A 57,671-nucleotide genomic window follows, 5' to 3' on the forward strand; every position below is an offset into this window, starting at 1 on the left:
GTCGTACCGGCTTCCACCACGCTGGCCCCGATAACAGGCTCGCCATGCGCATCTTTCACGACACCTTTGATCGTAACACTTTTCTGCTGCTGCGTCGTATTCACTGACGATGTACGTGCAATCCCCCCTTCAGATGATTTTGAAACCACGATCTGATTATTTACAATACGGTAAACGTATCCTGTATTCTTGAACATATGGTTCAATACTACATCCAGAGAAGCATCGGTAACATCGATTGAAATCTTCTTACCCAGATTAATCTGGTCATCATTATAAAAGAAAGTATAGCCGCTCTCTTTCTCTATTTCTGCAATCACAGACGACAGAGGTGCGTTACTTTTCTTCATGGTAATTTGATAGACTTGTGCAAAAGCCGAAATAGGAACCAGGCCTATCGCACCTACCAGAAACAACTGTGTGATCTGCTTTCTGAATTGCTTACAGAACACATCTTTCAACAAAATAACTCGTTTGTTCATATTAATAATTAGATAAAATAAATATGCGTTTTTTCTTTCTCTTTATCAGCCAGTATTCCTACTGTCTCTCATTATCCGGTTTGTTTGTTTTTCATATATCCCTGATTTAAGTTTAACATAATTATTTATTAACTTTCTCATACAAGACAAAGCTGTCTCCTTTTTTACGATAAGCAACCGGAGAACTCTTGGATATGATATCCAGCAAAAGTTCCAACGATTCATCATGAATAGAAAAGGTAAAACTATATTTACCGGCCAGTTCAGACGGACATTTTATACTTATGCCATACCAGCTTTCCAGACGGGGAAGGATCATTCCCAACTTTTCATTTTTGAAATTTGGCCTCCCTTCCCTGCGCCAGGATGAATACTGATCGGCATTTACTTGCATGATTTCGGCTTTTCCGCCCATCACATAAGCCAGTTTTTCATCAGGCTTAACCAGTAAGACATCACCTTTCTCCCGCTCTTTCTTTGTGCTTACTTCGACCGCCCCCTCTGCCAGAATCATTTCCGCATAAGAAAGGGAGTCAACACAAAAGACTTCGAAAGCAGTCCCCAATGCCTTTATATCCATACTTTTTGTTTTCACAATGAAAGGGTGTTCCGGATCATGGTGTACCTCAAAAAAAGCCTGCCCGGACAAAGAGACTTCCCGTCTTTCTCCGTCAAACGACTCCGGATAAGTTAATCTTCCGCCGGCATTCAACGACACATGGCTACCATCCGGCAGATAGAACGACTCCATCGACTGCCGGCCGGCACTTACCACATAAATAGTTTTCTCTTTTGTCCCGCTTTGTCCTATCAACCAGGAGCCAACCGAAATAAGCAGAGCCAGAGAGGCCGCTACCGCATATTTCATCCAATAGTCCCGACGGGTATTATAAGGATGTATCTTCCGCATAACCCGGCCCAGCACCCGCTCTTTAGCCACAGGACTAAGAAACGAATCTCCCGGTTCATTCCACTGTTCTTTCAAATGGCGTAAAACAGGTTCCCGACCGGCCAGAAATTCTTTTTCCTTATCAGTCAGTCCGCCTGCCAGGGCCTTTTTTATAATATCTTCTTCTTTCATTTCCTTCATATCTAACACTAAATACTCCAAATTCAGAGTTATCCCCCAAAAGAATATCAAACTTTTTTTATTTTAACAAAACCGACTCTCTCTCAAAGAGACTTTTGCTATTCTTCAATTCTTTTCTATCTTTGCAATAATCAATAAAGAAGCTAAATTGGATAATCAAACACTAATACTGGCATTAAAAAACGGTAGCGAGGAGGCCTTTACTTCTTTGTATCACAAGTATTGCGATAAAGTCTACAAGTTTTGCAGACTCTATTACACAAACGATTCTACCACCGAGGAAGTAGTACAGGAAGTATTTATCAAATTATGGGATATACGCAGTTATGTAAATGAAAATGAAAATCTGGAAGGATTACTGTTCATCATCACCCGGAATATGATTTTCAGCAATTCAAAGAAAAATTTCAACGAAACTTTCTATAAAATGTCTATCCTTGCAGCTTACGACAAGGCTTATGATATAGAAGAGGAATTGCATGCAAAAGATCTGCGGATTTATATTGAACGGCTGGTAAACGAATTGCCGCCCAGGCAAAAGGAGGTCTTTTACCTGAGCCGCCATGAACAACTTAGCTATAAAGAAATTGCCGAAAGACTCGATATTACCCCAAAGACAGTGGAAAGACACATCAATGAAGCGTTGAAATATCTGAAAAAGAATATTTACTTCCTGCAATTATTCCTTGCAGCATAGCAAGTTATTTCCCTATCATCTCCTTCAATTGCACCGGTTTATCCGTAGTGATAAAATCGACATTCTTTGCAATGAACGATTCCATTACAGCCGGATCGTCCACCGTCCACACATTGATAGTCAGGCCAGCATCTTTGGCTTCCTGAATCCACTCGGGATGTTTGTCAAATACTTTATAATGATAATCCAGGCCGGAAAAACCTAATGTCTTCAGGTCTGCCGGTGAAACTTCTCCACGAAGATAAGAAACCTGGGCACTCGGGGCACGGCGGATCAACTCCTTACAAATATTCATACTGAAAGAGATGTATTCCACCTGGTCTTCCATCTGGTATTTCTGCACCAGATAAAGAATAGTTGCAACCGCTTTATCTTCATTCACGACTCGTTTATGAGGTTTGATTTCAAGAATAAGCTGAGTTCCCTGATTTTTCTTTCCCTGTATCAGGTATTCTTCCAAAGTCGGTAACGTTTCTCCGTTTTTCAACTTCAGGTCTTTCAGTTGTTCATAGAGAGAAGTTTCTATACAAAAACCCTGAATACTGTCATCATGATTAACAACCGGAATGCCATCAGCCGTTATAGACACATCGAATTCAGAGCCATACGCTCCAACCTCATGAGCCTTGTTCAAAGCCGTAACCGAGTTCTGAGCAGAACCTTCACAATCCCAATACCCACGGTGGGCAATCACTTTTGTCTGGGAATAAACGCTACTTGCACATAAGAACAGGACAAGCAGCATAGTAAACATTGATCTTTTCTTCATCTTATCGAATATTATGTATTAGAATCCGTAGCAAACAACATTGTATAACGAAGGTGTAAACTTACTGAATCTGATTGGATTCTAAAAACTTCAACCATAAAAAAGTGCACCGAAAGAGTTATTCACTCTTAAGATGCACCTTTCAATATCATTAGATTTATCTGTTACTTTTTGTTTTCTTCAATCCACTTGCGTGCATTTACGAAACCTTCGATCCACGGAGTCACTTCGTCACCCTTACGATCGGCAGGATAATGACCGCACTGCCACGGGAACAAGGCACGTTCCAGGTGAGGCATCATAGCCAGGTGGCGTCCATCATGCGAGCAAACACCGGCAACCGACCAGGGCGAACCGTTCGGGTTGGCAGGATAACCTTCATAGTTATATTTAAGTGCGATATGATATTCCTTCTCTTCGTACGGGAACCAGAATTTTCCTTCTCCGTGCGTGATCCAGATACCCAGCTTCTGACCGCTCATCGGACCGAACATGACTGAATGATTCTTCGGAATTTCCACAGAGATGAAGTTTGATTCCAACTTGTGAGAATCGTTATGCAACATCTTATGTTTCTTTTCATGTTCCGGATAAACCACTCCCAGCTCTGCCATCAACTGGCAACCGTTACAGATACCCAGACTCAGTGTGTCAGGACGTGCATAGAAGTTATCCAATGCTTTCTTAGCCTTTTCGTTGTACAAGAAACCACCGGCCCATCCTTTGGCAGAACCCAACACGTCAGAGTTGGAGAAACCACCACAGAACACGATCATATTCACATCTTCCAATGTTTCGCGTCCCGAAGCCAGGTCGGTCATGTGAACGTCTTTCACATCGAAACCGGCCAGATACAACGCGTAAGAAGTCTCACGTTCACACTGGCAACCCTTTTCACGGATTACAGCAGCACGGATACCACTCTTACCTTTACGGTCGGGAGTCAGACCGTAATCAGCCAGCTTACCGGTGAAGTTCTTACCGTACTTAAATTCCAGCGGCTGCATCTTATAGTTTTCGAAACGGTTGCCTGCGCATACGCTACCGCTCTGCTTGATATCCAGCTTGTAAGACGATTCGTACCATACGTCACGCATATAGTCGATACCGAAATGATATTGAACACCTTCTTTTTCCACCAGGATATGACGTTCGTCGGTCGGTTTGGCAATAACCGCACAACCAACACCAGCTTCTTCCATCAATTTCTCGAAAACCTTCTTGTCTTTCACCTGAACCAGGATACCCGGATTTTCAGCAAACAGGATCTTCACAATGTCTGTTTCAGACAGCTTATCCAGATTGACTTCCAGACCGCCTTCTACATTTGCGAAACACATTTCAAGCAAGGTTGTGATCATACCACCGGCAGAAATATCGTGTCCGGCAAGGATCAGGCCCTTTTCGATAGCATCCTGAACTGCATTGAAAGCATCAGCGAAATATTCGCTATCCTTTACAGTCGGCACTTCATCACCCAACTTGTTCAAAGTCTGTGCAAAAGCGGAACCGCCCAGCTTCATCGTATCGAACGAGAAGTCTATATAATATATGTAAGAGTTCTTTTCGTGAGCCAATACCGGAGAAACAATCTTACGGATATCGCTTACCTCAGCACCGGCAGAAATAATTACCGTACCCGGAGCAATCACCTTATCGTCGCCATATTTCTGTGTCATCGACAAAGAGTCTTTACCTGTCGGGATATTGATACCCAGTTCGCAAGCAAAATCGGAAGCGGCCTGAACAGCAGTATACAGACGAGCATCTTCCCCTTCGTTACGGCACGGCCACATCCAGTTGGCACTCAAAGAAACACCTGTCAGCTTATCTGCCAACGGAGCAAAGACGATGTTCGTCAACGATTCGGCAATAGCCATAACAGAACCGGCAGCCGGATCAACCATTGCCACCTGCGGAGCATGACCGATAGAGGTCGCGATACCAGCTTTTCCACGGTAATCCAATGCTACGGCACCCAGGTCACTCAACGGCAACTGCAATTCACCCTGACACTGCTGACGGGCGATCTTACCTGTTACGGAACGGTCCACCTTATTGGTCAACCAGTCCTTACATGCCACAGCTTCCAACTGAAGTACGTTTTCCAGATAATGATGCAGTTCCGATTCTTTGTAAACGACCGGAGCATATGTTTCTTCCACCGTATGATCCTTCATGATCGTTCTGGGCGGTTTACCGAACATATATTCCAACTTGATATCGATAGGCTTCACACCGTCAGCCTGCTCGAATACAAATTTCATATCGTTAGTCGTTTCACCAACCACATACATCGGAGAACGTTCACGGTCAGCGATACGTCTTACGCGGGCCACATCTTCTTCTTTCATCAGCAAGCCCATACGTTCCTGGCTTTCGTTACCTACGATTTCTTTAGCAGAAAGCGTCGGGTCACCGACAGGCAACTGGCTCATATCGATATGTCCGCCTGTAGCTTCCACCAATTCCGACAGACAGTTCAGGTGACCGCCTGCACCATGGTCATGGATAGAAACAACCGGGTTATTATCCGATTCGGCAATGGCACGAATCACATTCGATACACGTTTCTGCATTTCCGGATTAGCACGCTGCACGGCATTCAGTTCGATACCGCTGGTGTACTGCCCCGTGTTTACAGAAGAAACAGCACCACCGCCCATACCGATACGATAGTTGTCACCACCCAGCAACACCACCTTTTCACCCGGTTGAGGATCACCCTTCAAAGCATCGCGCATATTGGCATAACCGACACCGCCTGCCAACATGATTACCTTATCGTAAGCATATTTTTTATTGTTTTCTTCATGCTCGAAAGTCAGCACCGAACCGCAGATCAGCGGCTGACCGAACTTGTTTCCAAAATCGGAAGCACCGTTTGAAGCCTTGATCAGAATTTGTTCCGGCGTCTGATACAACCAGGGACGCGGATCAAGCACCTTTTCCCATTCACGGGCACCTTCCGTACGCGGATAAGCAGTCATGTAAACGGCTGTACCGGCAATAGGCAAAGAAGACTTACCTCCGCCCAGACGGTCACGGATCTCACCACCGGATCCGGTTGCTGCCCCGTTGAACGGTTCAACCGTTGTCGGGAAGTTGTGTGTTTCAGCTTTCAGCGAGATAACCGATTTGATTTCTTTTACCTCATAAAAGTCAGGTTTGTCACCGCTTGCCGGAGCAAACTGTTCGATCATCGGCCCTTCGTTGAAAGCCACATTATCTTTGTAGGCAGAAACCAACTTGTTCGGGTTTTCTGCCGAAGTTTTCTTAATCAGATTGAAAAGAGAACTTTCTTTCTCTTCTCCGTCGATAACGAATGTACCGCCGAAGATTTTATGACGGCAGTGTTCCGAGTTTACCTGTGCAAAACCGTACACTTCGCTGTCGGTCAGCTTACGTTCCAGCTTCTGGCTTACTTCATTGAGGTAAGAAACCTCTTCGTCGCTCAAAGCCAATCCTTCTTTTTTGTTGTAAGCTGCAATATCCTCGATATAAACAATCGGATCCGGTTGTTTACTGATTGTGAAGATATCCTGGTTCAGGCCGTTGTAGATACGTTGCAACATCGGGTCGTGATCAGCTTCACCGGAAGAAACTGGGAAGTATTCTTCGATACGTGAGATACCGCTCAAGCCCATGTTCTGAGTGATTTCCACAGCATTGGTACTCCACGGGGTAATCATTTCCCGGCGCGGACCAACATACCATCCATCCAATGTTTCGGATTGGAGTGGAGCGGCTTCACTAAACAACCAAACGAGCTTTTGAACATCTTCAGGAGAGAAAGCATGTGCCGCCTCAACAGCCAGCACCGTCTTTGTTGGAGATTGAAAGAATAGAATCATATCGTCGATTTATTAAGATATTCCAATAACAGACTGCAAAGATAGTAAATATGTAGCAGATAAGAATATCCATCTTTACATTTTAGATTTAAAGTCCTTCTCATTTATTAACTCTACAACCTTTTCTAACACCTCATCTCTACCTTCCTGAATTTCTTTTTTAGTTCTCCATAAACACCACCACCGGATTGTCATCCGGCGAAATCGATTTCAGGAAATTGAGATTCGGATTGGAAGATATTCCATTTTCATCTATATAATCGCAAATATCTCCTGCATTCAAAACTCCCAGACAAGTTCCGTCATCACAAATCGTAGATATCCAAACAGGCATTAAACCGTTGATATCATCAATCGGGCCATTTTCACATAAATAGTAAGAACTTTCTCCTGCTTGTTTATTATAAACACATAATTGTCCTACTCCATTCATATGATAACGAAAAGCTATATTTACATCATTTTCATATATAAAATAAGGTGATATCGCTTCCTTATGTCTGTCATAACGTTCTTTATAGGGCACAGAACGGGATGTTATATTTAAAATATATTCAGCCTTCAACTGATTTTTACTAACTTGATAAACCGTATCTATAAACATTTCTTTAAAATAAAGATTATCTTTATATCTATACGTAAGCCCATCACCCGTATCAAGAATATACATTTTTGTTTCTACGAAATGATGATTAGGAAACTCTTTTTTTACATTTCCGTTATGATCAAACAAAACTATTCTTTTCTTCTCCCGTCCACTTCTATTCGCAAAAAAAGCACAAAAAGTCGTTAAGTCCAATGGTACTACAAATTGAGGAGAGACACCTGTCGACAACGGGACTTTCATTTTACCAACATATTTACCATCCAGCCCGTACTTAACCCGAATCCCTTCAACACCCTGAAAATAGAGGAGCCCATCATACGGATTATAAAAATTCTCATAAAATGAAAAGACAGCTTCCGGATCATCGCCTTTATGCCCTATTCTCCGTATAAATTTTCCATCTTTAGCACTAAACAAACAACAGCTATCGTAATCCCAGGCAAGTATATAATCTTGTATCTTCTGCACATGGATATAAGAAAGTAAACAATCATCTGTCGTTTCCAGAGGAACATACCTTACTTTACGGAACAATTTACTCATTTGCGCAGTCTGTTTAGGAGTGTGTGCAGGTAAATCGATCTTGGGTATTTTTTCATTACTAAATGAACAAAGTACCACAACAGTCAACAAAAAGAGTTTCACGTATTTCATAATTAATCAAGATTTAAGCGACAGAAACGTGTTGTTTCAAAGTTTCGGGTACAATTTACTGATTAATTTTATCTTAACAAGAAATAGCGTCCAAGAAATTATAATATTTTACTTCCACAACACGCACAAAAACAGCAACACTATCTCAAACATCACATTCATAACAAATTAACTCAATCACACCTTTATAAACTCCCACAAAGGAATAAAGTCACCTTTGTGATCAGTTTTCCAGATCAATTACTGTTAAGTTGGGGATGATTTCTTCATTCAATTTCATTTATTAACTCTATTGCCTTTTCTAACACCTCATCTCTACCTTCCCGAATCCCTTTTATTGTTGGCTCCATCCAAATATCAGGGACTATTCCTATACGTTGAGTTTCTCTTCCGTCAGGATAGTATACACCTTGAATCCCTACCGGAACATAAATTCCACCAGGCAAGGCCAACCTAACAACTCCTCCATCAGCTCCTGCTGTTGTACTACCTAATATGATAGAGTTTGGGGCACATCTGTATCGCATTGCCATATATTCACCATGACTTTGTGTCCCTTCATCTACCAATATGATTACAAGTCCTTTATAACTATTCTCATTCTTCTTCCCGACCACGGTTGTATAAGAATACGTAAACAATCCAGGCCAAGTAGAACTTCCATATGTAAATAAAACACTCTCTTTTGATTCATTATATAAATGATAAAACTCCAAATATTCCTTGATATTCTTTTGATTCGGATAGTCACGAAGATCAATAATCAAGCCTTTAGTATTAATTTGATCCGGAATCTTACCACTGAACAAACTTCCCGGGTAGACATAAGCAACATCCTCATCTATATATTCAAACAAAGGTTTATAACGTCTCCTATTGCCATTATTTTTTATAGACTTATAATAGTACGTTTCAACACTATCAGATAACAGTTGATTATTTCTTAAATACTCTATATGCAATTTTTCTTTATCAGTAAATAACAATTGAAGAGAAATTTCCCTCATCAAAACAGCGTTATTTGAAGCGGATATATACATCTTTTTTTCCTCTATTATATTCTGCACACATCTCCCATCAATTTTCAATATAACGTCTCCTATTTCAAGAGGTACTTTTTTGTAATATTTATCATATACTCCAGTTACAACAAAGCTATTTTCAACAAATTCAACATTAACTAAAGCTTTTCTATTTCCAATCCAATTCTGTATATCTTCATCCCATAAATTCATATGTGTATCTTCAACTTCTGTCAAAACCATTAATATCAGAAGTTTATACTCCAATAGACTTTTTACGGAAGCAAACTTATGTATATACTCAAAAAGTACATCATCCCATTTTTTATCAATCAAATATTTATATGGATAATAGTACTGAATAACATTCCAAATCCGAAATAATGCCAACAATGAATATTTATTTTTAATTTCTTTCAATTCCTTGTAATCATTCTCATTTTTAAAAAATACTTTTTTTTCATCTTCTGAAAACTCCAAATAACAATAATCTTTATACAAATCTCCTCCAACACTTAATCCGACACAATTCCTTTCTAAGTATTTCATATTCAACAACAAATCAGATACTTCGCCTAATTCTTCTTTATTTTCTATCCATGATATATCCGGGTAAGTTTTAACATTCGGCATCTGAGTATCTGATAATGATTTATTACATGAAGTAGGGATATCATATTTATTAATCCATTTACTCAATACTCGATTTCTTTCTTTTTTACTCTTAATATTTACAACACGAGGCATTATTTCAAATAATTCATTATCCCAATCATACATTCCATTGGCTATATCTGGGTGATAATATTTCATAAATCCCCATACCTTACATAACAAGTGTAAATTGCTAATTTGGATTGTATCACATTCTTCAACGGGCAAATTAGACATATCTCTCCTACCTTCATAATTACAGGAAATACAAAGAATAAAAAATATCACATATATTTTCCACATAATATAAAAATAGAATTTCGGTATAACCTTAATACAATCTAAGACCTTTTATTGTGTAAACATCATTATACCCGATGAGTTTGCTCGTCCATAATTATCGACAAGCAAACTTATCCGTAAAAAAAGACAAACCAAATAGTTATAAAGACTCTATTGTTTCTTATGTTTTATCAACATAATCACAGGATTAGCCTCTTCATCCAATGTTGCTGCAATTTCTTTCAACTGTCCTTTCAGTTCTCCTTTCTCATTAGCTTCTACAAGCTGGTAGGCTTCTATTCTACGCCATGATTCGATTTCCTGATTTACATGCCTTAAATCATTCATATAAAACTCCTTGGAAGTTGAATAGTCACCATTATAAACAGTATACTCATAAAAACTCTTATCCTGCCTGTCATACATAAAAAACGTTCGAGGGAATCCACTATCGTTACCAAAGTCCCACACATTCTTCACTGTTTCCATGAAATAATAACGATCGGAAAGCATTCTTAAAATCAAAAAGACCTCAGGATTCATAGATCGAATAGGCGGATTTCTTACGAGAAGCGGATGCAGGTTGTAATCCGGCGAAAGAGAATATACCGTATCGGTAGAAAGTTCTAAAAGAACAAAGTTGCCTTCGTGAGGAATTATATTGGAATAAGGACCGGGAGTGACAGAATAAGTCATTTCCCCATCTTGTTTCTTTTGCATTAATAACTTAGCCTCTTTAAACGGCATTGTTATTTTCCGGACAATACTCCCATCCTGTTTGGATATCAGAACAAAAGCTTTCTCCTTATTATATTCATCATAACAAATCAGATGATCTTTGTCATAATTGACTATATTCGTATAAAACCCATCCTTAGTTTGTTCTCTGTAATTCAGGCTTCTTTTAAAACTCCCGTCTAAATCATACACCTGAATTTTCCTTATATAATGGTCGTGGACATACATTTCATTTTTGTCCTCATCCAAGGCAATGCCTAAGATATATGAATATTCTTCACCACCTTGCCCTTTATGATTTATCTTTCGTAAAGCCTTCCCGCTCCTGTCGTAAACAAAAATATTCCCGTCAGCGCTTCGATTCTTTACTAATATGTATTTCTTACCTATAGCCTGAACAAATCCCTGATTAACAAACTCATCATTCGTTTCCAATGCAATGTATTCCACATCCATAAAATCCTGAAGGATCAGTTCTTTTTTGGGATAACTAGCTGTTACATCCACGGTGATAAGATCTTCTGCCGATTGCTTACTGTCTCCACATCCTGTCATTAACAAGAAGAGAACTACTAAAAGACTGCCTATTCTTTTCATATTCATTGAGATTTTAAGTGAAACAAAATATAGAGACAATATTAGAAACGATAGTATAACTTTCAAAGTTTCGGGTACAATATATCAATAAAGTTCCATATCCGCAAGAGATGTGTCACTTTTCCGGTAACCGGTACATACTGATAAAAAAGTGTTTCTCCCTAATGAAACACTTGTTCCATTACATAGAAACAACTGTTTCATTAGGGAGAAACAAAATACGGCTTATATCCTTTTACCATTCATATTGCTCTACATATTCATCGAATACGGGAGCTTCCTGAAGACCTCTTTCAAGGAACAATTGCCGGACATACTCCTGTTGCTCGGGACTAAAAAGACGCTCCTTACGCCAAAGCCGGTAAAAATGCGTTCGTCCGAAATAGGTCAACATCTGTCGTTTGATAGCAATTGCATCATTATGTGGAATATACGCCAGTAAATGCGTCATTCCCAAGGCAAATTGCTGCAACTGGTCAGCCTTAAAGTAGGGACAATCTTCATTGGCAGGATTTGTATGCGCAGGATTAACAAAGGTAACGGTCTTACGTTCGATCGGTATATGCTGAGCCGCCCTGCTACGAAGGCACTTATCAGCTTGTTTGCATTGTCCGTTCATACAATGAGTAAATTTATACGGCAGTAAATTGTAATCAAAGTCTTTATTCATAATATATATCGTTTTAACAAAAATACGCTTTATTATTTAAATACAAGACAATTGCATCACAAATGTGGCATTTAACCAGAATAATAAAGCTTCCCTATGGTAGGATACAATCAGTGTTGGTTCAGCAAGAAACAAATCAGCCCGGACATCAGGCCGATTTCTGTCAGGTGGGTACGGATATCGGATAAGGCTTTGGTTATATGCTTTTCTACCGCTTTCTCACTGATATTCAGACGGAGTGCGATTTCTTTGTTCTTTAGATTTTCTTCACGGCTCAACAGAAAAACTCTTTTACGCTGTTCGGGAAGCGTACCGACAAAAGAGGTGATCTCCTCTTCTATCTCTTTCAGTAACAGATTGTCATGCTGGTTATACGACAGTATCTCCCGGTCGATCAGTTCATCCAGCATATCGGCATGATCTACACGTCGCTGAACCGACACGGAATTAAGGTAGTTAATCGATCTGTTATAGGTAGCCCGATACAAGTAGGGTTTTATCGGTTCCTCAAAATCAATTTTATCCCGGTTGATCCAAAGAGCCATAAACACATCCTGTACAATATCTTCACCCACCGACCAGTCGTTCACATACCGGTACGAGTACGTGACCAAAGAGCGAAAATAATCCTCAAAAAGCTTCTGAAATAAAACAAATTCACCCAATCTACTACCCCTTTCGTTAAACTTATTATCACTGATGGTTATCATTACTGTATCTCCGGTTCACAAAATATTTGCGTAAAAATAATCTTTTTTTTCTCATTGAGGTAGGGTTAAACGGTTTTGTTTTGTGATAAGTATAGAAGAGTAACCGAATAATTACCGAAAGGGATACAAAATAAGGATGAACGACATCATATTAAAATATTTACAGAGAACAGCCGGCAAGGAGGAAAAAGAACGTCTTCTCGCCTGGTTACGGGAAAGCGATGCGAATAAAAAGACATTCATCGACTTACGTGATATCTGGCTGGCATCCGGAAAGACTCCGGTGCATGTGCCGGGTTACACAGAAAACGCTTTCCGGATATTTGAAGAGAACGTCCGCCGTAACGAACAATACAGCCGTTCGTCCAAACGTTCTATACGCCCGTTTTTACGTATTGCCGCCTCCGTTGCCATTCTCCTGATTTGTTCGATCGGAGGATATTATATAGGTAGAAACACTCCGGATATCGTTTACATAGAGAAAGAAGCCGTCATTATGAACCAGGCCATCATGGGCAAGGGAAGCAAAGGCTCCGTTATACTGCCCGACGGAAGCGTCGCTTGGCTGAATACGAACAGTAAGCTGACTTATCCGGAAAAGTTTTCCGACAAATACAGAAAAGTCAAACTGGAAGGAGAAGGTTATTTCGAAGTAAAGAAGAACGAACAGGCACCGTTTTTCGTCGAGACCAATCAAATGACAGTCAATGTACTGGGCACAAGCTTCGACGTAAAGGATTACTCGGATAAAATGAACAGCGAAACTACCCTGCTCACCGGAAAGGTTGAAATACAGCTGCCGAATAATCCGAACAGCATCCTCTTGAAACCCAACCAACGGATTATCCTGGATAAAGAGACCGGCGTTCATGAAATAAGGCAGGTCGATGCCTCCGAATATATATTATGGATCAACGAAAAGTTGGTATGCAACAACGAAAAACTGTCCGTCATCTTACACAAGATTAAACTATGGTACGGCATGGAACTCGTCTGCCAACCGGGAACTCCTGTCGACCAGCGCCTGTCGCTGACGATCCGGAAAGAATCGCCTGACGAAATATTCAAGTTGCTGGAAATGATCGTACCTATTCGTTATTCGATCAAAGATGATGTAATCTATGTGAAACCTAAATAATACGAACCATAAAAACAGAATGCCTATGGGATAAGAAACCGGAGAGTCTAAAAACAATCCAGGCAAATGCTGGTAACATTTGCCCGGTAATGTGAAACAAACTGTTCTCAAAAACAAGAAGATGAGAGCAATAAGTTAAATTTAAAACAGTACAAATGTATGAAAAAAATTTCCACAGAAAGGAATGCTATTTCCTTTCTTAACATTAATTCATTCAGAAAAATGAAGCTAATACTATTATTTATAGGCTTTTGCTTTTTTCAGCTTTACGCAATAAACGGTTATGCACAAAATACGAAAATAAGCTTGGAATTAACCCATGTGAAACTGAGTGAAGCAATCAAAGTGATCGAAGAGAAAACTCCTTTTGTCTTCTTCCTCAACAACTCCGAGATCGACATGAACAGACAGGTCAGCCTGAATCTCAAAGAGGCCAGCATCAAAGAGGTGTTAAATCAGTTGCTTGCGCCTGGCAGTTACCGGATAGAGAATTATAAGATCGTCCTGCTGGCCGATAAAATGCCGCAGGAAGGAAAAATCACCGGTAAAGTGATCGACGAAACAGGAATGCCTGTCATCGGAGCTAACGTGATCGACAAGAAAACGAACAACGGAACGATCACAGACCTGAACGGACAATTCATCCTGGACGCTCCCCAGGATGCTACCCTGACAGTATCTTTCATCGGATACATTTCGCAAGACATTCATCTGAAGGGACAAAAAGACATTACTGTCACTTTAAAAGAAGACACTCAGTTATTGGATGAAGTCGTAGTGGTCGGTTTCGGAACCCAGAAGAAAGTCAACCTGACCGGAGCCGTTGCTTCCGTCAATTTATCGGAAACATTGGGAGACCGTCCGGTCCCTAACATAGCACAGGCTTTGCAAGGGACGACACCCGGATTACAGATCGGATCGGAAACCGGTACGCCAGGTGACGCAATGAGTTATAATATCCGTGGTACGACATCTATCAATGGAGGTACGCCTCTCGTACTGGTGAACAACGTTCCGATGGATATCAATATGATCGATCCACAGGAAATCGAATCGGTCTCCATATTAAAAGATGCCGCTTCGGCAGCCATCTACGGGGCAAGAGCCGCCTTCGGTGTTATCCTGATCACCACGAAACAGGGGAAAAAAGATTCCGCTCCGAAATTCAATTACAACAATAATATATCGTTCTCCAAGCCGCTGGAGTTACCTCAGAAAGCCAATCCGCTGGAATCGGTCCTGGCCTACAAAGAAATGGGTTGGCCCAACGACACCTATGTAGATGGCAAAAACATCACCCAGTGGGAAGGATACATACGTGACTACCAGAGTAACCCGGGAAAATATCCGAACGGATATATCTTTGACGAAAACGGCAATCTATTTCTGATGAAAGAACGGAATATGTTCGACGATATGACAGATAATTTCGGATTCATGCAGAACCACAGCATGTCGGTTTCCGGCGGTAGTGAGAAGACAGTCTATCGCATCGGCGTCGGCTATACCGGAGAAGACGGTATCCTGATTACGGATAAAGACAGCTATGACCGACTCAACCTCTCTACATTTATGGGAGTAGATGTCAATTCCTGGCTGACAACCCAACTCGACTTGAAATATGGTAATTCCAAACAGAAAAAAGTAGAGGCAGGAGGACGTAATACTGTATGGGTAGCCGCCATGAATTTACCGTCTTATCAGAATAATGAAGATTATGAGGAAAACGGGACAGTCTATCCGGCTGAGTCTCCCGCCACTTATATCCGTTACGGCGATCCCCGGAGAATCAAAAGAAATGACCTAAGAGCATTGGGACGAATCATCCTGAGTCCGCTGAAAGGTCTTAAGATAACCGGAGAATACACTTACAACCGGACAACCGAGCAAAATAAATTCTATAAGAACAAATATCAGTATATAGGAATGAACTTTACCGGGGTACTGAACAGCACGGAGAACTCCAGCTATGCGGTCACTTCCAAATATACGGATTATAATGCCGTCAACTTATTCGCCAATTACGATATGACATTCAGTAAACATGATATTTCGGTGATGGGAGGATACAATCAGGAGTCGAGCCATACCGAATCCCAATATTCTTATCGTACGGATGTAGTGGTCGGTTCACTGCCTTCGTTATCCTTATCGACGGGTACTCCGATTACGAATGACGCGTTCGAGGAATTTGCCATCCGCGGATTATTCTATCGCGTGAATTACAGCTATGCCGGCAAATACCTGTTGGAAGCCAACGGACGTTACGACGGCACTTCCCGTTTCCCCAAAAACAGCCGGTTCGGTTTCTTCCCCTCTTTCTCCGCCGGTTGGCGTATTTCGGAAGAAAATTTCATGAAAACGACAAACGAATGGCTCTCCAACCTGAAACTCAGGGCATCCTGGGGTTCCATCGGGAACCAGGTCATCTTAAAATCCGACAATACACCCGATAATTATCCTTATATCCCGGATATGAACGTTTACCTTTCCAATTGGTTGGTGGACGGGCAAAAGGTTACGACACTGGGAGCTCCGGCCATGGTCAGCAGTAGCTTTGGATGGGAAAAAGTCTATACACTAGACTTCGGTTTCGACCTGGACCTGTTCAACAACAAGCTGAATACCACATTCGACTGGTACCGTCGTGATACCAAAGGTATGCTGGCTCCGGGAATGGAATTGCCGGGAGTAGTCGGTGCCAGTGCTGCAAAACAAAATGCCGCAGACCTGAAAACATACGGCTGGGAACTGAAGATCAACTGGCATGACCGGATAGGCGATGTAGGCTACCGGGTAGGTTTCAACCTGTATGACTCGCAATCCGAAATCACCAAATACGACAACGAAGCCGGCCTGTTCGGAAAAGACCTTTACCGGAAAGGCATGAAGCTGGGTGAAATATGGGGGTACGTAACCGACCGTTTCTATACGACGGACGATTTCAACGCAGACGGAACCCTGAAACCGGGTATTCCGATGTTCAAGGGAGCAGGAACTGTATATCCGGGTGATATTCTTTACAAGAACTTCGACGATGATACCGAATTTATTTTCGAAGGCGACAACACTATTCACAATCCGGGCGACCAGCGCATCATAGGCAACAATACTCCCCGTTACCAATACGGCATCACAGCCGGAGTCAGTTACAAAGGTTTCGACCTGTCTATCTTTTTACGCGGGGTAGGAAAACGCGACTACTGGCGTACCGACCAGATGGCATGGCCGAACGGAAGCTGGGGTAGTTTATTCAAGGAAACACTCGACTTCTGGACTCCGGATAATCCGGATGCCTTCTATCCGAGGGTGTATCCGCAGAATGAAACGAATACGAAATTCAACCAGAAAGTGCAAACCAAATATCTGGCAAATGCCGCTTACCTGAAAATACAGAACATTACTCTGTCTTATTCATTACCCAAGAATATCTGTCAAAAAATCTATATGGATAATATCCGGGTATTTGTCAGTGGTGAAAATCTGCATACCTGGGACCATCTGCCAGAAGGAATGGAATCGGATATGCTTTCAAAAGGAGCCTGGGAATATCCTTTCATGAAAAAATATTCACTGGGTATAAATGTTACTTTCTAAATTAAAACATACGATCATGAAGACATTCAAAATATTATTCGGACTACTCGTCATTTTCGGATTTTCCGGCTGCATGAATAACGATTTCCTGGAAAGATACCCGCTGGGCAGTCCCACTGCAGAAACCGTATTCAAATCATACGACAATTTCAAAACATATGCATGGGGTTTGTATGAAACATTCCCGGCACTCGGTTACGGAGAAACCAACACGGACAATATCTCCTATAACTCCACACGGGGGTCAGGCGAAACCGATTGGATCAGGGGAATTGTTGTTCCCCCGTCAAAAACAGACAATACACCATGGGCACAATATTCATTCATCCGCCGGACAAACCTCATGCTCGACCATATCGAGACGTCGGATATGACTGAAACGGAAAGAAACCACTGGCGCAGTGTCGGTTACTTCTTCCGTTCCTACCGATATCTGACCTTACTTTCCGCTTACGGCGGTGTTCCCTGGATCGACCATGTACTGGCAGACGATGAAACGGATATCATTTATGGGGAAAGAGACTCCAGAGATGTCATTGCCAATCATATCCTGGAAGACCTTCAGTATGCAGAACAGAACATCAATCAGGATGGCGATGGAGCCAACACAATCAACCGCGTGGTGGTACAGACATTACTCTCCCGTTTCTGTCTGTTTGAAGGAACCTGGAGAAAATATCACGGACTACAGGATGCTGAAAAGTTCCTGCGAGAATGTAAGCGGGCTTCCGAAGAAGTATTAAAGGTATATCCGAACGTTCACAGCAACTACGACGACCTGTTCAATTCATTGTCGTTAAATGGTATGACCGGAATCATCCTTTACAAAGCGTATGCCAATGATGCCAATGTTGTACATGCTACCAGCATCGGTGGAACCACGGCTCAGTCATTCTATAATGTAACCCGCGACATGGTGGACAGCTATTTATGTTCGGACGGCAAACCGCGCTGGACAAGTCAGATATTCCTGGGTGACAAGGATATGTACGACGAATTCAGCAACAGGGACCACCGTTTATGGCTGCACGTTACTCCGCCTTATGTAGTCGACCGTTCGGAATCGACAACGGCCTGGGATAACAAATGGAAGTTTACGGACAATCCGAAAGACCGTAGTTTTATTGACAGTATCAATCTGATCGTTCCGGCCGAACGTCAGAAAACACTGCCGTTCAGACAAGGATACGATGGCGGTATCTTAGGAGAAAATCCCCACTACGATTTCTTCCTGAACGGGCAACCCTGGTACAAATCGGCATTCGGATATAATAACTGGAAATATTTCAATACTTATCTGAGCATGGGTTCTCAACGGAATGAAGAGACCGACATGCCGATATTCAGGGTAGAAGAAGTGATGCTGAATTATGCCGAAGCAATGGTTGAACTGGGAGAATTCAGCCAGTCCGTTGCTGACATGACCATCAACAAAATACGTCCACGGGCAAATGTTCCTTCGATGATTGTATCGCAGATCAATGAAAGTTTTGATCCGAAGCGGGATTTGGGTGATTCGAGATATGCAGGCGATTATGCCGTATCTCCTCTCTTATGGGAAGTACGCAGGGAAAGACGTATCGAACTGTTTTCAGAAAATTTCCGTTTCGACGACCTCAGAAGATGGAAGAAATGTCATTATGCCATGAAGAAAAAACTCGGGCAATATGTCCGGAAATCAGACTTCCCGGCAGGTACGGCTGTGACCATCGACGGAGGTGCGGATGAAGGTTATCTGGAATTCCATCCGGATCCGAATAAATTATGGCCGGATTATTATTATCTTTACCCGATACCATTGAATCAGATGGTATTAAATCCGAATATCAAACAGAATCCGGGTTGGGAATAGTTTAATTAATCACAAACAAAGAGGATGTATCAAAAATCGAGACTTGTCCTCCATGACAAAACGAACTTTTGATGCATCTTCTTTATTTTAGCTCGTATATATCATGAAATATGTAAGTATTATTATTCTCTTGCTTTCTTCTTTTTTCCTGACGGCACAAACAGTAATCCCTGCACCGGAAACAGTCGTGCAAGGTAACGGAGAATTTCGCACAAAAAACCTACAAGCCGATATCCGCCAGACTACGAATACGGCATTACCTTCTGAAGCATACCGGCTACAGGTAACAGAAAACGGTATCGAAATAGAAGCATCCGGCGATGCGGGTTTCTTTTATGCCCGGCAGACATTAAAGCAATTGGCCTCCGATCAGAACGGGACATGGATCATCCCCTGCCTGAAAATAGAAGACAGGCCGCGTGTCGGTTTCAGAAGTTTCCTGCTCGACTCCGGCCGCCAATATCAGAAAGTTTCGACCATAAAGAAATATATCGACATGGCAGCCCTGCTAAAAATGAACTATTTCCACTGGCATCTGACGGAGGGCCTCGGATGGCGCATTGAAATCAAACAATATCCGCGCCTTACCGAAGTGGGCGCTTTTGTCGGCAAAGGCCCGGAACAACAGGGTTTCTATTCACAGGAAGAGATCAAAGAGATTGTCAGATATGCCGCCGAACGCGGTATCACGGTTATCCCGGAAATCGATATGCCGGGACACGCAGAAGCCGCTCTGGTCGCTTACCCGGAACTAGGCTGCTTCGGCGACACCATACAGGTTCCCGAAAACGGCTTTACACAAAATATCTTCTGTGCCGGCAAAACACATACACTGGACTTTCTGAAGAATGTACTCGATGAAGTCTGCGAACTGTTCCCCTCCGAATATATTCATCTGGGAGGTGATGAAGCCCCCAAAGGGAACTGGGATACATGTCCCGATTGCGGGCAATGTATCAAAGAACACGGTTTGAAAGACAGCCACGATCTTCAGCTCTGGTTCTCAGCACAGATGGCCAACTATCTGAAAAACAAAGGAAGAAAAGCAATCTTTTGGGGAGATGTCGTTTATCAGGATGGTTATGCGTTACCTGATAACGTAGTGATCCACTGGTGGAACTGGCGGGGACATAAAGACACCGCATTCAAAGAAGCACTCAAAAGAAATCTTCCCGTTATCTGCGGAACCAATTATTATACCTACCTGAATTTCCCTGTCACTCCCTGGAAAGGATATGAGGCGGCGCGTACATTCGATATCAAAGATGTATATACCGCCAACCCGTCTTATAGAAAAGAAGATTCGCCTCTCTTGTTAGGAATGAGTTGTGCCCTCTGGACCGATTACAGGGTAACAGAAAATATGATCGACCGGAGGCTGTTTCCCCGCATTCTGGCTATCGCCGAACAAATGTGGAGCCGGAGCGAACCGGAGAGTTTCGAACTGTTTTACCAAAAGGTAAAAGACAAAAAAGAATGGTTTGAAAAACAAGGATATATGTTCGGACCAGGATTAAAAAGCGAAGTAACTGATGATTTCAGTTGGGACTAATTAAAGTACAAAAAGATGAAAAAAACGAATTTATTAGTAGGGCTTTTCTGTATTGCAGGTCTGTCTTCCTGCCAGAAAGAAAAGAGCAAACCTAACATTATATATATACTGATGGACGATATGGGTTATGGCGACCTGCAATGTTATGGCCAGCAAAAAATAGAAACCCCGAATATCGACCGCCTGAGAAATAACGGGATCAAACTGACCCAACATTATACAGGATCGCCCGTTTCCGCTCCGGCCCGCTGTGTACTGTTGACCGGATTACATTCCGGACACGCACAGATCAGGGCGAATGATGAAATAGCCTCACGGGGAGCGATCAACAGCCACGACTCGATGTACGTCCATCCGGAACTGGAAGGGCAATATCCGTTAAAATCCGGTACCATGACAATCGGCCGGATGATGCAGAATGCCGGATATACGACCGGTTGTTTCGGAAAATGGGGATTAGGTTATCCCGGTTCGGAAGGTGTCCCCGGCAAACAGGGTTTCGACCAGTTTTACGGATATAACTGCCAGAGGCAGGCACATACCTATTACCCTCCGTTCTTATGGAAAAACGATCAACGCGTATATCTCAATAACAAAATACGGGACCCCCATCTGACCAAACTGGATGAAGGAGCGGATCCGTACGATGAAGCCAGTTACCGGAAATTTACCCAGAATGAATATGCCAACGACCTCATCTTCGACGAAATGATTCATTTTGTCGACCAGAATAAGGAGCAACCGTTCTTCCTGCTTTGGACAACACCTCTTCCGCATGTATCCTTACAGGCTCCGGAACGCTGGGTCAACTATTATGTCGATAAATTCGGAGACGAAGAGCCCTACACCGGTAACAAAGGGTATATGCCATGCCGTTATCCGCATGCAACCTATGCAGCGATGATCAGTTATTTTGACGAACAGGTCGGAAAACTGGTCGACAAATTGAAACAGGAAGGATTGTATGAAAACACCCTGATCATTTTCACTTCCGACAACGGACCGACGTTTAACGGCGGCAGCGATTCCCCCTGGTTCAACAGCGGCGGATTATTCAAATCAGAATACGGATGGGGGAAATGTTTCGTCCACGAAGGAGGAATACGCGTACCGGCTATCGTCTCCTGGCCTGGAAAGATCAAAGCCGGAACAGAATCCGACCATATCTGTGCATTTCAGGATGTAATGCCGACACTGGCAGATATCGTTTCCATCGAATGTCCTCCCACCGACGGGATCAGTTTCCTGCCGGCACTACTCGGAGAAAAAGACAAACAGAAACAGCATGCATATCTTTACTGGGAATATCCTGACCCACAAATAGGAAACAAAGCGATCCGCATGGGGAACTGGAAAGGGATCATTACAGATATCCGCAAAGGAAATACGAGAATGGAGCTGTATGACCTGGAAAACGACATTCAGGAATTACACGATGTAGCAGACAAACACCCGGATATTGTTGAGAAATTTAATCAATTGATGTCGGAATCCAGTACACCACCGGAAAACCTGAAGTTTGCTTTCTAAACTCAAAAGATAGTAGTTTTATACTTTTTTTTCTTTTTAATGGCAAACGATCTTTATCTTTGTATCCACATAAAGAGACAATAAATCTACCTATTAATGGATTTCGCCACCGAAAAGGGATACATAGAGGCAGTCAGCAGGGGCGATGAACAGGCATTCGAGTCATTGTTCCTGCATTATTTTCCACGTATTAAAGGATTCATAAGCGGTATCCTGCAAAACGAGGAAGAAGCGGAAGATATTTCCCAGGATATATTCGTATCCATGTGGCAGAACAGGGATAGATTGAAAGAGATCGAGAATCTGAACGCCTACCTGTATCGCATTGCCAAAAATACGGTATTCCGACATATCGAACGTTCCCTGTTATTCAGGGACTACCAGGAACAACAAACCAACAATGCTTCGTTTACCTCCACAGACAATGACAGCATAGAAGAAGAGTTATATGCCAAAGAACTGGAATTTCTTATTTCTGTCGCCGTTGAAAAGATGCCGCCCCAACGAAAACAAATCTACCGGATGAGCCGTGTGGACGGATTATCCAATGATGAGATTGCAGCACGCATGTCTATCAGTAAACGGACAGTCGAAAATCACCTGACGCTGGCACTGGCAGACATCCGAAAAATAATCGGATTCTTTATTTTTACATTTTTTTAAAAAAAAGTTCATTTTTGACTGTGTGTACTTCCTGACTCACGTATCATATATACAAAACAGGAAATATATACGCATGTCAAAAGCATCTAAAATACTATATAATCTGGTCAACCATACATTTGATCCGGCACTCCGGACCAAAGTATGGCAATGGCTGGTTCACCCTTCCAATCAGAAAGAAAAAGAAGAGGCTCTTCTTTCCATATGGAACGAATATCCGACAGGAGCAAATGCAGAGACTTACCGTTCACTGAATGCAACGAAGAGAAAAATCAACCAGGATAAATTTTCACAGAAACGCTACAGTCTGATACATAAATTGGCAAGAGCCGCCGCCATTTTAATCATTCCTCTATTATCCATTGCCGGATCATATCTGTATATCCGGTACAATACATACGATCCCGAACTGATACAATGTTTCGTTCCGGAAGGAGAAAAACAGGAACTGATACTTCCGGACGGTTCGAAAGTAAATATCAATTCAGGAAGTCTTCTTATCTATCCGAAAGAGTTCAGGGGGAAAACCCGTACACTTTTCCTGACCGGAGAAGCGAATTTCACCGTCAGGAAAGATAAAGAACATCCTTTTATTGTCAACACCAGTTACCTGAAAGTAGAGGCTCTCGGTACCAAATTCAACGTACAAGCCTATTCTGAAAGCGACAAGATCATTACTACATTGGAAAATGGAGCCGTCAGGGTGGATAAAATAGAAAAAGATGACAACTCGTTCATTTTGTCTCCCAATGAGCAATTGGAATATAACTACAAAACCGGTGTCTTTGAGAAAAAAATCATTGATGCAACCAGCTATTCCGGCTGGATAAAAGGTGAACTAAACTTTATAAATCAGCCTCTCAAAGAAATATTGGCAACCATTCAACGAAAATATGCCGTAGATTTTGTTATAAATCCACGCTTATTCACACCGGATCTATATACCATAAAGTTCCGTCAGTATGAAAGTATCAATACCGTCATGAAAATCCTGACAATGACTGTCAGCGGATTGAGTTACGAAATTGAAGACAACATAATTACTATTCAATCACAAAAAAAGAAAGGAGCTAAATAACAAAAAAAGGGACCGGAAAAAAATCGCGACACCTTTTCCGGACCCCCGAAATCAACCAACAGCATTTTAAAATCTTAGGGATCTTAAATTTAGTATTCATTGATTTAATACGCAAAAGTATGAATTTAAACTATCAAAAGAGTAAGAAAGCACTCCTAAATTTTCGTAAAATATTTATCTTAACATCGTTAGCCCTATTCACCAGTACTATAAGCTGGGGGCAAAATCAACGCATTACAATTACCGGAAACAATAATACTATCTTGAAAGTATTTGAAGAGATAGAAAAACAAACCGGCCTAAGTATTGCTTATAATCAGACAAAACTAGATATCAATAGAAAAATATCACAAGATTTTAGTGATAAAATCTTGTCTTCAGTCATGACTGAAGTTTTGAAGGATACCGGTTTTTCTTATAAAATTGAAGATAAACACATTGTAATCGTTCCTGCTCGAGCAGAACAAACCACTCCGGCACAAAATAAAAACAACCCGAAAAAAATATCCGGAGTTGTTTTAGATGCCACCGGATTGCCAATCATCGGTGCCAATGTCATAGTAAAAGGTACCACTACCGGTTCGATAACCAATCTGGACGGCGCTTTCTCTCTGGAAGTTCCTGAAGGAAGTGTTTTACAAATTTCTTATATCGGGTATCTTACAAAAGAAATACCCGTAAAAGGAAATAACACGAATTTTGATATCCAATTAATGGATGACACACAAACACTTGAAGAGGTGGTTGTCGTAGGATACGGTTCACAAAAGAAAGTAAACGTGATCGGTTCTATTGCTTCTGTTGACAGCAAAGCGCTCGAAGCACGTGCCGTACCTGATGTTTCCAACATGTTGACTGGCCAACTTTCTGGCGTTACAATCACACAAGAAAGCGGAAACCCAGGACAGGATGCCGGAACAATTCGTGTTCGTGGTGTCGGTTCTTTCGGTGCCACCCCCAGCCCGCTGGTATTAGTAGATGGTCTTCCCGGTTCATTAAGTGATTTAACACCTACCGATATAGAACAAATTTCAGTACTGAAAGATGCATCCTCTTCTGCAATTTATGGTTCACGTGCCGCCAATGGAGTTATACTGGTTACAACTAAAAAAGGTAAAGAAGGTAAAGCCCGTATCATTTATAACGGTTCTGTCGGAATGAGCCAGGCAACAGAATTACCGGAATTAGCCCGTTCTTATGAATACGCCGAGTATTATAACATGGCCATAGGAAAAGAAACATATACTCCGGAAATGATTCAGAAATATCGCGATGGTTCCGACCCGGACAATTATGCCAACGAAATGTATCTGGAAGATTTATTGGGTGGTCACGCATTGCAAACCAAACATGAATTGAGTGCAAGTGGCGGTACGGAAAAAATACAATACATGGCATCTTTAGGTTATTTACACCAGGACGGTTTACTGGATAATAACTACTACAATCGTTATAACGCCCGCGTAAACCTGAATGCCGAACTGGCTAAAAACTTAAAATTAAGTGTGCGCTTAAGTGGTATGGCTTCCGATCGTCACGAACCTTCAACACCGGGTTCAATGGATGGCGGCGGATATAAAAGTATTATTTCCAACGCTGTACGTTTCCCTGGTTTAACACCAAGTTACCTCTCGACCGGAGAAGTCGGCTTAGGCCCTAAATTAATGGGTACACCGGTATCATGGGTTGATTGCGCCTCTTTCTATCGCGAAGATTATGATAAATTCAAATCGAATGCCGAACTCTCTTATCAACCTATCAAGGGATTGACTTTAAAAGTTATCGGCGGTTACAATTATACATTGAACCATACCCGTAATTATCGTTGCGACATGGAACTTGCCGGTGGAAAAAGCACTGGCCCTTCCAGCTTGACAGACGAGATGAAACGTACTGTTTACAAGACATTCCAGGCTATTGCCGATTACAACACGACCATCGCAGGAAAACACAACCTGGCTGCATTAGTTGGTTATACATGGGAAGACGAAGGCCAGCAGACTTTATCCGGCAGTCGTAATAATTTTCCATCAGATGATGTTCCTTATCTGGGCGCCGGCGGAGCAGACGGACAAACAAACGGTGGTGGCGGTTACGAATGGGCTATCCAATCAGTATTCGGTCGTTTAACTTACAACTTCGACCAACGTTATTTGTTCGAAACGACCATGCGTTACGACGGTTCTTCTCGTTTCCCAACAGATAGTAAATACGGTTTCTTCCCGTCTGTAGCCGGGGGATGGCGTGTTTCTGAAGAACAGTTCTGGAAGGAAAACGAAAACTTGTCTTTTGTCGACAATTTGAAACTCAAAGCATCTATCGGCGTATTGGGTAACAACAATATTGGTAACTACCCGTACCAATCTGTTTACACATTGGGACAAGCACAAAATTATGTATTTGGTGGTGTATATACACAGGGAGCAGCAGTAACTACTTATGTAGACCCGACACTTAAATGGGAACGTACCCGTACAACCGACTTCGGTATCGAAACGGCTCTTTTTAACAATAAATTAACATTCAACGCCTCATACTTCTATCGTAAAACAACAGACATCTTATACAAACCGTCCGCCAGTTATTCTTCAATCTTCGGTCTGAGTGTTTCTCAGGTAAATACCGGTGAGGTAGAAAACAAAGGTTGGGAATTTGAAATAGGACATCAAAACAGACTTGGAGATTTTAGTTATCATATCAATGGTAATTTCTCCATTATCAACAACAAAGTATTGACACTCGGTATGGGGAACGTTACTCAGAACAACGGTATGGTCGGTAACGGTAGTGATTTGTTTATCGACTATCCAATGCAAATGTTTTACGGTTATAAGACAGACGGCGTATTCCTGACTGACGACGAAGTAAGCGAATGGTATGACCAAAGCACAATAGCCAAAGGCTCCAAAGCCGGAGATATCCGCTATGTAGATACGGATGGTGATGGAAAAGTAACCACCGACGATAAAGTTTATTTGGGCTCACGCATTCCTAAATATACATTCGGTTTAAGCCTGGGTGCAGAATACAAAGGTTTCGATTTCAGTATGCTTCTCCAAGGTGTTGCCAAAGTAAAAGGTATGTTATCTGTTTATGCAGGTCATGCATTCTATCAGGAAGGTAACATCCAGAAATGGCAGATGGAAGGATGTTGGAACGTTCAACAAGACAATCGCTATCCGGCATATCCACGCCTGGAAGTAATGTCGAATGCCGGTAGTAACAATACGCTGACTTCCGATTTTTGGGTAATAGATGCTTCATATCTGAAAGTACGTAATATCCAATTAGGTTATACTTTGCCGAACAGACTTTGCCAGAAGTTCGGTTCAAGCGGCCTAAGATTTTACGTATCTTTAGACAACCCTCTAACCTTCAAAGGTTATCGCAAAGGTTGGGATCCTGAAAATACCAGCAACAACGCTCAGTACTATCCTACCATGTCTACTTATACTCTTGGTCTAACATTAAAATTCTAGAATCTTATGAAAAGATTAAAATATATCGCCTATACAGCTTTATGCGCATCGTTATTCTTATCTTCATGCGACCTGGAACGTTATCCGCTAACAGATTTATCGGAAGAAAATTTTTGGGATGCTGAAAAGAACGGTTCATTGGCTTTAACTAGTTTATACAGGGGCAATATCACCAACGGGTTGGAATATTCCGTATCCGACTTCTGGTCGTATCATGGTCTCCTGTTCACAGAACATCTTACAGACAACGGATTTGACCGTCGCGGAGAAAACAATCCATTTTTCAAAATCTCCAGCGGGCAGCTACAGAATGACAACAGCTTCATTTCCGGATACTGGAGTTCGGCTTACAAACGTATCGGTATGTGCAACCGTTTCCTTGCCGGAATTGAAAGTGCAACCGAGTCAGAATCAAAAACACGTATGATTGCCGAAGCTCGTTTTCTGCGTGCCACACAGTATCATTACCTGGCTAGTTATTTCAAAGATGTTCCTTTAGTTACAACCGTTCTCACCGGTGAAGAATCAAACAACGTCACGAAAGAGACGCAAGCTAATATTTTAAACTGGTGTGCCACAGAATTTAAAGAAGCGGCCAATGATCTGCCTCGTTTCAGTGAAATAAAATCATCAGAAACCGGACGTGCATGCAAACAGGCTTCACTGGCATTCTTGGGAAGAACCTATATGTTAATGAAAGAATGGGCTAAAGGAGCTGAAACATATAAAGAGATTATCGACCTGGGAGATAATGACCTTCACAGTAAATACTCAGAATTGTTCTATCCCGGAACCGGCGTAGGCAATAAAGAGAATATCTATTATATTGCTTATCTGGAGAACTATTTCGGTTGTGGTTTGCCACAACACGGATTGTCAGCCAAAGACGGAGGTTGGAGTTTATCGAATCCTACCGCCGGTTTGTTCGAATCATATGCTTTCACCGACGGAACACCTTTCAGTTATGATGATCCACGTTTCAATCCGGATAATTTAGGTGAAAATCGTGACCCGCGTTTGGATTACACCATTTACTATAACGGTTCTACATTCATGGGAAGCGAATACCGTATGCATCCAGACTACGATGCATCAAAGAAAGAGCGTGTAGACTATTCCTCGGAGGCGTCCAAAACCGGATTTATGTGGCGTAAATATTACGATGAAAATCCGATCAATGATTTACAAAGTTATAGTGCCGTTACCCCGATCATCCGTTATGCAGAAGTACTGTTAAGTTATCTGGAATGTATGATTGAAAGCGGACAATCTATCAATCAAAACGTACTGGATGCAACAATCAACAAAGTACGCGGACGATCCGACGTCAAAATGCCTGGGACAACAGAAACCAATCCGGATAAATTGCGTAAAATCGTCCGCAATGAACGTCGCATCGAGTTGGCTTACGAAGGTATCCGTTTTTGGGATATTATGCGCTGGAATATTGCACACGAAGTATTGGTTGGTGAGATATGGGGTGCACCTTATCCTGGCTCTACAACTTATGCGGCTTCTACTAAATTCGTAGATCCGACAGGCCACTACCGTTGGTATGCAGGCCGTCGTGACTTCCGTAGTCCACAGGATTACACATGGCCTATACCATTATCCGAACAAAACATCAATCCGAACTTAAGATAAATAGGTTAATTAGGAAGGGAGGGATATCGGTTATTTATATTCCGGTATCCCTTTTTCTTTTTAAAGTAGACAATATCCGTTAAAAATACAGCGTACAGCAAGGCGGATATAGAAAAAATGCAGACCTTTAGTTCCTAAACAAAAATATCATAAACTTATATATACTTTAAATATTATGAAATCAAACGTATTGATCGGTCTCGGACTGGGAGCTTTTTTATTCTCCCCCTCCACCTCTCATGCCCAAAAGGCGAAAGAGGCAAAGACCCCGAATGTCATTTTTATCTATGCCGACGACCTCGGTTATGGTGACCTGGAATGCTATGGAGCAACCCGCGTACAAACGCCAAATGTAAACAAACTGGCAGACAGTGGTATCCGCTTTACCAACACACATGCAACAGCAGCCACCAGTACCCCATCCCGTTATTCCCTGCTTACCGGAGAATATGCCTGGCGCAGACCCGGTACGGACATCGCTGCCGGTAATGCCGGAATGATTATCCGCCCGGAACGCTATACCATTGCCGATATGTTCAAAAATGCAGGCTATACAACAGCTGCCCTGGGTAAATGGCATCTGGGACTGGGCGACAAGACTGCCGAACAGGACTGGAACGCTCCTCTGCCTGCCGCATTAGGTGATTTAGGATTCGACTATTCCTATATCATGGCAGCGACAGCCGACCGTGTTCCCTGTGTATTCATCGAAAACGGAAAAGTGGCCAACTACGACCCGTCCGCTCCTATCGAAGTAAGTTATCAGAAACCTTTCGAAGGCGAACCTTTAGGAAAAGATCATCCGGAACTTCTATATAACCTGAAGCATAGCCACGGCCATGATATGGCTATCGTAAACGGTATAGGACGTATCGGTTATATGAAAGGCGGCGGCAAGGCTTTATGGAAAGATGAAAACCTGGCAGATTCCATCACAACACATGCCCTCGATTTCATCAAAGCAAACAAGGATAAACCCTTCTTCATGTATTTCGCGACAAACGACGTACATGTTCCCCGCTTCCCGCACGACCGCTTCAGAGGCAAGAACCCGATGGGACTGAGAGGCGACGCTATCGTGCAGTTTGACTGGAGTGTCGGACAAATCCTCGACGAACTCGACAGGCTGGGACTGAGAGAAAACACCTTGATCATCCTTTCCAGCGACAACGGTCCTGTTGTGGATGACGGTTATGCAGATCAGGCAGAAGAACTGCTGGGCGATCATAAGCCGGGCGGTCCGTTACGCGGCGGTAAATATAGTGCCTTCGAAGCCGGAACCCGTATCCCTGCTATTGCAAGCTGGCCGAAAGAAATAAAAAAAGGCCAAGTCTCTGACGCATTAATGTCGCAGGTTGACTGGTTCGCTTCACTGGCAGCACTGACAGGTTCCGTTCTTCCCAAGGGAGCAGCCCCCGACAGTTACAATTATCTGGGTACCTTGTTAGGAACAGACAATGCCGACCGTCCTTGGGTGATCGAACAGGCATCCGACCATACGTTATCTGTCCGCACAAAAGACTGGAAATATATTGAAACCAGCAACGGACCGAAAATAGTTCCCTGGGGACCGAAGATCGAGACCGGTTATTCCAAAACTCCTCAACTGTACGATATGACACAGGTAGGCGAACAGGAAAACCTCGCTGAAAAACGTCCGGAAGTCGTTTATCAGTTACAGGAAATTCTGAAAGGTGTACGTAACAATACAGTCAAACCTAAATAATCAGATTTTATCTGTTTAGACTATAAATCAATGGTCCGAAGCGAAAGTTCCGGGCCATTTTTATGTTTTTACCTTTTTTTATCAGGGAATAGGCATTATCTTTGTGGCAATTTGGCAGAAAATAAAAGGATAATGCTGGGACTTATTAGTAAAGGAATTGTGATAGGCGTACTTGTATCAGCCCCTATGGGCCCGATAGGTATGTTGTGTATACAAAGAACATTGAACAAAGGACGTTGGCACGGTTTCGTTACCGGCCTGGGAGCAGCCTTATCGGATGTCATCTATGCGGCACTGACCTGCCTGGGAATGGGAGTTGTCGTCAACTTCGTGGAAGCCAACCAGGCACCTCTCCAACTAATGGGCAGTATCGTTCTCGGTCTTTTCGGTTACTACATATATCAATCCAATCCTGTAAAAAACTTAAAAAAGCAACGTGAAAAAAAGTTATCGTTCACACAGGATTTTATTACAGCTTTTCTTCTTACCTTTAGCAACGTATTAATCGTGCTGCTATATATAGGACTGTTTGCGCGTTTTGGATTTGTGTTGCCGGATCATTCCGTCTGGATGTTGGTGGGAGGAATAATATGCATAGGAATAGGTGCCGTCCTTTGGTGGTTCGGCATCACATATATAGTTGCGAAATTAAAAAAGTGGTTTAATGTACGGGGAATATGGTTATTGAATCGGATTGTAGGGACAGTCATCATTATATTGGCTATTGTAGGGGTATTATCGGTACTCCTCACCTCATATTTCCATTTGCCGTTGCTCCAAATCTATAATTAACATGAAGAAGCTTAAAGTACCTTATTTAGTAACGCTGGATGTGCTGGATTTATCATCAGTCGGTTTTCTGTTGGAAAACAAAGCCCAGCGAGAGTATATCGATGTCATCAATTGGGAAGAATACCCTTATAAACCAATTGTCGCTTTCGATATTGCGCGAACGGATGAAAATCTTTATATCCGTTATTTCGTAAAAGGGAATTCATTAAAGGCTGTTCACAGCTCAGACGGTTCCCCGGTTTATACAGATAGTTGTGTCGAGTTTTTCATGAAAACGGTCGATGATCATAACTACATGAATTTCGAGTTCAATTGTATCGGAACCTGTGATGCTGCCCGCCGCCAGTCGCGTGATATCAAAAGATCGCTAAACACCGATGAATACACTTCTATCCGTCGGTATTCATCCATAGAGAACAAACCTTTTTCAGAAAAGACAGGTGTATTCTCCTGGGAGTTGGTCGTATCTATCCCCTTCAGGCTCATGGGACTCGATCCGGAAAACCTGCCGGAAAAGATTCTGGGCAATTTCTACAAATGTGCGGACGATACAGAATATCCCCACTTTGTCAGCTGGAACCCGATAGACCTCCCAAGCCCCGACTTCCACCGTCCGGAGTTTTTCGGAGAGATTTATTTATAAAATATCAACTATTCCCGGAGAGTATATCCCGGGAATAGTTCAATTACCTAATCCTCCTGATATGCCTTTTACCACTCTATTGATTGACGATGAACCGGCTGCACATTACGCATTGAAAGAGTTGCTCAAAAATCATGCTGATACAATTCAAATTGCGGGAGAAGCCTTTTCCGGCAAAGAAGCTATTTCGTTATGTGAGAAACTAAAACCGGAACTTCTCTTTCTGGATATCAGAATGCCGGATATGAATGGCTTCGAGGTGCTGGAACAGCTATCTTCTCAACCCTACGTTATCTTTTCCACCGCTTATGATCAATATGCTATTCAGGCTTTTAATGAAAATTCGATCGACTATCTGTTAAAGCCTATAGAAGAAAAACGTTTCGAACAATGTATTCATAAACTAAAGCGATTAAACCTGAAATCGCCAGCTATCAATTATACAGAATTAAATCAGCTGTTCACCCAACTTCAAAAAAGCCAAAAGAAAGCAAGCGCCATTCCTATTCATGTTCAATCTAAAATCATATTGGTCCGCTGTTCCGATATTACATTTTGTAAATCGGCAGACGGTTACGTTTCTTTGTTTACAGACGAAGGTAAAGAGTATATATCCGACCTCAACCTGAGTCAATTGGAAGAACGTCTTCCGAGCTCGTTCCTACGTGTCCAAAAGTCATATATCGTTAATAAAGAGAAGATAGAAGAGATACATAAATATTTCAATAATCGGCTCATTCTGGTTATGAGTGATAAACCCCATACCCATATAACCACCGGAACCAGCTATATAACAGTGATCCGGGAAGAGCTCGATTTATAGTTACAGTCCGATAATACAGGTTTGCCTTTCATTTTTTCAGGTTCAAAGAATTTCACTTTCAGAACATCTTCTAACCTGCTAGATTTGCCTTACTATTAATTAAATGAATGAAACAATGAAAAGACTTTATTACATTTTATTCTGTCTTCTGTTTTTCTGCCAACTAAGAGGACAACAGGCAACTCTCATCATCATTCCGGAAAAGGAAAACAAAGAAATCAGCTATCAATTTTCAGATAGCGAACATCTTCCTTTTTATACATTATTTCAAACGAAACAGGCAGAACCTGATGGGGTCTTCCATATCAGCTTACCCGTACAACAACCAGTAGTCCTCAATCTTCTGACAGAAGATCGTTTATCTTTTCGTGTCTATCTGACAAAAGACAGCCACGATACAATCCGGATCCGAAATAACCAACCCTTCTTTTCCGGGACCAATACCATTTATAATCAATGCTTGCAAGAAATACAAAAAACAGAAGAGTATTGCCACAGCATTTCCTATTCCAAGCATCATGAACTTCACGCGGTCGATTCACTGAAAGAATTTACACAGATTGTCAATAACAAACAGGCCGAATTAATAACTTTCCTTAAAGGTCAAAACGTATCTTCCGATTTTATTCATAATCAGAGTCATATTATAAATTGCATGTTTACACATTTGTTTTATAAAAAGATATTGAACCTCTACAACAATCGAAAAATAACCGACGAATGGCTTAAAGAGATAAAAAAACAACTTTCGTTTGACTTCCAAGAAGGGGCAAACCTTTGCTATTCGGAATATGAACGAATGCTATATATGAACACAACCATTAATTACTTCATTATTGAAAAACATTCCCCACAGGATATAGACAGGGACAAGATCAATACATTTCTTTTGAATGAATATAAAAAGAAGAGAACAGGGAAATACCTGGAATATGCCTGGGCCAGTTTAATCTATAATGACATTTTTCAACGTGATTTCAGTGAAGACATACCTTCCCTTTACGATCAGTTCTGTTCTGAGTTTCCACAAAGCGAATTCATCGGCATATTATCTCCTGAAATAGAGAAAATCAGACAATTTCATCATATACCGGAAACTTCCAACAATATAACCATTCTTCCCACAGATACCATACTAAAAAATCTGGAAGAAGCCGTACATCCTTTCATAGGGAAAATCGTCTATATCGATTTATGGGGAACTTGGTGCGGCCCTTGCCAGAAAATGTTTGCATATAGTAAGGCATTAAAAAATGCAACTAAAGAAATGGACATTATCTATTTATATATTTCACTGGACCGTCCGGAAAATCGGGATAAATGGAAGAAAATGGTTTATTATTACAAACTGGAGGGATACCACTTACAGGCAGGAATCACATTGGCCAAGTCTCTCTATGCATCACTGGGAAATAAAGGGATGTTAGCCATTCCACAATTTATAATCATCGGGAAAGATGGAAAAATAGCGATAGAAAAAGCTGCCGCCCCCGATAATCTGGAAAAAGTCGTTGAACAATTAAAACAAGTAAGCAATGAATAACGGATATACAATGAATTATTATATAGAAGGAGTAATATTTATAATAACAATCGCTATTATCACGTATCCCTTTCTATCTTTCATTCTCAAAAAAGTCATCTCCAACAAATGGCTTAACAGACTCAGTTTTATACTGATTTCATTAGGTGGCCAGGTGATATACCTGGAAAAATACAATGACCCTATTAGCATAAAACTAGTCATTTCACTCTTTTTCTCTTACATTCTTTTTCATCTTATTGCAGACCAACTATACCGGCTCAATAAAGAATGGAGGATAATTCTTGAAACTTTACTTACCGGAGGTTTACTCATGGGTACATTAACCATTGTAGCCTTAGCCGGAAATTATCAAATCACAAAAATCATTACAGAAAGATTTCCTGACGGAAGTTATAGCTTTATTCCCGGTCATTTTGATGAGATGCTGGAAACAACAGTGATCTTTTCCATTATATTAATTGCTTCCAGGTACTTCTATACTTACCTACTGGAAAAAGCAGAAGAAAAAAAACAACGTAAGATAAAAGAAACTATCCTGGAAAAAGAGCTGATCCATGCTCAACTGGAAGCTCTTCATGCTAAAATTAACCCTCATTTCTTATACAATTCTCTCAATACGATTGCCGGACTCGCTCTCGTCGATGGAGAAAAAACCAGACAAATGGCATTGGCCCTCTCTCGTTTTTTCAGATACAGCATTAATAAGGAGCAAACAAATTTAATCTGTGTTTCAGAAGAGATCGAAATGATAAACACGTATCTGGATATAGAGAAAATACGTTTCGGGAACCAACTAGATTATAAAATAGAATGCGATACAGAATGTGAAAAAGAACTCATTCCCAGAATGTTACTTCAGCCACTTGTAGAAAACAGCATTAAGCATGGTTGGAATGTAGATTTGAATTCTATTCTTATACGGATTGTCATTAGAAAAGATAACAACCGGCTCATTATCTCAGTAAAAGATTCCGGAGCCCCTTTCAAGCCAGGCTTCATTCCCGGATATGGATTACAAAGCATCTATGATAAATTAGAACTTCTTTTCCCGAACAAGCATGATCTGTCAATCATTTCCCATCCGGAAAAAGAAGTCCGCATTATGATCAAGGTAACATCTCCGTCAAAATCTTAGTCACCTCTTCTGCCGAAGGATGGATTGCCAAAATCTTTCCATCCTTATCTACCAGATAGGTGCAGCCGCCACTGTTGCCGGCACCGTACATTTCCCAGATATTTCCTTTATCGTTCAGTTCGACTAAGTTCAACCAGGGGTATTTGTCCTGTTCGATTGCCTTTTTCATGGCATCCGTGTTATTATTTTCACGGGCAATGCCGACTACGGTGAATCCTTTGTCTTTAAATGCTTCATAAATAGGGATCATGCTGGATGACAAACGGCGGCACGGTCCGCACCAGGAAGCCCATAAGTCGATTAAAGCAACTTTCCCTTTTATCTGATCCGAAAGTTTTACCATATTCCCTTCAAGGTCGGGGGCAGAAAAGTCAATGTAAGAACCTCCAACCTTTACATTCAAACTCGCAATGATACGCTCCATATCCGTGATATAAGGATGGGAAGAGAATTTTTCTTTATACTTGTTTTCAAATATATCCTGATAGACGGAAACATCTTCCTCCCCCGGACTATAGCGGGCCATCATAATAGCGCGGTCAAGCATCTGTTTCAAAATACATAAGCCGTTCAATGTCGGTTCTTTTTGCATATAATCAAGTTTCCATTGCCGAATGCCCTCAAAATATTCTTTATACTTCTTATTCAGCGCAATGCCTTCTTCCGAGAACTCTTTTCCGGCTTTGTTCAAACGGTCATATTCCGGATAAAGCGTTCTCCGTTCTTCGTCCGTTTTCGCAGCAGATATACGTTTCTTTAAATCATACATTTCTTTTGAATAATAGCGTTCCTCCTGATCCAGGGCATCCCGGTCCTTTTCCAATTGGTTCACAGGATACAATTTCTCCATTTCCTCCTGCATACGGATTTCTTCTTTATTCAAAGCGGATTCCGTTTGTAAGATACTATGCGGACGGTGTTCCATCGGGTAAAGAGTGAAATGTAAAGTCCCTTTCTCGGAAATAAAATAGGTCGGACGCCAGGCACCGTTCAAGTGCTCTTCCCAGAAAACCAGTTCGTAGGTCTCGTTTTCATTCGCAGTCAACGTATAACTGAATTTACCATCCCTGACAGGGATAGAAATAAACGGGGTAGTACGCATATCTTTTCCGGCACGTATCAATGTCAGGCGGGAACTTTCAGGGCGGTCTATTACTTCTCCTTCCAGCACACATTCAAAAGTACCGGGTTGAGCAGGCTGCTTTTTCAAATGTATGCCTTCGATATGGAAATCACCTTTTTCCGACCCTTCGATAAAACTGATGACTTCTTCATTCTCATCTACCGGCTCAAAGAATAACGTAGCCGGAGAATTGCCGGATTCAGGCATATAAATCTCCTTATCCAGTTCAAAATCGGACGATTTCAGTAATTTGTATTTCTTTCCCGAAGTAACACCTTCCAGATAGGCACCCGAAGAAAGGCGAACCCAATAATTCGGACGGTTGTACATTTCTGCATAGAGAATCGTTGCCGTATCTGTCAGCTCCACCCGATAAACTTCCATAATTGTTGTATTTTTATTATCAATAACCGGATAATCGATAACGCGGCTTTGCTTTGTACAAGCGACACTGAGGCAAATCATCAGAAAAAGTAATAGTTTCATTTTCATAATCAGTCAAATCAAAGGATTAATAATTTATCAAAAGTAAGTAATATGCCACAATAAACAAAAAAATAAGGATGGAAGTATACCCCCACCCTTATCTAACACACAACTCCCCAGATTATTTATTCTTATCTTTCGATAACTTCAATTCAATAACAAAAGCTATAATCAATCCGATACCCCCGAACAACAGGACTGATGCACCATATACCGTACTGATCAATTCACGCCGTCCCCAATTATCAATATCAAAATCTGTAAGCGACACAGAGATAATAAATCCGACCAGCAACCCCAATCCGATTCCTGCCAGCAAACATCCGGTTTTCAAAGAACTAAAAGAGAAATTAGTAGCCAGACGTGGTAAACCGATCTTCACATCGAAAGCGGAAGGCTCCAGTTTATCCCCGATCTTCTCAATAATAGCCAAACGTTCTTTTTTACGTACAAACAATTCAAACAAGCCGTAAATACCAGCACAAACTATTCCGACGATCAGCGGAACCATTATAAAATCCATCATAACAGTAAATATTAAATGTTATTATTAATTCGTTTATAAGTTTGACGCAGCTTCTTAGAAAAGGTTACAGGTTTCATTATATCTTCCATAAAAAAATCGCTTGAAAATGGAGAAATCACATTTTTATGTAATACGTATATAATCATCAAATAGGCAACGACAGTATGTTTGATGACATGATAAATAAAATAAGACAGCGTGGTGAACTTGTCATCGAGTGTTATCCAGTAGGTTACTGGCGATTATCTCAAAAGCAACCACTAACTAACTCATTAGTAATTAGTTGATATTACTATCCTGTACAGGAAAACCAACTACGGTGTACAGGGTAACCGGATAAGGTGTACACCCTAACCGACTAGGGTGTACAGGGTAGCTTTACCTGGTAAAGACCTAAGAGACAACAGGTAAGGGGGTATGTAATAGTTCCTCCTTTATCTATTTATAAGAAATGAAAGAACTAATTTAAAAAGTCACATTGCCGGATGAAAGGCAATGATAACTGATGCCGGCATTGCCGGAACGAAATGAGATTCATTTTTAACCTCCGTCGAGCGAAGCCTGCGCTGTATAAATCTCTCCCCAATAAAGTTTTCAAACTTTACCTTTCAGGTTTCAGGATACATAACTGCCTGAAAAATAACAAATCAACCTGAAAGATGCTTTATACAGGAAGTTGATTCCGGTAAGTAGGCATCCGTTCGTCACCCCGTAGTTATCTATTTGCCGGCGAGAAGTTATCCGTCCCAAAAGCATAGGTGTTCCGAATTGTCAAGACCGCTTTTGGGATGACAAAGTTGATATGTTTGAAGACAAAAGTCTTATATTTTGCCAGCAGCTATTTAACCTTGAATTCTCGTATACATTTTTTACAGTTTCATCCCTTCAGCCGGATGCATTGAAAAACATTCCATACAGGGCTTCTGAAAGCTGAATGCAATAGTATGCAATTCATAAGGAGGGCGAATCAGATAACAAACAGGCTTATATTTACGCTCTTGTATTTGATTCCAAGAATAGCTGTTTTCTAATTATAGAAATAAATGAACTATTTACTGTGTTACAACCAGTCTATAATTAGATAGCTCAATTTTGATAGCACCACATCGGTGCGCCAACTCTGAAATTCAGATTGCTACTTGCTTTTCACCGAATACGGTTTTAAAAGCCTTGTCGAGCATGATATTCACATACTTTTCCATAATCAATAGTTTTAGTTGTTTTATTACCCGATAGCAGGTAACGGGACAAATGTAGGCTATATTTTATTTAATCCAAACAGAGAAGGGGATTATTTGATTCAGGCGTAGAAAAATGTTTCACTTTTTTCAGTTGTAAGTTGTAACCAAATTGCCGAACTTGCGTCCATAAAGTAGGATGGAGTTGTATAGCGACGCATATTACATAGAAAGAGTACAAGCGGGAGATACAGGATGCTTTGCCTGTCTGCTCGATAGATACAGTCGTCCGGTTCATTCGTTAATCCTTAAAATGGTACATAGTAAGGAAGACGCGGAAGAACTGGCGCAAGATGTATTTATGAAGGTCTTTCGTAATTTGTCGTCTTTCAAGGGCGATTGTAGTTTCTCCACCTGGATTTACCGGATTGCCTATAACACGGCTATTTCGGAATTGCGCAGGAAGAGACAGGAATTTGTCGCCATTGAAGAATCGCAGATCAGCAATGTGTCGGAAGAAGAGGTCAGCGAAATGTTGGGACGTACTTCGACAACCGAACAACTCGATAAGCTGGAAGCGGCCCTCGAACAACTCCCCCCGGACGAAAGGGCACTGATACTGCTCTTTTATATGAAAGAGAAAACGGTGGACGAACTGACCGTGATAACCGGTCTTGGGGCATCCAATATCAAAGTGAAGTTACACCGCATACGGAAAAAGTTATTTGTATTAATTAAAGGAATGGAGGAAAATTAAATATGGACAGCAACAAAAAGAACCCTGATATACTGGAAAGCCTGTTCAGGCAAATGCCGGAAGAAGAGTTGCCCGCATCATTCCGTCTGAATGTGATGCAGCAGATTGCCAAAGAGACCGTCAAGGTTAAGAAACGGAACGAATGGTTCGGGTTGGCTGCTGTCATTGTGGCTTCGCTGGGGATGCTGGGGATGGCTGCCGCTTTCCTCTTCTACATGGATTTTCCACAAATAACCGTGCCGAAAATAACATGGCCGAAAATCGACCTCCCCATCTTTAGTTTTTATTTTTATATCGGAATACTAACGTTGTTCCTGCTGTTCCTTGACTATAAGCTGAGGAAGGTATTTCGTAAGGATGAGTAAAGACGAAACGGGCCCCGTTCTCGTAGGTGAATCAATGGAAAGAGTTCCGCCCAAACGGTCTGCGATCAGTGTACAGATAGATAACCCCAGACCGGCACCGGATTTATAGTCGTCCAGTTTTTCAAAACGCTGGAAAACTGCGGACTGTTTCTCTTTCGAAAACAAAATAACACATCAATAGTCCTCCAGCGGATATCAGTAATATCCAATCAGAAAAAGCAAGTGATATAAAGCATAAATTCCAAGGCAAAACTATTGTATATCAGAAAAAAGCATTACCTTTGCCCCGATTTTTGAGAGATGACAACATAATGTCTAACTTACTAATTAAAACAAACTTAAGTATTAACAATTAGAGAATGGAAAATTTAAAGAACATTCAGCCGGTTGAAGATTTCAACTGGGACTCCTATGAAAAGGGAGAAACTTACGGTGACGTAAGCAAGGACGACCTTGTAAAAACGTATGACGAAACCCTGAACACTGTAAAGGATAAGGAAGTCGTTATGGGAACCGTTACTGCAATGAACAAACGTGAAGTTGTAGTGAACATCGGTTTCAAATCAGACGGTGTTGTATCAATGGCGGAATTCCGTTACAATCCGGATCTGAAAATTGGTGACGAAGTAGAAGTTTACATCGAAAACCAGGAAGACAAAAAAGGACAGTTGATCCTTTCTCACAAGAAAGCTCGCGCTACACGTTCTTGGGATCGTGTTAACGAAGCTCTTGAAAAAGACGAAATTATCAAAGGTTACATCAAATGTCGTACGAAGGGCGGTATGATCGTTGACGTATTCGGTATCGAAGCATTCTTACCGGGTTCTCAGATCGACGTTAAACCGATCCGCGATTACGATGTATTTGTAGGTAAGACAATGGAATTCAAGATCGTTAAGATCAACCAGGAATTCAAGAACGTTGTTGTATCTCACAAAGCTCTTATCGAAGCAGAGCTTGAAGCACAGAAGAAAGATATTATCTCTAAACTGGAAAAAGGACAGGTTCTGGAAGGAACTGTTAAAAACATCACTTCTTACGGTGTATTCATTGACTTGGGTGGCGTAGACGGTTTGATCCATATCACAGACCTTTCTTGGGGCCGTGTTTCTCATCCTGAAGAAATCGTTCAGCTTGATCAGAAAATCAATGTTGTTATCCTTGACTTCGATGACGAAAAGAAACGTATCGCTCTCGGCTTGAAACAGCTGACTCCGCATCCTTGGGATGCTTTGGATCCGGACTTGAAAGTAGGTGACAAAGTGAAAGGTAAAGTGGTTGTTATGGCTGACTACGGCGCATTCATCGAAATCGCTGCCGGCGTAGAAGGTTTGATCCACGTATCAGAAATGAGCTGGACTCAGCACCTGCGCAGTGCTCAGGACTTCATGAAGGTTGGTGACGAAATCGAAGCAGTTATCTTGACTTTGGATCGTGACGAACGTAAGATGTCTCTGGGTATCAAACAGCTGAAAGCTGACCCATGGGAAGATATCGAATCTCGCTTCCCGGTTGGTTCACGCCACACAGCTAAAGTTCGTAACTTCACTAACTTCGGTGTATTCGTAGAAATCGAAGAAGGCGTTGACGGCTTAATCCACATCTCTGACCTTTCTTGGACTAAGAAGATCAAACACCCGAGCGAATTCACTCAGATCGGTGCAGAAATCGAAGTTCAGGTACTGGAAATCGACAAGGAAAACCGTCGTTTGAGCTTAGGCCACAAACAACTGGAAGAAAATCCCTGGGATGTATTTGAAACTATCTTCACAGTAGGTTCAATCCACGAAGGTACAATCATCGAAGTACTTGACAAGGGCGCTGTCGTATCCTTGCCTTATGGTGTAGAAGGTTTCGCAACTCCGAAACACCTGGTAAAAGAAGACGGTTCTCAGGCTGCTGTAGACGAAAAACTACAGTTCAAGGTAATCGAATTCAACAAAGAAGCAAAACGTATCATCCTTTCTCACAGCCGCATCTTCGAAGATGAACAGAAGGGCGCTAAGAAAGATGCTCCTGCTGGTGACAAAAAACCGTCAGCAAGACGCAACAACAAGAACGAAGAATCTTCTGCAATGGTAACTGGTCCGGTTGAAAAGACTACACTGGGTGACATTGAAGAACTGGCTGCTTTGAAAGAAAAACTTTCAGGTAAATAATCAGTATCACTGATAACCGATATAAAGGAGTTGTTTTTTCGAAAACAACTCCTTTTTCTTTATTTCCTCCCCCTATTCACTCACTCAATAATGAAAGGCTATATATTTGTTGACTTTCATCTATTTTTACTCCTGATAAGTTTGCGTATTTTAAATTAATTACAGAACTTTGTTGAAGTTACTTGAATATTATGATCATGGACGAAAACATAACAAACAAAGGCATCACTATCCTCATCGCAGAAGATGAAGAAAGTAATTTCTTATTATTAAAAACAATTCTGAAAAAGCATTGTAACATACTTCATGCTAAAACGGGAGTAGAGTTATTGGAGATCTATAAGGAGCAACATGCAGATCTGATCCTTCTGGATATTAAAATGCCGGAAATGAACGGGATTGATGCATTAAAGGAAATCCGGAAATTTGATCAGGACATACCTATCATCATGCAATCGGCTTATGCCTTTGAGAATGACATGGAAGCTGCCCGCCAAGCCGGAAGCAACGGGTTTGTAACGAAACCTATCAACATCAAGGAGCTCAAAAGCGTTCTTTCCAGTTTCTTGCCGCAGTTGACATGGTAATTTCTTCGAAAATACAAAATAAAAAAGGAGATGCTTATTACAAGTATCTCCTTCTTATTTCAAATAAACGTTTACCTACTCATTAGCAGCTTCTGCTTTTTCGCATTCAGCTGCCTGTTCTTGTGCACCATAATAAGCACAATCTTCACCAATACCGATAAGCTGATTGATTGCATGTCTCTTATCCAGATCAGTGAAATAAGTTTCAACGACTTTATAAATATCGAAACCTCCCGTCGATCCGGCTGCCAGATTCAATGACTCTACCATTTTTTTAGCTGCATTGTGAATTTCTTTTTTGTCAATAAGATGCAACTCATTGCTGTGAATTAGATTCTTTCCCATGATGTTTGACTTTAAAGTTATACTCGCTTTTATTAATAACTACAGAATAAACAAGTTACTTCTACTTGCTGTTTCTTTACAGCTTTAAATATACAAACATCTTCTTATTTTCATACAATTTCATCCCTTTAATTTCATAGAATCTTCAAATTATTCAAAAGTACATGCTTTTTCAACGTTCCACCATCCCGAATAAAGGTTTGGTCGGGTGTGATAAAATGATGGTGACGTTCAAGAGAAACAACAACATTTTTTATGAAGTAACAAATGAACAATTCACCATAAACAATGGTTCTTACAAATCATCAGGGCATTGTCTGTAAAAAAAATGTCAATAAGCGTTCCATATTTCTTCATTGTCACACCATATTTCCACTGTCTGAATATCATAAAGAACGATGTTTTAATTTTATACACAAAATAATTATAGGGTGATGTCTTTAAAGGAAAACAAATTACATGTAGGAAATAATGACACCATTGATTCTATAAAAAATGATTTAATTTTCTATGAGAATGTCAAACAAATTCCTATAACTCCGTATCCGTCATATATACAATACGGACTGGTTATGCTTTGCTCTGAAGGTAGTGCAAAGATTAAAGTTCACACACATGAACATTTGTTGATGAACAATGAACTTGTCATTCTATTACCGGGACAACTTGTTTCTATATACGAGACAAGTCAGGATTTTAAGATAAGTGCATTTTCTGTTTCACAATCATTGTTTAATGATGTGTTGAGCGGCATTCATAGATTTTCGCCACATTTCTTTATCTATATGCGAACTCACTTCCATTACAAATTAATGGAAAGCGAAAGCATTAACTTTGAAAATTACTATAAGCTGGTTTGTTCGAAAGCTAAATCTGCATCCAACCTATACCCCCGGGAATCTGTGATTCATGTATTACGCATTCTCTATCTGGACCTGTACAATACATACAAGATCAGTTCCCTTCCTTATATTCCAACAATGGATGTGCATAAAAAAGAACTTGCAGACAAATTCTTTTATCTGATTATGCAACATTACAAAGAGAACAGGGAGGTTGCATTCTATGCTAAAGAACTATGTATTACTCCTAAATATCTGACAACGATAATAAAAGCTGTCAGCGGAAAATCAGCGAAAGACTGGATACTGGAATATATCATACTGGAAATAAAAGCGCTACTGAGAGATTCTTCTCTTAACATCCAGGAGATTGTTGTAAAAACAAATTTCGCCAATCAGTCCTCTCTTGGGCGGTTCTTCCGTAAACACACTGGCATGTCTCCTTCCGAATACAGGAAAAGCATGATGGAAACATATTATTAATATTAAACTACATATCTAATAACTAATAAAATAAAGTCATGAACAGAAGTCAATTAATCAATGAATTAGCGACAAAAACAAATCTCAATAAACGGGATATAACAACCATTCTCGATGCTTTTACTGAAATGGTTGCAGAAAAAACAAAGGCAGGCGACCGTGTTTTCATTCCCGGTTTCGGTTCATTCAAACCACGTCTGCAAACAAGCCGTCCGGCAAGAAACCCCAGAAACGGGGATGTGATTCAACTCACACCGCGAACGATTGTACATTTCAAATGTGCTTCTCTCCTAATAGAGAAGATGAACGAAAAATAAATGAAAAAAAGGGCTTATTTCAAAATAAGTCCTTTTTTTATTACGATTTGTCATACTTATCGATTAAAAAGTATCTTTGCAGCCACAGAGTAGCATGAAAAGGAAATTATGACTGAACAAGAGATCAGAAGATATTTACGACAAATGAAGGAAGAGGACTCCCAAACTGCCTTGCAGAAATTCTATGATCTATGCTTTGATCGTTTTTTCCGTATTGCTTATTACTATCTGAAACAGGAAGAATGGGCGCAGGAAGTCGTACTCGACGTATTCATGAAAATCTGGGAAAAGCGGGAGTCATTACAAACGATAGTCAATCTGGAAGATTACTTCTTTATCACAGTAAAAAATGCTGCACTGAATTATCTGGCAAAAGAAGAACGGCAAAAACAGATTACCGAGATAATAGCCGATAAGATAGCCGACCAGGAAAATTCACCGGAAGAAATCCTTATCAACGAAGAACTTTTTTCCCACTATGTCAAAGCACTGGACCGTCTACCGGAAAAATGCCGGGAGATATTTATTCGCATACGGGAAGAAAAACAAAGCTATGCACAGGTCGCTAAAGAATTAAAAATCAGCATCAATACAGTTGACGTACAATTACAAAAGGCTGTAACCCGACTACGGGATATGTTATCACGCTACCTGAAGCCAGACAAGAACGGATCATAATCTTAACTTATTTTCACCAAATCGACATAGTGAGTTCCAGCGTACATCTCTGTCTTTATTTATGAAAGCAATAATTAAACAGATAAAGAAAAGATGACACCTGAAAACGACAACTTTGATAAGATTCTGGAACAACTGGTCGCCTCTACACGTTCACCGAGAGGACGCTTCTCCGCTAAAAACAGTTGGAAAATACTAGAAAGGCGTATCTCTCCTGCCAGTGGAAAAATAAAATTTCTCCGTATCGCAGGAAGCGTTGCAGCCTCCATACTCATCTGCCTGGCCAGTTGGTATACATATGATTATATCCAATCGGGCACCATACAGACTATTTCTACCCTGGCTGAAATACGGGACATTACACTACCCGACCAGTCTGTTGTCACCCTGAACCGTTACTCAACACTTAGCTTTCCTTCTCGTTTCAGGGGAGCCAAAAGAGAAGTCCGGTTAACCGGAGAAGCCTATTTCGATGTAGAAAAAGATACCAGGCACCCATTCATTGTAAAAGCAGAGTCCGTAAACGTACAGGTACTGGGAACCCAATTCAATGTGGAAGCCTATCCCGAAGACCCCGAAATAAAAACTACCCTGATCGAAGGTTCCGTTGCCGTCAGCATACCGGAAGAAAACCGGCGAATCGTTCTTTCTCCCAATGAAAGTGCTATCTATAACCGGTTACAGAAAAGTTTACAACATGAAATAAATCCAAAAAGCAGCAACGATATTGTCTGGCGAAACGGCCATTTCCTATTCGATTATCTGCCATTGCAGGAAATAACCCGGCAACTTTCACATGCATTCAATGTAAAAATAGAAATTACCGATCCCGAACTCCGGAGTTACCATATACGGGCTAACTTCACCAATGGCGAAAGCCTGGAAGAAATGCTCGAATTATTAAAAGGAGCCGGCAATTTTAATTACACAATAACAAACAATACTATCATTATCAGCACTAAGCTTTAGTAAATTATGAACTATTCTATACATTACCCGCTTTTCCGCATCAGCCTCATATGTCTCTTGTGGGTTATTTTCGGGAGAACTCCTCTTGATGCCCAAAATAAAGACACATTATTAAATTTCAGTATCCGGAATGCTGCTTTAGACAAATTCGCAAAGCAGTTGGAGGATTCTACCGGCTTCTCTTTCATCTACGGAGAAAAGATACAGCTAAAAAAGCCTGTAACCCTGGATATGACTCAATCTCCTATCACGGATATTCTACACAGGGCTTTCGAAAACGAAGCAATCGCTTTTAAGATCTCTGGAAAATATATCTTATTAGATAAACGGGAAACACCCGTTAACCGCAAATATACAATCAGCGGCTATGTTACAGACGGGATATCATCGGAAACACTGATCGGTACGAATATCTTTGAACAAAACAGATGGATAGGAACTTCGACCAACCCTTTCGGATTTTATAGTATTACGCTTCCCGAAGGAGATGCAGCACTTTCATTCTCCTACCTTGGTTATGCCACTCAAATATGCCGGTTCCGGTTGGAAAAGGACACCTTGCTGAATATCCGGTTACTGACCGACAATCAGTTAGAGGAAGTTGTCGTCCTGTCAAATAAAAGAGAAACCGGAATCCATGCCACTGCGATGAGTGCCCTTGATGTCCCGATGAAACAAATCCGCAACACACCTGTTGTTTTGGGAGAAGCTGATTTACTGAAGACAATCCAGCTGTTACCCGGCGTACAGGCGGGTATGGAAGGATTCAGTGGTTTGCATGTGCGTGGCGGCGGACCGGACCAGAACCTGATCCTGCTGGATGGTATTCCGATCTACAATGCAGATCACCTGCTGGGCGTATTCTCGATCTTCACCCCGGAGGCCATGAAAAAAGTGACTCTCTTCAAAGGCTCCTTTCCTGCCCGTTATGGCGGACGATTATCGTCTATCATCGATATCCGCACCAATGACGGCGATATGCAAAATTATCATGGAACGATCAGTGTCGGCCTGCTAACCAGTAAGCTGCATTTTGAAGGACCGATCATAAAAAACAAAACTTCTTTCTGTCTGACAGGACGCCGCACCTATCTGGATCTGGTGGCAAGACCTTTTCTGCCGGAAGATAAAAAATACAACTATTACTTCTATGATATCAATGCTAAAGTAAACCATAAGTTTTCCGACAGAAGCCGACTCTTCCTCAGCTTTTATAAAGGAAAAGACCATTATGATTACAAACGGGATAAGGAATACGACGGTTATGACGATGGTCCGCGCCTGTATTTCTATAACAGCAAAATCAATATCAACTGGGGGAATACTATTGCAGCCGGACGCTGGAATTATGTATTCAACAATAAGTTGTTCAGTAACACGACTGTAGCATACAACCATTATCAGATGTCAATGGCTGACAGTTATAAAAAGGAAGCCACCGGAACCGAGAAAAAGACCAATACCGATCCCATGCATAACGAAACCTATACATATAATTCCGATTATAGGTCAGGGATACACGATGTTAGTATCCAGACAGATTTCGACTATACGCCTGCCCCGAACCATCATATCAAATTCGGCGGCTCTTATCTGAATCATACGTTCCGGCCGGAGGTCACAACCTCAAATGTGAGAGAAGCAGAAAACGGATCAGTAGCACAAGATACCATCTATAAAGATTCTTCTAACAGTAATCTGCATGGCCATGAATGCGCTTTATATGCAGAAGATGACTTCAACATAGGTACCCGGTTAAGTATTAATGCAGGTATACATCTTTCCTTGTTTTACACCCAAGGGAAAGGCTATTTCTCAGCACAACCCCGCCTGTCCGCCCGCTACCGCCTGAACAAAGACTATGCAATAAAAGGTTCATTTACTCAAATGGAACAGTACGTACATTTATTATCGTCGTCAGCCATCTCACTACCAACTGATTTATGGGTGCCTGTTACTCAAAATATCCGCCCGATGCGGTCATTTCAATATGCTATCGGGGGATACTATACAGGGATAAAAGGATGGGAATTTTCGTTGGAAGGATATTATAAAGATATGCATAATGTTCTGGAATATCAGGATGGCGCCTCTTTCTTCGGAACCTCAGGAGGATGGCAGGAAAAAGTGGAAATGGGTCGCGGACGTTCTTTCGGACTGGAAATACTTGCACAAAAAACGCTGGGAAAAACAACCGGCTGGCTGGCCTATACAATTGCCAAAAGTGACCGCCAGTTCAAAGACGGCAGCATTAACTACGGAGAACGTTTCCCCTATAAATATGACCGTCGCCACAATATAAATTTTTGTGTGAACCATCAGTTCAGTGAACGGTTCGATATTGGACTCACCTGGATATTTAACACCGGAGGGGCAGCAACATTAGCCGAACAGCGTACCGGGACAATAAACGGAAACTTGCTCGATTATATCGAACACCGCAACAATTACCGATTACCCGTCAGTCATCGATTGAACCTGGGAGTTAACTTCCATAAAAAAGTACGCCGGGGTACACACACCTGGAATATATCTGTCTACAATGCCTATAATGCCATGACTCCCAATTTGATCTATCTGGAAGAAGAATACATCGGACAAGAACATATTGGAGAAGGAGGTGTGCCTGAAACAACCTGGAAAAGGAAAACAAGGTTGATCAAACAGACTTTATTACCCTGTATACCTTCCGTCACTTATACATTTAAATTCTAAAACAGAAAATGACATGAGAAAGAATTTATCCTATCTATTATTCATACTCTATACATCTCTTTTCTCAGCTTGTGAGAACGAGATACCCTTCCAAAGTAAAATTCAAGAGCCCCAACTACTCATGAATGCCTTTCTGGAAGCCGAAAAAGAAGAGAATCAAGTTTACTTGCATATCATTGATGGCGAAACAACAACATTAGTGAGCGATGGAGCCGTCACGATCTATGTCAACGGAGAGAAGAAAGAAGTTGCTGAAGCCGAATTGATCTCCACCAGTTATAATGACTCTACAAAATACTGCCGCGTGAAAACCCAGTTTCTCCCCGGTGATCTGGTACGCCTGGAAGCAGCTGCGGAAAACGGGCAATATCACGCCTGGGCTGAAGTAAAAATACCCCAACCGATCGAAAAAATTATACAGGTAGATACCCTTCTGACTAAAATTAAAATAGGATATTATATGGATAACTGCATCCGGTACAGAATCACATTCAACGACCGATCCGGAGAAAAGAACTATTATCAACTGCGTATCCAGGAAAACACTTACCGGACATATCCGGAAGAGGGAACAACATACGGACCGGAAATCATCTATCCGGATATTATCAGTCAGGAAGATATCGTGTTGACCGATGGTCATCTCAGTACTGCCGATGATGAAGAATTCGGCATCCTTGATATGACCGTCCAAAATGTGAACAATGTATTCACCGACAGTCGTTTCGAAAACGGATCATACACGCTTAATGTATATACACGCTACTATGATCACAAAAATATGGACGAAAAGCTGTTTGTAGAGACAGATGCCGTCATCCGGCTACTCTGTATCACCCAGACAGACTATCGGTATATGCGTGCCATGAACTGCCTTGAGTCGGGAAACTATAACGAAACCTTTATGGAACCGGTCATTATACCTCAAAACGTTGTCGGCGGATTAGGGTTTGTCGGTGCTAGCTCCGAAAAACAAATGACGATTCGTATCCTGACCCGCCCGCCGTTGTGGTAAAAAACGGTCACTGGAAATTCATTTCCCAAATCCAACAATAGCAAAATAGTTAAAGGATACTAATTGACAACATATTATATAGGGTATCCTTTAACTCATACGGTTATTAATTCAAAAAGATATAGTAATTTTAATCCATTAATAATAATCGTATGAAAAGGTTTTATTTATTTTTATCAATATTGTTTCTGACTATATTTATGAGTAGTTGCTCAAATGATCCTTCGAATCCTTCTCCTGAAGAGGGATATTCTAAACTCATTATAAAAGCAGAAACAAAATCGGCAAACGAACCCACTGAGGAAATCATTTTTACAGGAGATGATATCCTATGGTTCAACGGAACAACAAAAGAAATCCGGTTTAAAGACAATTACTATCAACAAAACTCCATTTCACTTTATGCCAATATTAAATTTTATCTGGATGACAAGTATTTGTTTTCTACCTTGACCCGGGTTTCAGATGTCAACTCCCAAATTTTCAACTCACCGGTATTCTATTACAGTATAATTGAAAATAAATTTTTTATAAACGACGGATATCCTGATATTGCAGTTTTAGGTTCATTGACTGAAATACAAAAAATACGTGATGAGAATATGCAGGCCATAGCAAATGAATGGGATAAATTTATCGGGTATATGAAAAAAGTGAATAAGTACAAAGAGTAGATCAACGACAAACTGTTCGCTAAATGTTGAGTAAAAAGGAGTTTAAACTCTTATTTGATACATATTTTGATGCTGTCCGGAGTTTCATATTTTATCGTTGCGGCGATACTGATATGGCATCTGATATAGCGCAAGAGATATTTATGAAAATATGGGAGAAAAAAGAACAGTTACATAATAATAACCTGAAAGCCCTTTTATATAAAATGGCGAATGAAATGGTGATAAGTTCTTATCGGAAAGAAACAAGCCGGAATCATTTCGAGCAGGATATGATACGCAATGACGCATCAGGCTTGTCTCCCGAAGAGGAGATACTTTTCAAGGAACTTGCCACATCCTATGCCAGAGCTCTGGAACAGATGCCCGAAAAACAACGCATCGTTTTCCTGATGAGCCGGAACGATGAATTAAAATATCACGAAATTGCAGGACTCCTTGATATAAGTATTAAAACAGTTGAGAAACGAATGAATTCCGCATTGCAATTTCTAAAGAAAGTATTATTAACGGAAACTAAAAATGAAACCGGACAATATTAAAATAATCCCCCAATGGAGCAAAAGCAAGGAAGATATCTGGAATGAAGCTTTTGCCAGCCTTGAAGATACCCCATCTTCAAAAAAAAACCGGCATATCCCATTTTGGAAATATGCAGCCGTGCTCCTTGTTGCCATTATCCTGACCGGGTCTGTAATCTCTCAATCTTATACCGTGACCGAAATTGCGAAACGGGGATCGCATCTTGCTGTCACCCTTCCTGACGGCTCAAAAGTAAATCTCAATGCCGATAGCCGGCTTACCTATAAACCTTACCTATGGATTATATCGAGAAATGTTGAACTTGAAGGAGAAGCCTTTTTCGAAGTAAAACAGGGAAAACGTTTTTCTGTAAAATCAAATCAGAATAAAGTGAATGTATTAGGAACAAGTTTCAATATATTTTCACGGCCAGGGAACTATCGTGTAACCTGTCTGACCGGCAAAGTAAAAGTGACAACCCATAATGAAACGACCACCCTCGCTCCGGATATGCAACTGACCTATCATAACGGTAAACTGACCATTAAAGAAAATATCAATGCCGGTCAATCAATCGGATGGATAGAAGACAAATTTGTTTTTGAAGGAGTCCCACTGGTTGAAGTGATCAATGAAATAGAACGTCAGTATGATATTAGGGTCAAAGCAGACATTCCTCCGGGACATGTCTATACTGGTAATTTTAGCAGGGCCACAAAACCTGATATGATACTCGAAATTATAGGAAAACCTTTTGAAATCAAATTCAGCATAGAATAAGTGAAAAGGTCAATAGTCATCATTTTCATACAGTTGATAAGTACAATCGCTGCATTTCCTGTGAAAATGCAGCTTACTGTTTCCAACAAACCTTTAAACACTGTTTTAGGAATGCTTGGCATGGAAATATCGTTTGATGACAAAGCGTTATCCGCTTATAATATATCCGTCTCGAAAACATTTAAAAATCCGGAAGACGCCCTTTATCATCTGCTAAACAATAAACCGTTCAAAGTCGAAAAAATAAATCATGTATATATCATCATTCCGTTAGACAGGCAAGTACCGAAAAGCAATACGGAAACAAAGCCATCCGAACCTCACAGACAATTTGTTTTCACCGGAACCGCATCCGGCAAGAAAACCGAAGATACACTAATTTTCATACTCCCCGAAACAATTATCACAGCAGATGAAGTTCGCCATAAAGTAGACTGCAACAGTTACTCCATCACTCCTGATATGCGCAGAGGAATAAACAATACGGAAGAACTATTGCATAAAATACCCGGGATCTATTTCGACAAAGCAACTAATACCCTCAAAGTAAGCGACAGTAAGAATATATTACTGTTAGTAGACGGAATACAACAATCGCAGGATCATATAAAATATATGTCACCCGACAGAATACATACCGTTGAAGTGATCAATGGAGCGTCCGGCCGTTTCATATCCGACGATTATACAGCCATTATCAATATTACCCTGAAAAAGGATTACCGGGGATATGACATCTATGCCTCTAATTTTTCAGCCGTCGGCCTTTCGGGTATAAACAACAGCAAACGGCTGATATTGAATCAACCTGTAATCAGAATGAGTTATACCTATGACAAAATCAATTTCTATGCAACCTATTCTCATAACAAGGAAAACCAAGACTTACCTGTATCCAAAAATTTAATATACAGAGGTGTGGAACTTATTTCAGAAATGCCGGAAAACACACCCAATGACCTGTATGAGCATAAGAATAATACCATAACGGCTGGAGTCAGTTACCAAATCACACCGACGCAAACGGTTGGCATCCAAGGTGATTATGTATCCGGCAAGACAGAAACAAACCAGATATACACCATGGAACGTACGGATATAAGTAACAATGACCGACGCACGATCAAAAATTCAACAGAAACTGCCACATCTGATTACACATTTGTCGGCACACTGTATTATCAGGGACAGTTTAGCGAACGTTTCCGGTTATATAGCGATTTTTCATACAATTATTATTACAATGATATAAAAAACCAATACGACCAGAACGATGCATCGAACTATATAATCCAGGATACATACAACGAGTATAAAAACCATACATTATTTAATGTCGAAGGAAAATATTCGTTATCGTCCCAGATATCGATGAACTTAGGATATTCCAATGCCTGGAGAATGTATGGATCGGAAAGTAGTCACGGCAGAGGCTTTTTGGACTACTGGGAATATCGGAATAAAGTATTTGCCTACATGAAATTTAGTCCTTCAACGAAAATACAGACTAAATTCGGGGCTGCCATCGAGCATATAAGCTCATATGACAGAGATATAAAAAGTAATTATACCCGGTTTCTGCCTTACATACAGGCCAACATCAGCATCAATAAAAACATAAACATAAATGCCAGTTATTCAACTAATCAGCATTATCCTTTATTATACCAGCTCAGCCCTATGAGCCTGGTAATCGATACGTTCCTGACACAAATAGGAAACCCAGAACTGAAATCAGCCATCCGGCATACTGTTTCCGCCCGCATTTCATTAGGTAACCGGATAACAATTACCCCTGCACTCAATTATGTTCATGATGAAATCAGTGAGTTATATATCGAAAAAGGACATAAGTTATACAGGTCTTTCTGTAATATAAACACAAGAGAATATAGTTTGCAAATCACTTATGATCAGCCTTTCGGCAATTATATCCGATTCAAAAACAATGTGACATATTACCTCGGAGAAGCATTGAACGCCGAAATCAGAACAAGACCGGACGGATGGCTTGCCAACTCAGAAATAAGTTATTACCACCCTGCCAAATCGTTTGGTATTCAGGTCGGATATTACCGGAATATGAAAAAGCAAATCCTCAGCCAGGGATATCAAATGACCGATAAAGACAACTGGCTGATATCCGCAAACAAGCTATTCTGGAATAAACGGATATCTGTTGCGCTCTCCTACATTCCGCCCATTTCAGCAGGTATCAGACATAACCAGCAGAGAATGTTGGAAACATCGCTTTACCAGGAAAATACTTCGCGCCACCTGAAATCATACAACAACATGTTCCTGGTAAAAATCAGTTTGCGTTTCGACCAGGGTTACAGTAAACCCCTGGAACGAAACGCTGTCATTAAAAATGAAAGGGAAAAGAAAACGATAGAATTCTAATCAAACCTCCGTCAAAATCCAAACCTGGAAGTATCGACCGATTTATGTTCTTTAGCTTTATAGCCACCGAACTTATAAACGAACGAAACTGAAATGTTCCGGCTATCACGTCTCTGATTCATTATCAGGTGCTGCCCTTTATAATTTATTTTGGTATCCGGATTGAATGAATCGAACAGATCATTCGCTTTCAATTTCAATTCAGCTTTCTTTCCGGCAAAAGTCCATTTCAAACCGGCGTCTATCTTCCAGATGGGAGAAATATCATATATACCCTGTATAAAAGACGAAACATACATACTATTCAGTTCCAGACGAATATCCGGTTCCGAAAAGAGCTTGAAGGTATTGTTCATCATTGCGATTCCCCGGAATTTTGTCTGGTTAAAGCGAATAGCATGAAACGAATCGCAAACATCTTTGAGGATAGATCCGTCCAACGTAATCTGAGAATTCCAGAAACTGCCGACAGAGAAAGGAATTGTTGCCGTTGCGCCATAATTCTCTTCATAATCATAATTAATTGTCTGGTAAATCAATGCTAGTTTATCCGGGCTTTGGTAAGCCAATTGATTAAACAAATCTTTTATGTAGCTATAATACACATTAAACATATACTTATTCTTCAAAACATATGTCAGTTCTGCCGTATAATCGGTAGACGGCCGTAACGCCGGATTCCCCAAAAGCATTGCATACCCATTCATATAACTAACAGATTCCTGAATAGTCCAATACTCCGGATACGTCTTATCGGAAGAAAATCCCAACTGGAAGATATGGCTGTCGGAAAGGGCATAGCTTAACTGCATCGCAGGATAAACGGCCCACTTTTTATAATTCATTAATTTATAATACTCTCCGGCAACAGACAGAGATAAGGAAAGTTTGTCGTTGAAAGACTTTTCAACACCACCATAGAAATTATACGTTTCTTCTTTCAGATCTGTACAGGTATTCAGCCCCGACATATCGGAACCATCCTGCGGACGATAGATTTGCGAGCTTTTATCTTTGGCAAATGTAAAGTCGATGCCATAATTCAACTCCCAATCAGAAGGTAAAGTATGGGTCTGTCCGGCATATACATTCCAACGGTTGATTGTCTGGCTGGCATCAGCCAGAAACAATTGTTCGGAACTTTCTGTCTTATTTATATAATCCTGAGTGGACGGATAATTATAATAGGTATAATCGAGACCGACATTCAAACCCAGGGAAGAAGTATAATCCACATTTACATTATGCATTTGTTCATCACCCATTTTACTATTAGAGGATTCGGAAAAATTGCCTGAAGACTTTTCCACGGCTTTCCTGTTTGGAGTGATTGCAGAAGTATAAGCCATATTCAGATGATCATTTTCCGATAACTGATAATCCAATGCGGCACGCATATTATGGGTCAGCCCGCGACGTTCTCCTTTATTATATTGTTCTATATCATATATTATATCTCCGATCTTATGATGAGATATAATATCATTATCAATAATCCTTTTCTGATAGTCGGCAGAATAAAGAATATCAGCCGATAGTTGAGGTTGTGTCAAAACGCTGGCACAACCTTTTTTTATGCACAAAGCCCAGACTTTCACAAGCCCAGGCTTTGTTATTACCCAAAGTTTTTGTATCTTTAGGCATAAAGTTTTTCATTATGGCAAAGTTACATTTTCGTCCTTACATTCCCAACCAAACAGTTCTTTTTCCCGGAAGAATTGATGAAAACATAGCAGCGAATGATCCGGTTCGCATAGTTAATACAGTTGTTGATAATCTCAATCTTGACAATTTCAAGAAGCTTTATAAAGCAACCGGTCGTTGTCCTTATCATCCTAAAATGATGCTTAAGGTGATTATCTACGCCTACATGAACAATATCTATTCGTGCCGCAAAATAGAGAAGCTTCTCCTACGTGACATTCATTATATCTGGCTTTCCGGTAATGAACATCCGGATTTTATTACCATCAACCGTTTCCGTAATCGTGTAAAAGAAGAGATAAATAATGTATTCACGCAGTTGGTTCTTGTCCTTGTCGACAAAGGTTTCATCAGCCTTGACGTAGAGTATATCGACGGTACCAAGATTGAGTCCAGAGCCAACAAATATACTTTTGTCTGGCGCAAGACAGTCGAAAAGAACCGTACAAAGCTGATGGATAAGATCCGCATTCTCCTGGAGCAGGTGGATGAAGCCATAGCCCAAGAGAACTCCACCAAAGACACACCCGTAGAGTTCACTCCCGCCATGCTCTCAGATATAGTGAATGAACTTAAAGAGGTGCTGGAACACCAGCCTGTAACAAAGGACAAGGAACAAAAGAAAGTCATCCGGGAAAAGAAGAAACAAGTCCGGGAACTTGAGGAACACCGTGACAAGTTGATGGAATACGACAACCATCTTGACACTCTTGGAGAACGCAACTCCTATTCCAAGACCGATCCTGATGCCACCTTCATGCGCATGAAAGAAGACGCCATGAGAAACGGGCAGACCAAGCCCGGATATAATCTGCAAATAGGTACCCAGAACCAATTCCTCATAGACTTCCGACTGTTTCCCAATCCAACCGATACACTGACCCTCATACCTTTCTTCCACTCCTTTGAGCAACGCTATAACCGCTTACCGACTGTCGGTGTGGCAGATTCCGGTTACGGCTCGGAAGAAAATTACCGATTCATGCAAGATAATGGGATAGAAGCCTTTGTCAAGTACA

44 protein-coding genes and 1 pseudogene (2 of these 45 running past the window's edge) are annotated in these 57,671 nt (G+C 41.1%); 31 read left to right on the plus strand and 14 right to left on the minus strand.

Features of this window, described 5'->3' with window-relative positions; translation table 11 throughout:
• Window positions 1-482 carry the beginning of a TonB-dependent receptor gene (locus C825_RS25800; protein ID WP_010800686.1) on the minus strand. The gene continues 2,959 nt to the left of window position 1, outside the view, so the window shows 482 of its 3,441 coding nt (coding positions 1-482); its start codon is at window positions 480-482; the stop codon falls past the left edge of the window.
• A 121-nt stretch (window positions 483-603) separates the two neighbouring features.
• A complete protein-coding gene (locus C825_RS25805) occupies window positions 604-1,572 on the minus strand; it encodes a FecR family protein (RefSeq protein ID WP_044215148.1) in 969 nt (322 codons plus the stop codon).
• Window positions 1,573-1,720: 148 nt separating this feature from the next.
• On the opposite strand from C825_RS25805, the gene C825_RS25810 reads away from it, so the two are divergent.
• Window positions 1,721-2,269 carry an RNA polymerase sigma-70 factor gene (locus tag C825_RS25810; protein WP_009859765.1) on the plus strand — a complete coding sequence of 183 codons (549 nt, stop codon included), beginning with the start codon at window positions 1,721-1,723 and terminating at the stop codon, window positions 2,267-2,269.
• A gap of 4 nt (window positions 2,270-2,273) precedes the next feature.
• On the opposite strand, the gene C825_RS25815 is transcribed toward C825_RS25810, so the two are convergent.
• The 7 genes from C825_RS25815 to C825_RS25845 form a co-directional block, all read right to left on the minus strand.
• Window positions 2,274-3,038: a glycerophosphodiester phosphodiesterase family protein gene (locus C825_RS25815; protein WP_010800688.1), complete on the minus strand. Its 765-nt coding sequence runs from the start codon at window positions 3,036-3,038 to the stop codon at window positions 2,274-2,276.
• A 164-nt stretch (window positions 3,039-3,202) separates the two neighbouring features.
• Window positions 3,203-6,892 (minus strand): phosphoribosylformylglycinamidine synthase, encoded by a 3,690-nt coding sequence (purL, locus tag C825_RS25820; protein WP_010800689.1) that lies wholly within the window; start codon window positions 6,890-6,892, stop codon window positions 3,203-3,205.
• 160 nt (window positions 6,893-7,052) lie between these two features.
• Complete coding sequence (locus tag C825_RS25825; RefSeq protein WP_010800690.1) at window positions 7,053-8,153, minus strand: DUF4934 domain-containing protein; 1,101 nt, start codon at window positions 8,151-8,153, stop codon at window positions 7,053-7,055.
• 266 nt (window positions 8,154-8,419) lie between these two features.
• Complete coding sequence (locus C825_RS25830; protein WP_157310104.1) at window positions 8,420-9,988, minus strand: S41 family peptidase; 1,569 nt, start codon at window positions 9,986-9,988, stop codon at window positions 8,420-8,422.
• Window positions 9,989-10,282: 294 nt separating this feature from the next.
• Complete coding sequence (locus C825_RS25835; protein WP_010800692.1) at window positions 10,283-11,446, minus strand: DUF4934 domain-containing protein; 1,164 nt, start codon at window positions 11,444-11,446, stop codon at window positions 10,283-10,285.
• Between the two features lie 235 nt (window positions 11,447-11,681).
• Complete coding sequence (locus tag C825_RS25840) at window positions 11,682-12,116, minus strand: DUF6078 family protein (protein WP_010800693.1); 435 nt, start codon at window positions 12,114-12,116, stop codon at window positions 11,682-11,684.
• A 110-nt stretch (window positions 12,117-12,226) separates the two neighbouring features.
• On the minus strand, window positions 12,227-12,826 hold the full coding sequence (locus tag C825_RS25845; RefSeq protein ID WP_010800694.1) for an RNA polymerase sigma-70 factor: 600 nt from the start codon (window positions 12,824-12,826) through the stop codon (window positions 12,227-12,229).
• Window positions 12,827-12,962: 136 nt separating this feature from the next.
• On the opposite strand from C825_RS25845, the gene C825_RS25850 reads away from it, so the two are divergent.
• The 15 genes from C825_RS25850 (at window position 12,963) to C825_RS25920 (ending at window position 36,024) form a co-directional block, all read left to right on the plus strand.
• Window positions 12,963-13,964 carry a FecR family protein gene (locus C825_RS25850; RefSeq protein ID WP_010800695.1) on the plus strand — a complete coding sequence of 334 codons (1,002 nt, stop codon included), beginning with the start codon at window positions 12,963-12,965 and terminating at the stop codon, window positions 13,962-13,964.
• 159 nt (window positions 13,965-14,123) lie between these two features.
• Complete coding sequence (locus tag C825_RS25855) at window positions 14,124-17,561, plus strand: TonB-dependent receptor (protein WP_010800696.1); 3,438 nt, start codon at window positions 14,124-14,126, stop codon at window positions 17,559-17,561.
• 16 nt (window positions 17,562-17,577) lie between these two features.
• Window positions 17,578-19,413, plus strand: a complete 1,836-nt coding sequence (locus C825_RS25860; protein ID WP_010800697.1) for a RagB/SusD family nutrient uptake outer membrane protein — start codon at window positions 17,578-17,580, stop codon at window positions 19,411-19,413.
• A gap of 103 nt (window positions 19,414-19,516) precedes the next feature.
• On the plus strand, window positions 19,517-20,965 hold the full coding sequence (locus C825_RS25865) for a beta-N-acetylhexosaminidase (RefSeq protein WP_010800698.1): 1,449 nt from the start codon (window positions 19,517-19,519) through the stop codon (window positions 20,963-20,965).
• A gap of 15 nt (window positions 20,966-20,980) precedes the next feature.
• Window positions 20,981-22,495: an arylsulfatase gene (locus tag C825_RS25870; RefSeq protein ID WP_010800699.1), complete on the plus strand. Its 1,515-nt coding sequence runs from the start codon at window positions 20,981-20,983 to the stop codon at window positions 22,493-22,495.
• A gap of 96 nt (window positions 22,496-22,591) precedes the next feature.
• On the plus strand, window positions 22,592-23,158 hold the full coding sequence (locus C825_RS25875) for an RNA polymerase sigma-70 factor (protein ID WP_010800700.1): 567 nt from the start codon (window positions 22,592-22,594) through the stop codon (window positions 23,156-23,158).
• 73 nt (window positions 23,159-23,231) lie between these two features.
• A complete protein-coding gene (locus tag C825_RS25880; protein WP_010800701.1) occupies window positions 23,232-24,236 on the plus strand; it encodes a FecR family protein in 1,005 nt (334 codons plus the stop codon).
• Window positions 24,237-24,355: 119 nt separating this feature from the next.
• On the plus strand, window positions 24,356-27,715 hold the full coding sequence (locus C825_RS25885; protein WP_010800702.1) for a TonB-dependent receptor: 3,360 nt from the start codon (window positions 24,356-24,358) through the stop codon (window positions 27,713-27,715).
• A 6-nt stretch (window positions 27,716-27,721) separates the two neighbouring features.
• Window positions 27,722-29,359 (plus strand): RagB/SusD family nutrient uptake outer membrane protein, encoded by a 1,638-nt coding sequence (locus tag C825_RS25890; protein ID WP_010800703.1) that lies wholly within the window; start codon window positions 27,722-27,724, stop codon window positions 29,357-29,359.
• Between the two features lie 175 nt (window positions 29,360-29,534).
• Window positions 29,535-31,085 carry a sulfatase family protein gene (locus tag C825_RS25895; RefSeq protein WP_009859782.1) on the plus strand — a complete coding sequence of 517 codons (1,551 nt, stop codon included), beginning with the start codon at window positions 29,535-29,537 and terminating at the stop codon, window positions 31,083-31,085.
• 132 nt (window positions 31,086-31,217) lie between these two features.
• The gene (locus C825_RS25900) at window positions 31,218-31,877 is read left to right on the plus strand and encodes a LysE family translocator (protein ID WP_009859783.1); all 660 of its coding nucleotides are present in this window, start codon (window positions 31,218-31,220) and stop codon (window positions 31,875-31,877) included.
• A 1-nt stretch (window position 31,878) separates the two neighbouring features.
• Entirely contained in the window at window positions 31,879-32,520 is a 642-nt protein-coding gene (locus C825_RS25905) for a carbohydrate-binding family 9-like protein (protein ID WP_010800704.1), read from the plus strand.
• 61 nt (window positions 32,521-32,581) lie between these two features.
• Window positions 32,582-33,343: a LytR/AlgR family response regulator transcription factor gene (locus C825_RS25910; RefSeq protein ID WP_010800705.1), complete on the plus strand. Its 762-nt coding sequence runs from the start codon at window positions 32,582-32,584 to the stop codon at window positions 33,341-33,343.
• Window positions 33,344-33,458: 115 nt separating this feature from the next.
• Window positions 33,459-34,886, plus strand: a complete 1,428-nt coding sequence (locus C825_RS25915) for a TlpA family protein disulfide reductase (RefSeq protein ID WP_010800706.1) — start codon at window positions 33,459-33,461, stop codon at window positions 34,884-34,886.
• Window positions 34,879-36,024: a sensor histidine kinase gene (locus C825_RS25920; RefSeq protein ID WP_010800707.1), complete on the plus strand. Its 1,146-nt coding sequence runs from the start codon at window positions 34,879-34,881 to the stop codon at window positions 36,022-36,024. Before C825_RS25915 ends, C825_RS25920 begins: the two co-directional genes overlap by 8 nt.
• On the opposite strand, the gene C825_RS25925 is transcribed toward C825_RS25920, so the two are convergent.
• A complete protein-coding gene (locus tag C825_RS25925; RefSeq protein WP_044215096.1) occupies window positions 35,996-37,639 on the minus strand; it encodes a peroxiredoxin family protein in 1,644 nt (547 codons plus the stop codon). The genes C825_RS25920 and C825_RS25925 overlap by 29 nt on opposite strands.
• 115 nt (window positions 37,640-37,754) lie before the next feature.
• A complete protein-coding gene (locus C825_RS25930) occupies window positions 37,755-38,159 on the minus strand; it encodes a DUF6249 domain-containing protein (protein ID WP_009859786.1) in 405 nt (134 codons plus the stop codon).
• Window positions 38,160-39,536: 1,377 nt separating this feature from the next.
• Here C825_RS25930 and C825_RS25935 point away from each other — a divergent pair.
• The gene (locus C825_RS25935) at window positions 39,537-40,094 is read left to right on the plus strand and encodes an RNA polymerase sigma factor (protein ID WP_010800709.1); all 558 of its coding nucleotides are present in this window, start codon (window positions 39,537-39,539) and stop codon (window positions 40,092-40,094) included.
• Between the two features lie 2 nt (window positions 40,095-40,096).
• A complete protein-coding gene (locus C825_RS25940) occupies window positions 40,097-40,459 on the plus strand; it encodes a hypothetical protein (RefSeq protein ID WP_009859788.1) in 363 nt (120 codons plus the stop codon).
• Here C825_RS25940 and C825_RS25945 read toward each other — a convergent pair.
• Window positions 40,371-40,612: pseudogene (locus C825_RS25945) on the minus strand (ATP-binding protein); the annotation flags it as partial. The gene C825_RS25940 and the pseudogene C825_RS25945 sit on opposite strands and share 89 nt — an antisense overlap.
• A 206-nt stretch (window positions 40,613-40,818) precedes the next feature.
• On the opposite strand from C825_RS25945, the gene rpsA reads away from it, so the two are divergent.
• Window positions 40,819-42,618 (plus strand): 30S ribosomal protein S1, encoded by a 1,800-nt coding sequence (gene rpsA / locus C825_RS25950; protein ID WP_009859790.1) that lies wholly within the window; start codon window positions 40,819-40,821, stop codon window positions 42,616-42,618.
• Between the two features lie 191 nt (window positions 42,619-42,809).
• Window positions 42,810-43,205, plus strand: coding sequence for a response regulator (locus C825_RS25955; protein WP_009859791.1), 396 nt, complete (start codon window positions 42,810-42,812; stop codon window positions 43,203-43,205).
• Between the two features lie 75 nt (window positions 43,206-43,280).
• On the opposite strand, the gene C825_RS25960 is transcribed toward C825_RS25955, so the two are convergent.
• A complete protein-coding gene (locus C825_RS25960) occupies window positions 43,281-43,550 on the minus strand; it encodes a hypothetical protein (protein WP_009859792.1) in 270 nt (89 codons plus the stop codon).
• A 434-nt stretch (window positions 43,551-43,984) separates the two neighbouring features.
• Between C825_RS25960 and C825_RS25965 the strand changes: the two genes are divergently transcribed.
• The 10 genes from C825_RS25965 to C825_RS26010 all read left to right on the plus strand — a co-directional run bounded on the left by C825_RS25965 (window position 43,985) and on the right by C825_RS26010 (window position 54,948).
• Window positions 43,985-44,875: a helix-turn-helix domain-containing protein gene (locus tag C825_RS25965; RefSeq protein ID WP_009859794.1), complete on the plus strand. Its 891-nt coding sequence runs from the start codon at window positions 43,985-43,987 to the stop codon at window positions 44,873-44,875.
• A gap of 38 nt (window positions 44,876-44,913) precedes the next feature.
• A complete protein-coding gene (locus tag C825_RS25970; RefSeq protein WP_009859795.1) occupies window positions 44,914-45,192 on the plus strand; it encodes an HU family DNA-binding protein in 279 nt (92 codons plus the stop codon).
• Between the two features lie 108 nt (window positions 45,193-45,300).
• Window positions 45,301-45,870, plus strand: coding sequence for an RNA polymerase sigma-70 factor (locus tag C825_RS25975; protein ID WP_009859796.1), 570 nt, complete (start codon window positions 45,301-45,303; stop codon window positions 45,868-45,870).
• 93 nt (window positions 45,871-45,963) lie between these two features.
• On the plus strand, window positions 45,964-46,839 hold the full coding sequence (locus C825_RS25980; protein ID WP_010800710.1) for a FecR family protein: 876 nt from the start codon (window positions 45,964-45,966) through the stop codon (window positions 46,837-46,839).
• Between the two features lie 6 nt (window positions 46,840-46,845).
• Entirely contained in the window at window positions 46,846-49,554 is a 2,709-nt protein-coding gene (locus C825_RS25985; RefSeq protein ID WP_010800711.1) for a TonB-dependent receptor, read from the plus strand.
• A gap of 13 nt (window positions 49,555-49,567) precedes the next feature.
• Entirely contained in the window at window positions 49,568-50,569 is a 1,002-nt protein-coding gene (locus tag C825_RS25990; protein ID WP_009859799.1) for a DUF4249 domain-containing protein, read from the plus strand.
• Between the two features lie 200 nt (window positions 50,570-50,769).
• Window positions 50,770-51,243 (plus strand): hypothetical protein, encoded by a 474-nt coding sequence (locus C825_RS25995; RefSeq protein ID WP_229061312.1) that lies wholly within the window; start codon window positions 50,770-50,772, stop codon window positions 51,241-51,243.
• Between the two features lie 23 nt (window positions 51,244-51,266).
• Complete coding sequence (locus C825_RS26000; RefSeq protein ID WP_010800712.1) at window positions 51,267-51,785, plus strand: RNA polymerase sigma factor; 519 nt, start codon at window positions 51,267-51,269, stop codon at window positions 51,783-51,785.
• A complete protein-coding gene (locus C825_RS26005) occupies window positions 51,766-52,545 on the plus strand; it encodes a FecR family protein (RefSeq protein ID WP_009859802.1) in 780 nt (259 codons plus the stop codon). The genes C825_RS26000 and C825_RS26005 overlap by 20 nt, the downstream gene beginning before the upstream one ends.
• Before the next feature lie 120 nt (window positions 52,546-52,665).
• Complete coding sequence (locus C825_RS26010) at window positions 52,666-54,948, plus strand: TonB-dependent receptor plug domain-containing protein (protein WP_232434153.1); 2,283 nt, start codon at window positions 52,666-52,668, stop codon at window positions 54,946-54,948.
• An 11-nt stretch (window positions 54,949-54,959) separates the two neighbouring features.
• Here the strand turns inward: C825_RS26010 and C825_RS26015 are convergent, their stop codons facing one another.
• Window positions 54,960-56,531, minus strand: coding sequence for an outer membrane beta-barrel family protein (locus C825_RS26015; RefSeq protein WP_233467141.1), 1,572 nt, complete (start codon window positions 56,529-56,531; stop codon window positions 54,960-54,962).
• A gap of 74 nt (window positions 56,532-56,605) precedes the next feature.
• Between C825_RS26015 and C825_RS26020 the strand changes: the two genes are divergently transcribed.
• Window positions 56,606-57,671: the 5' portion of an IS1182 family transposase gene (locus C825_RS26020; protein WP_010800114.1), read on the plus strand. It continues 593 nt past the right edge of the window; 1,066 of the gene's 1,659 nt are visible here — the first part of the coding sequence; the start codon lies at window positions 56,606-56,608; the stop codon falls past the right edge of the window.

It is taken from the genome of Parabacteroides sp. ASF519, assembly GCF_000364265.2.
GTDB classification, from domain to species: domain Bacteria; phylum Bacteroidota; class Bacteroidia; order Bacteroidales; family Tannerellaceae; genus Parabacteroides; species Parabacteroides goldsteinii.

Excerpts from the sequence above, each read along its gene's own strand:
- C825_RS25825 (WP_010800690.1), bottom strand. The coding sequence starts at position 8,153 with ATGAAATACGTGAAACTCTTTTTGTTGACTGTTGTGGTACTTTGTTCA.
- C825_RS25875 (WP_010800700.1), top strand. The coding sequence starts at position 22,592 with ATGGATTTCGCCACCGAAAAGGGATACATAGAGGCAGTCAGCAGGGGC.
- C825_RS25835 (WP_010800692.1), bottom strand. The coding sequence starts at position 11,446 with ATGAAAAGAATAGGCAGTCTTTTAGTAGTTCTCTTCTTGTTAATGACA.
- C825_RS25830 (WP_157310104.1), bottom strand. The coding sequence starts at position 9,988 with ATGAAATATTATCACCCAGATATAGCCAATGGAATGTATGATTGGGAT.
- C825_RS25910 (WP_010800705.1), top strand. The coding sequence starts at position 32,582 with ATGCCTTTTACCACTCTATTGATTGACGATGAACCGGCTGCACATTAC.
- C825_RS25880 (WP_010800701.1), top strand. The coding sequence starts at position 23,232 with ATGTCAAAAGCATCTAAAATACTATATAATCTGGTCAACCATACATTT.
- C825_RS25970 (WP_009859795.1), top strand. The coding sequence starts at position 44,914 with ATGAACAGAAGTCAATTAATCAATGAATTAGCGACAAAAACAAATCTC.
- C825_RS25885 (WP_010800702.1), top strand. The coding sequence starts at position 24,356 with ATGAATTTAAACTATCAAAAGAGTAAGAAAGCACTCCTAAATTTTCGT.
- C825_RS25920 (WP_010800707.1), top strand. The coding sequence starts at position 34,879 with ATGAATAACGGATATACAATGAATTATTATATAGAAGGAGTAATATTT.
- C825_RS25860 (WP_010800697.1), top strand. The coding sequence starts at position 17,578 with ATGAAGACATTCAAAATATTATTCGGACTACTCGTCATTTTCGGATTT.
- C825_RS25930 (WP_009859786.1), bottom strand. The coding sequence starts at position 38,159 with ATGATGGATTTTATAATGGTTCCGCTGATCGTCGGAATAGTTTGTGCT.
- C825_RS25855 (WP_010800696.1), top strand. The coding sequence starts at position 14,124 with ATGAAAAAAATTTCCACAGAAAGGAATGCTATTTCCTTTCTTAACATT.
- C825_RS25915 (WP_010800706.1), top strand. The coding sequence starts at position 33,459 with ATGAAAAGACTTTATTACATTTTATTCTGTCTTCTGTTTTTCTGCCAA.
- C825_RS25925 (WP_044215096.1), bottom strand. The coding sequence starts at position 37,639 with ATGAAAATGAAACTATTACTTTTTCTGATGATTTGCCTCAGTGTCGCT.
- C825_RS25940 (WP_009859788.1), top strand. The coding sequence starts at position 40,097 with ATGGACAGCAACAAAAAGAACCCTGATATACTGGAAAGCCTGTTCAGG.
- C825_RS25975 (WP_009859796.1), top strand. The coding sequence starts at position 45,301 with ATGACTGAACAAGAGATCAGAAGATATTTACGACAAATGAAGGAAGAG.
- C825_RS25865 (WP_010800698.1), top strand. The coding sequence starts at position 19,517 with ATGAAATATGTAAGTATTATTATTCTCTTGCTTTCTTCTTTTTTCCTG.
- purL (WP_010800689.1), bottom strand. The coding sequence starts at position 6,892 with ATGATTCTATTCTTTCAATCTCCAACAAAGACGGTGCTGGCTGTTGAG.
- C825_RS25935 (WP_010800709.1), top strand. The coding sequence starts at position 39,537 with ATGGAGTTGTATAGCGACGCATATTACATAGAAAGAGTACAAGCGGGA.
- C825_RS25870 (WP_010800699.1), top strand. The coding sequence starts at position 20,981 with ATGAAAAAAACGAATTTATTAGTAGGGCTTTTCTGTATTGCAGGTCTG.
- rpsA (WP_009859790.1), top strand. The coding sequence starts at position 40,819 with ATGGAAAATTTAAAGAACATTCAGCCGGTTGAAGATTTCAACTGGGAC.
- C825_RS26010 (WP_232434153.1), top strand. The coding sequence starts at position 52,666 with ATGGAAATATCGTTTGATGACAAAGCGTTATCCGCTTATAATATATCC.
- C825_RS25965 (WP_009859794.1), top strand. The coding sequence starts at position 43,985 with ATGTCTTTAAAGGAAAACAAATTACATGTAGGAAATAATGACACCATT.
- C825_RS25980 (WP_010800710.1), top strand. The coding sequence starts at position 45,964 with ATGACACCTGAAAACGACAACTTTGATAAGATTCTGGAACAACTGGTC.
- C825_RS25815 (WP_010800688.1), bottom strand. The coding sequence starts at position 3,038 with ATGAAGAAAAGATCAATGTTTACTATGCTGCTTGTCCTGTTCTTATGT.
- C825_RS25845 (WP_010800694.1), bottom strand. The coding sequence starts at position 12,826 with ATGATAACCATCAGTGATAATAAGTTTAACGAAAGGGGTAGTAGATTG.
- C825_RS25850 (WP_010800695.1), top strand. The coding sequence starts at position 12,963 with ATGAACGACATCATATTAAAATATTTACAGAGAACAGCCGGCAAGGAG.
- C825_RS25805 (WP_044215148.1), bottom strand. The coding sequence starts at position 1,572 with ATGAAGGAAATGAAAGAAGAAGATATTATAAAAAAGGCCCTGGCAGGC.
- C825_RS25960 (WP_009859792.1), bottom strand. The coding sequence starts at position 43,550 with ATGGGAAAGAATCTAATTCACAGCAATGAGTTGCATCTTATTGACAAA.
- C825_RS25985 (WP_010800711.1), top strand. The coding sequence starts at position 46,846 with ATGAACTATTCTATACATTACCCGCTTTTCCGCATCAGCCTCATATGT.
- C825_RS25995 (WP_229061312.1), top strand. The coding sequence starts at position 50,770 with ATGAGTAGTTGCTCAAATGATCCTTCGAATCCTTCTCCTGAAGAGGGA.
- C825_RS25890 (WP_010800703.1), top strand. The coding sequence starts at position 27,722 with ATGAAAAGATTAAAATATATCGCCTATACAGCTTTATGCGCATCGTTA.
- C825_RS25990 (WP_009859799.1), top strand. The coding sequence starts at position 49,568 with ATGAGAAAGAATTTATCCTATCTATTATTCATACTCTATACATCTCTT.
- C825_RS26000 (WP_010800712.1), top strand. The coding sequence starts at position 51,267 with ATGTTGAGTAAAAAGGAGTTTAAACTCTTATTTGATACATATTTTGAT.
- C825_RS25955 (WP_009859791.1), top strand. The coding sequence starts at position 42,810 with ATGATCATGGACGAAAACATAACAAACAAAGGCATCACTATCCTCATC.
- C825_RS25900 (WP_009859783.1), top strand. The coding sequence starts at position 31,218 with ATGCTGGGACTTATTAGTAAAGGAATTGTGATAGGCGTACTTGTATCA.
- C825_RS25895 (WP_009859782.1), top strand. The coding sequence starts at position 29,535 with ATGAAATCAAACGTATTGATCGGTCTCGGACTGGGAGCTTTTTTATTC.
- C825_RS25840 (WP_010800693.1), bottom strand. The coding sequence starts at position 12,116 with ATGAATAAAGACTTTGATTACAATTTACTGCCGTATAAATTTACTCAT.
- C825_RS26005 (WP_009859802.1), top strand. The coding sequence starts at position 51,766 with ATGAAACCGGACAATATTAAAATAATCCCCCAATGGAGCAAAAGCAAG.
- C825_RS25905 (WP_010800704.1), top strand. The coding sequence starts at position 31,879 with ATGAAGAAGCTTAAAGTACCTTATTTAGTAACGCTGGATGTGCTGGAT.